This window comes from Symplocastrum torsivum, from assembly GCF_059505465.1.
Genome location: NZ_JCACKQ010000014.1, coordinates 1 through 57,671 on the forward strand (window position 1 = coordinate 1; position 57,671 = coordinate 57,671).

A 57,671-nucleotide genomic window follows, 5' to 3' on the forward strand; every position below is an offset into this window, starting at 1 on the left:
TTATTAAGAAAGATGTGACTAATGCATAGCTTGATAAGGGGGGATTAAGGGGGGTGATTTCGACTTTTGCAAGAGGTCTATTACTTAAAGCAAGCAGCTTAACTACGTTTCGATTTGACTACTTACGTGTTCACACGTTTGCGACGACGAATCCCCATCAACCCAAGTGCGCCTACACTTGCTAACGCCCCTAACGTACCCGGTTCAGGGACAGACTCAACGCGGCTAGCTGAAGCGGAAACCGTGAAGTCGTTATAGTCCGAGTCGCCTGTGTAGGAGTCATTTATAGCAATCAATACCGTTGAATCAGCAGCAGAGTCATTCGTAAAACGAAACGGCAGTTGGTTATTGTATTGTGTGCCTGAGAAGACTGTAGTGGCAGCATTGGCAGCTAAACCCAAGAAGTAGTTTACCCCCGCCTCAAACGTGTAGCTGACTTCACAAGAAACAACCGATACCCCACAAGTTCCCTGCCAGTCATTCTCGCTACCGTTGTCGCTAGCTTGAACTTCAGAAATTAGTGTTTGAAGAGAATTCTTTGAGGCATCGTAAACGCCAAAATTAGAGAGATATTCCCCCTGAGATTGCAGGAATGTGAACGTGACTTTAGTATTGTCGCTAAAGGAAAAACCTTCTGTAGAGTTAAGGTCAGAAGACCCTGCTAAGGATGCTGCTTGGGCTGGAACACATAGACCAACAAGTGTCGCAGCCGCTGCCGCTACACTCAGGCTATGAATCAATTTTGATTGCATTTGAGTTCGGTTCTTACGGCAAAAGTGATGCATTGTTTCACCCATCCAGGTTGCAGCGGCGCTAAAAATAATTGAACTGAGAAGACAGCTTTGAATTCAGCGCTTGTGAAGCCAAGAATTGTAGCTAAATTAACATTGTCGTGTCTATCTATTTTAGGAATCTTGTTCAACTCTTCATCTATCTCAGAGCTGAAGTGTGGTTCTGTGTTGTAGCAGTTTTAGATCGTTGCTGGAGTAGATGCACCCAATTGGAGGGCGTAGAGATTAGCGTAGACACCGCTTTGAGCAATTAACTGCGCGTGAGTTCCTTGCTCTACAATTTGACCTTGCTGGATCACTAAAACCTGATCAGCTTGAGTAACGGTGCTGAGACGGTGAGCAATGACAAAGCTAGTCCGACCTTCCAGCAAACCTGCGATCGCATTTTGTACCAGTGCTTCCGTGCGTGTATCAATACTACTTGTCGCCTCATCCAGAATTAAAATCTGGGGATTTACAAGGACAGCACGAGCAATACTAATCAACTGCCGCTGACCTTGACTCAGGTTAGCCCCTCGCTCACCTAGAAGGGTGGAGTAGCCTTGGGGTAAAGACGTAATGAACTCATGAACATTAGCAACTTGAGCAGCCGCTTCAATTTCTGCGTGTGTTGCCTGAGGACAACCAAACGCAATATTTTCCGCAACCGTGCCACTAAATAAAATATTGTCTTGCAGAACAATACCAATCTGCCGCCGCAGGCTTGCCTGTGTCACACTCCGAACATCAATACCATCGACTTTGACAGCACCACCAGACACATCATAGAAGCGCAAAATCAAGTTGATAATCGTACTCTTCCCAGCGCCAGTTGGTCCCACCAACGCAATCATCTGTCCCGGTAGCGCGTGGAGATTCACACCTTTGAGAACTAATTGCTCTGGGTTATAGCCAAAAGTGACCCCCTCAAAACAAACCTCGCCCCGGAGTGGGGGCATCTCCCCAGCATCAGGTGCATCGTTGAGTTGTGAAGGCTCATCTAATAGTAAGAAAATGCGTTCCACTCCAGCCATTGCCGACTGCGCTTGCGTGTAAAACTGGCTGAGAAATTGAATGGGTCGGAAAAACTGCTGCACATAGAGTAAAAAAGCAGTCACCGTCCCTACTGTAGCGGCTCCTGTAACAGCGAGATAGCCACCATACGCCAACACAGCAGCGGTTGCCAAGGTATTGAGGAAGTCGATTGAGGGTAAAAAGGCAGCAGTGATTGCCACGGCATGGACATTGGCATCACGGTTGGCAGCATTTAGACTCGCGAACTCTTCTATATTGAGTTGCACCCGATTGAACGCCTGCGCTTCACGGACACTACCAATGTCTTCTTCTAGCTTGGTAGAAAGTTCACCAATCGTCTGACGAGTCACCCGAAATCTTGCTCTTGCCCAACGTGCAAACAAGCCTGTGGTGAAAATCATTAACGGCACAACCAAGTTACTCAATAAACCCAGCCGTAGGTTCATCAGGAGCATCGCGATGATAATTCCAACCAAGCTGAACAGACTGCCCAACGCTTGAGAAATCGTTTGTCCAAAAACCTGATTCACCACACTCACATCGTTGAGTAGGCGACTCATCAAGTCTCCTGCTTCGCTGCGGTCAAAGAAGCTGATGGGAAGGCTTTGGATTTTCGTAAAAATATCTTGACGCAGTTGGGCAAGCAGACGCTGCATCAGCCAACCGACTCGGTAAATCTGACTCCGGAACGCTTGGAGACCAATGAGGTACACAATCACCAGTAAACTCAACATCAGCAGCAACCCCCGCAGGTTGCCTTGAGCAATGAGATTGTCAATCGACCAACCGATTAAGAAAGGCCCAATCGCTTGAGTCGATGCACCAAGTACCACTGAACCAAATGCGAGTGGCAGCTCTTTACGATAGGGTTTCAGGTACTGCAACAACCGTCGTAGTGTCGGGAGTTGCTTACTCACCTTCTTTTCGGGTGTAACAACGGAGCCAGTACCAGTCATATTCGTCTGAGGTAAGGTAACAGATTAACGTACACAGCAGCTATCAAGTCATAGTTTAGTCGGGTGTGTCTGTCAAAGTCTAAAAATCGGCTAATGAACAGGTCTCTCCTTTGAAGGTGCATGAAGCCGCATAATTGTTTCAAGCATATTTTAGGCCAGTTTTTTGCGACTATTGACCTGTATTGGCTGTTACCTTTGGTAAGAATGGAAAACGATATTGTTCTTTTTCTTGTTAGTGTTGCTGTACTTGCCCTCTATCTCATCTTCTCTGCACTGACTGAGATGGGTACGAAACTCCCTTGGAAGAAATAGCAGCAAAAGAGAAATGATAATCTATTGAATTACCAATAACATCTCTGTCAATTACTTTTAATTCTATAGAAATATTGATAAATTTCCTGAAATCCTAAAACTGCATAAAGCTTCAGAGCGGCTTCATTGCTTGCAACTACCTGTAGATAGGCTTTTGTTGCACCTTTGTTTTTAGCCTAACTTAAAATATTTAATATCAATTCTTTTCCGTATCCTTTTCTTCGCTTATCTTTAGCTGTAATAATTTCAAAAAGTCCAACATATTGATTTTCTAAGACTCCTAAGCCGCAAGCTACAACTTGATTGTCTTTGATTAATATAGAAAAGCATTTTTCGGAAGCGATATTATGCAAGATGCTTTTGAGTGATTCCTGTTCTTCTAGAGGAATTTCTCGTAAGTAAGCAAAGTTTGCCAACCACTCTTGGGAAAACTCTGTCCAAAATCTGATCGCACTTGTGGTTTGAGGTTGAAAGACTTCTAAATCTAAGAAGTTCTGTCCATCACTAATAGGGTTGGTTTCACAACTATGGCAGTTAGCGTTCAGCTATCAGCCATCAGCGTAATTGGCTTTAACTCAAGCATCAAGAGGATTAATGCCAAGCATTGCTAATAATCTAGAGCTAAAATGTGTTGATTGTGGGATGAAATCGTCAATCCAAGCTGTTCGTTGCTGAGCTAACTGGTTAGCTTGCCAGACTCTACCACTTGTCACGTCTAAGCAGGTTAACCAACCTTTCCCATAAACCCTAGTATCAATGCAGATGGCGTGACCAAGATTAATCGGTAAACCACTTTTTTGGCTTGTATGTCCACACACCATCGTTTTGCCGGAAACGTGGGGATCTGGATGACGAAACTTTTTCCAGAAGAGCATAGAAGCGGGTTGCTCTGCCAGAGCCAGATTAGCATGAGCGTTAGCATGGACGAAAAAGTGTGTATTTGTCTCGTACCAGTCTAGGCAGACATTCTCAAGAAAGTCCCAGTGATTGTCAGGTATATCCGACAATTTACCGACTTTGCCAGATTTGGAATAAGACGCTAGGGTAGCCTCACCACCACGTTCTAACCAGTGTGACTTTTTCAGACGGTGGTTGCGTACTTGTAACATCATCACTTCATGATTGCCACGTAGAGCAATTAACTGCCCATTTTCGTGTAGTGTGATCAACCGTTTGATAACACCTTTTGAATCTGGGCCTTTGTCTACATAGTCACCGAGTGTGACGATTTTATCGTTTGGTTGGGGTTTCACAGCGGCAATGAGCGTATCAAATGCGATCGCACAGCCATGTATGTCCCCAATGGCAAGAATACGCATGGTGAAATGGAATCAGGTAAGTCCTAATACCTATAGTAGAAAAGATATAGGTTATTACTTACTCATTTAAGCTCTATCAGTCGGGATATTTTCGGCAAGAATAATAAGATTCTCACTCCTGTGGTGTTAAGGAGGAGTTCTATCTGCCCTCGCTGTAGGGCTTCCCAGCTCATTTTCCTTAACATGCGTCAGTAGCGTGCTATATAGCGTTTCCTTGACTGATGAGGTACAACCAATCCTTGCTCAGTAATAGTTTCAGCTCTAAAAATGTACCTCACTTGACGGAGAACCGCTATACATTACTACAGCAGAATCAATCAAACCCTATTAAACATACAGATTCGCTACATAGTCCCCATAACCGTTATAGGGAAGCGTTGGGCGTTTTTCCCATTTCAAGCCTGGTCCTTTGCTAATAAATTTTTCACTCGCTTGTGACCAGCGAGGATGAGGCTTATTGGGATTAACATTCGCCTCAAAATCATACTCGTGGGAATCTATCGTGTTCCAAAAGGTTGGTGGCTGAGTGTCGAGAAACTCAATTTTTGCGATCGCTTTTGCTCCCTTGAAACCATACTTCCACGGCAATACAGCTCGAATTGGCGCACCGTGCTGCTTTGGTAGCATATGCCCGTAGTTACCAATCGCAAAAAACGCGAGGTCATTTGCCATTTCCTCAAGGCGTAGACCTTCTGTATAAGGCCAAGGCAACTTTTTGCCCAATGACCATAAGGGACCCACTGTAATTTCCTTATCGTAGTAGGACGTAAAACTCACAAATTTAGCGTTATCAGTTGGCTCAACGGCTGCAATCAGCGACTTCATGGGAAACCCAATCCAGGGAATAACCATTGACCAAGCTTCAACACAACGAAACCGATAAAGACGTTCTTCTATAGGAAAGGTTTTCTGCAAATCGTCTAAATCGTAGGTGCGAGGGTTTTTTACTAAACCCGTCACCTCAACTTTCCAGTCTTCAGTGGGTAACGCTTGAGCCGCTTGCCAGATCGACTTACCACTGCCAAATTCGTAGTAGTTGTTATATTGTCCTGCCAGGATGATATCGGTCGTCGGTCGGTCAACCGTAGAGAAAGTGGAATTAGGTTCAGCCGCTAGACTAGCAGTATCCAGGCTATCGGCTAATTTGCTATTGACTTGCTCACCCTGCTTACAGCCGACAATAGGCATAATCGTTGCTCCTACACCAGCGCCAACCAGGGTTTTGAGAAAGCGACGGCGATTGAAGTATACGGATTCTGGAGTTGCTTCTTGTTCTGGGATCTCCCAGGATTTGGGTACACGAATAATTGTCATTGGATACTAAACTTGCAAACGGCTGCCCTTAGCTAACCGTATCAATTATTTGAACAGCAGAGTGATGCCCTTAGCTTCAGTGAACTCAAATCTTGCAGCAAATCGTCCCAGTTCCTCATCTCCCCATCACGAATAAGGTCAGATTGCTATCGTAAAGTATAAGACACCCTCCATTGTCTCTATAGCCATCTATATAGCGCGTGACTATGTTGCCAGTTATTTACTCAGATGAGTTTCTCAAGCACGACACTGGTCGCTTTCACCCTGAACGGTCAGAACGCCTGACAGCCGTTGTTAAGGCTCTAAAAGCTGTGCCTTGGGCTGACAAAATTGAGTGGCAGTTGCCGACACCTTTGGAAACTCGTCCAGTGATGCCTCTACTGGAACAAGTTCATACTCGGCGCTACATCGAAACCGTTCGCGAAATTGCGACAGGAGGGGGTGGAATGCTGGATGCGGATACACCCATTTCTGCCAACAGTTACGACATTGCTCTACTGGCAGTGAGTGCTTGGTTAGATGGCGTTGATGAAGTTCTCTCGATTAATAACCCGGCTTTTGTGCTAGCACGTCCACCAGGACATCATGCTGAGCGTAATACGGGAATGGGATTTTGCCTATTTTCTAATGCTGCGATCGCAGCTTACTATGCTCTGGAAAAACCAGGTATCCAACGAGTTGCAATTCTGGATTGGGATGTCCATCACGGGAACGGCACACAAGAGATTGTCGAGAGTGATGCACGAATTGCTTATTGTTCACTGCATCAGTCTCCTTGCTATCCCGGTACTGGTTCATCGAGTGAGCAAGGTGCCTACAATAATGTACTGAATTTGCCCATGCCAACGGGCAGCACACTGGCGGACTATCAACCCGTATTTGAGCAGAAAGTCATGCCGTTTTTGAAAGATTTTCAGCCAGATTTACTCATTGTCAGTGCAGGGTATGATGCCAATGCCGCTGACCCTTTGGCTGGAATTGCGCTACAGCCGGAAGATTATGGACTATTTACTGACTATTGCTTGCAATTAACTCGTCGTATTGTTTTTGGTCTAGAAGGTGGCTACCATCTCGCAGCACTTGCTCTGTCAGTTGTAGCGACGATTGAAAGTTGTTTGGCTTGAGAATACAAATTAATGGCTGACTACACACTTCCGGAAATGGCTGCACAGCCGTGTGCCCTACATATGTATGTTTTATGTCACTGAACTAAGCACTGGTGTAGGTCTGTTCCCTTTGTCTTTACAAAGTCTTTATGAATCCTTAATAAATCTACACATAGCAACCATACTTACCAGTTTCCTTACAAGTCACGCTAGCAAAAGGTTGCTATTTCGTACTTTTACGGCGTTCTCAGGTCAAGCTACTGATGCTCCACATCAGTAGTAGTTTGTGTCAAAAAGCTGTTTAGCATCAGCCTAAGGAGATATTCTTTTCTATCTTTGGGTATACTTGGCAAAACTATGCGTCTCTACAGGAGGGCATAGGCAAGCACCCCTTAGACAGGAAATGCAATAGCCAAGCATGAATCTCTTAGACTTAGATCAAGAAATTGGCAAGATGGCAAGAGCGATAATGGCTCGAAACAGTCTTATTGTGGAAGCCCTTATCGCTCATTTGAGAACGCAATTAACGCCTGAATGTGTAGCTGGTGTGTTGATTATAAGTATTGAGCGTGTCATCTGGTTTGACACAGAAGCAATTGTTTGGGCGGTAGAAAATCTGATTCCTGCGGACATTATGCAGGAAATTCGCCGAATCACTTCATTCACAATCTATAAGCAGCTAGTGGCTAAGGGATTTGTGCCAGGTCAGGATTTGAGTGTGGATGCTGATGGTAACTTGCTCTTGAAGAAGAAAGTGAGAACTATCGCGTGAGTGATAGTTAAGCAAGTGAGGACTACGTGAGCGATCGCTTTTTACTTGTTGCCAATGATCTGAATCTGGTGCCATGCGATCGCTTCAGCTGATCTGAATCTGGTGCCATGCGATCGCTTCAGCAAAGTCATACGACCTTATAAGTTTTTTTCTGATAACATAACGCCTGAGGATTAACTGAAGTTACAAATTAATCCGTATATTTCTTAACTCTGTGTATTAACGCGATCGCTCTTTAACTAGCACCGAAAACAGTAAGTATCTTTAACTCGGTTCAGATTAGGCTATCTTCACTGATTTTTCATCAACTCTTTACGCCAAAGCTAAATAAATGCTTTAACAACTGGTTTTCGTCACTTATGATGAAATAAGGCTTATACAAAACTAAAGAGAAAACGATAGTGAGCTTCTTTAATGGAATGCTCGGCTTTTCTCCTACTAGATAGTTACAAATTTGCATTGCAACACCTCATGAGATAGTAGGTGGGCGCGTTTTCCAATCTAGATAGCTGACTAACCCTATCCTGGTTCAGCATTGCTTGGGAAGAAAACATTGTGCATCCCTCAAAGGCTTACAGATATTAGTTCTATCCCTTGTAAATAGATAAATAACAATTAACATAACTGCCTGGTTATGTGATTTTCCATGACAGAACAAGCTCTTGCCCGTAGACCAATAACTCAATCCACTGACATCCTGGCTCAATTGCAGAGTGGTCAACTGCTTAGGGTTAGTGGTTGTCGTGGCAACGCTATTATTATTTGCCATCGACACCATGCAGAATTAGCAGGCCCCGGTGCTGCTGTTGGTGGTGTTTTTGACCTCAATTGTAGTCGAGTAATTCCAGTTGGAAATATCTCGTTAGTTTATCCTGAATCTCGGAGTGAGCGGCACAAAGCCTATACGTTGCGTCAACGGTGGATGCTTTTTACTCTCCATGCGATGAAAAGTTCTGTGCCGTTGCAGCGGGCAACGAACTTCTTGTGCTTACTGTACAAGTATTTTGACCCGCAAATAGTTGAGCAACTACCTGATGAGATTCTTGCTCAGTTAGTGGGAGTGCTACCAAAAACCATCAGTATGGTACGTCAAGCCCATAACTTTCAACCAGACAGTGTGCCACAAGCCTTACAACGCTCAAGGCTTTAACCAACAAAGGGATACTGAGTAAGGGGGGAGTCAAGAATTACTCTTTCCCCCTTCTCTTGCGCGTATCAGGTTTTTAGATCAACTTTACCGCCCTCAGTCCAAAATATAGGGCCGCAGCTACGCCTGTGGCACCACCAAGGATTAGGAAGTAAGCGATTACTCCAGACATTTATGTTTCTCCACAAAAACTCATCTGAGTCTATTGAAACATCTGGTGGGATAGAATACTGCCCACGGTTGTTGGAAAAGGGTTTTAGTAATGAAGTCTGTAATTCGTGTGGATGTACCAGAGCAGTCTTACGATATTGCCTTCGTGACAGGCGGATTGGATGATTTGGGGGTTTGGATGAGCCGCCTGAAGCTGGGTAAGAAAGTTTTAGTGGTGTCTAATCCAGTCATTTTCAAAAAATATGGGGAAAAAGCGATCGCGGCGTTAAATTTAGTGGGATATGAAGTGGAAAGCTGTATCCTGCCAGCAGGTGAGCGCTATAAAACGCTCAAGACTCTACAAAAAATCTATGATATCGCCCTGCAACAGCGCTTAGAACGCTCCTCTACAATGGTTGCCTTGGGGGGTGGAGTGGTTGGTGATATGGCTGGTTTTGCTGCCGCTACCTGGTTGCGGGGGATTAACGTTGTACAGGTGCCGACCTCGCTCTTGGCAATGGTTGATTCCTCCGTTGGTGGTAAGACTGGTGTTAATCATCCCCAAGGGAAGAACTTGATTGGTGCGTTTTATCAACCACGATTTGTTTTAATTGACCCCTCCGTTTTAAAAACATTGCCACCACGAGAATTTCGTGCGGGGATGGCAGAGGTAATTAAGTACGGCATTATTTGGGATGCTGAGCTATTTGCCAAGCTGGAAGAGGCAAAGCGTCTCGACCAACTACGGTATGTGAATGAGGAGTTGCTGGAGACTATTCTCTCTTGCTCCTGCCAAGCGAAAGCTGATGTTGTTAGTAAGGATGAAAAAGAAACAGGGTTAAGAGCAATTCTGAACTACGGTCACACAATTGGTCATGCGGTGGAAAGCTTGACAGGTTATAAGCTAGTGAATCACGGGGAAGCTGTTGCAATTGGGATGGTTGCGGCGGGTCAAATTGCGGTGCAACTCCAGATGTGGAAGCCAGAGGACGCCCAATGTCAAGACGCTTTGATTCAGAAAGCGGGATTACCCACTCAGTTACCCAGTAAGCTGGACATTGAAGCAATTCTCGATAGCCTCCAAACGGATAAGAAAGTCGAGGCGGGTAAGGTGCGATTTGTTCTTCCTACCCAAATTGGTGCGGTAACAATAACTGACCAAGTACCCGCAGATGTGATTCGGCAAGTACTTCAGCAAATGCAGCCGTCATAAATTTGCAGAAGATTGAGCTAGGGTAAACAGTTGGTCAGCCATTGACTCTATTCGCTGACGGTAAGCTAGCTGAGAACGCCAGGATTCTGGTATTCCGCTTTCCCCATAGAAGGCTCCTGCCAACTGTCCATAAACAGCGCCTGTTGTATCTGCATCATCGCCTAAGTTAACGGCAAGCAAACATCCTTCTCGAAACGAATGACTGTTATAAAAAGCCCATAACGCCGCTTCTAGAGATTTAACCACGTAGCCTGACCCCTGTATCTCTGGGGGTTGGCGGTGTTTGAATGACCCTAAGGCGATTTCGTCAATTTCCTCAACTAACGGGTTTTTTTCCCAGTAGCCAGGAACAGGACTATATCGTTTTGAAAGCAATTCTTCTCGGCTTACTCCATTGACAGCGCCAACGATGAGCGCCCCCAAATAGCGGCAACCCTCAACAGCGACTGTTGCTTGGTGAGTTGTTCGCGAACTCTCTGCTGACTTTGCGATCGCTTCTAGAGGTCTTTTGGCATAAAACAACGGTACTGGAGCTAATCGCATAATCGAGCCATTGCCAGCACTTCGGGGGTCAGTGGAACCACAATACGGTTCCTGTGTCTTCTCAAACTGTCTCAGTCCATCTATCGTGGTGTTGCCAATGTCGAAACATCGACCTGTGCTGCTCAGGTAGCCTTCCCGATACCATTGCAGATATTTCTGTAATTGATGAACGGGATTAAAACCCTGTTGCTCGATTAAACTCTCAGCTAAGCACAGAGCCATTGAAGTATCATCTGTCCATTGCCCTGACTGTAGCTGGAACGGACCACCGCCAACCATATCCTCAATGGGTGTAAATGAACCGGGTGGCTTGAACTCTAGTGTGGTTCCCACCGCATCTCCCACTGCCAAGCCTAAAAGGCTGCCACGGTAACGCTCAATTGGCTCCATTTTGAAATGACTCTTATCGCTGATAGCTTAATTTTGGCAGAAGGTTTGAAGCGATCGCGTTAGCAGCACCACAAGATGCATCGCTCCTTTCTTCAGTAAGATTATTGCGATCGCAGATTTAGCTTTTTCGGTAGATTCTCGAAGGGAACACCAACTGCATCACAAAATATTTCCCACTGTTCACGGGTCATTGCAGGTTCAACACCTCCATTTTCCCAACGTCTTAGTGTAGATGTGGAAACGGCTAACCTTACTGACAACTGTTCCTGAGTTAAATCTGCTTGTTCACGCAGTCTTCTTAAGGGAGAATCATTCTCCATGTGGCTATTGACTTGATTTTTTAGTTGACATGGTATGGTATATTAGAATAAACGATTAGATTAGTCGAGTAATTTAGTCTTTTAACAAATACAACAAGGTAGTCACCCTAAAGTCTCCCTGTTCCTCAGTGTCTCATCAGAATTTTTCTAAACTTAAACAACTTTATGACCTACAAAGAACGTATCAGTCCTTGGGTAATTGCACGTCTTCTTCCCAACATGCAACGGACTGTCGTTAGTCGGTTCCGCAGTCGCTCAGATGCTGATGGTCACTTGCAGTTTTTGCGCCAACAGATGCCTAATGCCTCCTTTGAAGTAGTCTTTGATTGTCAGCCGGAAGTTGACGGTGAGCCGTTGTTCAGTAAATAGAAGGACGCTTGATACCAAATCCGATTCTCTAGCCCCTTTTTGGGTTCTAGTCGTAGAGACGTTCCGGCGGAACGCCTCTACAAAGCTTTATTGGTTGCTGAAAAAGGGGGTAGCTAATCCGGATTCGGTAGCCTCTAAGGAGCTAGGAAATCAATTACTCTTCATCGGTATAAAAACGATAGAAGACATATCCATCACGAAAAGGATGTTCATCATAGACATGATGGATGATTCCCTGCTCAATTAGGAGTTGCCCCAGTTGGATTGCTTCTTCCCGTGTACAACTTTGTTTCTGCATTAACCAGTCAACTGCCTCTGAGCCAATGAAGCAGACGGGATAGAGATTTAAGCGTTCGCTACGGTCTTTAATCTCCACTCCCCCCGGTTCCCGCATCGCTACTACCAATGCCTCAATGTCCACGGCTGCCAGTTTTTCCCTAGTTTGAGCATCCGAAGACGGCTCAGATAGTTGTCCTACCGATGTAACAACAGATGGATTTTGTGGGTGATGGTTGAGTTTGCCGCCATTGGGAGAGAAAAGCTGTTGTTGTGGAGTTGTCGGTGCATTTTGCCGCAACCAGGCTGCGAGGAACTCGTCTAGTTGAGGCGATCGCACATTTATGTCACGCTGGGGAAACGGTACTTCAATTCCATAACGGCGCAAACTTGCCTCAATGCGGTAGTAGAGGTCACTCTTGACACGAGCTTGTGTCTTAGGTTCACCAGTCCAGACTAAGAGGTCAAAGTTGATAGCGCTATCACCAAATCCTTGGAACCAAACCTGAGGTTGAGGTCTGACTAATACCTCTGGGTGACTCCTTGCTGCTTCTAGTAATGCGGCTTGTACCTGCTCAACATTGGAACCGTAAGCCACTCCCACCGGAAGCCGTAGGCGGGAAACTGGGTCGCCGTGGCTCCAGTTGATGACCTCAGTCTCCAAAAAGCGGGAGTTGGGAACAATAATTGTCACCTGGTCAAGAGTACGAATCTGAGTGCTACGTGCCCCAATCCGCTCCACAGTTCCCATCAACTGACCAACATTCACAAAATCCCCTAGCTGAATCGGTCGCTCCAGGGTGATAATTAAGCCACTGATCAGGTTGTTGGTAATATTTTGTACACCGAAGCCAATCCCCACACCGAGAACACTGGCAAGAATCGCGAGGGAACGGACATCTAGCCCCCAAATTTGTAGCAGCACAATTAGCCCCAGGAACGTGAGGATGTACTGTGTTAGAACAGCAACCACTTCCTGCACCCGCAGTTCCGCCCCAGTTCGGCTCAGGATGTAGAACCGGAATAGTCGGGTAATTCCACTGACGGCGAACCACAAGCCAACGGTAAAAGCCAGTAGAAGCAAAAGTTGGAGTGCAGAATAGTTGCTCTCACCTAAACTGACAATTGGGGACGTGAGGAAGTTGAATAGCTTATAGCGCCAGATCCGAGTTTTGGGAAAGATATCGGTAATGTAGAAGCCAACCGCTATCCACATACCTGCTTGCAAGCCTAAAAGCGCTAGTTGTAGAAATAATTTTGCTGACGGTTCCCAGGGATGGAGAGGAGAAGCGGGGTTACCGAGCCAGCGCGTCAGGCGGCGAGCTAGCAATCGCCATAAAAATCCTAATATGAAGTGAAACGCGATCGCTCCTAGTAGCCCACCCAAACTGTAAAGCAGTGCTAGACGGTAATAGGCGAGGGTTCGCTCCAATCGTCCCTGCTGCAAAGCATCTTCAATCACGTTTCGCCAGATGTTCGCTTGACGAGCGAGGCTAGTACCAGGAATGACATCGCCCTCAGTGACGGTAACTAAATCTCGACCTTCCTGCGGCGGCACTCCGTTACTACTTGTCGATGAGCGAATGATGCTCCTCTGATTCTCCTGAACAACTTCAATCTTCAGGGGTTCACGAGAGCGCACCTCTTGTTCAAGATTGTTGTTAATAATCCCCGCCCGCTCAGCAGCAGAGAAGTTACCAGCATTTCTTACCTGAAACAACACCCGACCATCCAGCACCACAGGGGCTTCTGCTGCACTGCTAGAGGTTTGCGCCAAGCTGGGAAAGCTTAAAGTCAAAAGCAGCGTCAGCGTCCCAAGCAGTATCAACATCCAGCATCGCTTTGTTACTAATGCTAAGCGCTCAATCGTTTTCCAACTTCTACGCCAGAACCATCGAGCCGCTAAATTGAGAACACCACTAGAGGCTGTGAAAGACGTTTGCTTGGAGGAAGGCATTGGTTAAGACATAGAAAAGGGATTAAGAGATCGCATATCCAGGAAAACAGGCAAGGATAGCCGAGGAAGAAAGAGATTAATACTTAGTGAACTGGAATCTAAAGGTTTCAAGGCTTAGAACTTTGACAATGTTAGGATGCTCTAAATTACGCCGAGTTTGATAGCGATCGCAAACCCATACACTCAAGACGGTAAACGACTTGTTGGTGTTGTCGTTGTTGGTACACGAGGACGAGAATTTTCTAGCAGTGTACTAACCAATACCCAAGCACCAACCGCCATAAACAGTAGTACAAGCCCACCGATTAACCAAACAACCAAAACATTCTTATGGAGAGAGTGAGAAAGCTGGGGGATATTCGTCTGCTCACGGTTTTGCTCCGTAGCGTCAATGTCATTTTCCCGTACTAAGGTTGCCGTAATTTTGTAGGGACCAATACGCAGCGTATCCTTGCTAGAAAGGGGCTGTATGCCTGGACGAATCGGTCGCCCGTTCAGAAATGTTCCATTGGTACTCTGGTCAGTGACATATAGCTGAGAATTTGCCACTGTAATCAGAGCATGAAATCGGGAAATTTGACTATCTGCTAACTCTAGACGAGAGACAGTCTTTTCTCCCAACTGCTCCGGCATTTGCTGGAGGTCTCGACCAAGCGCGATGGGGGGAGCCAAAAGCGGTCGCTGTAACTCACCTGTTACTGGGTCTTCCCACGTCAATTGAACGTACATAAGCTCAGCAGATATAGAATGTCTTCCAGCGTTATTTACCAGTAGAAACTCAGGGCAGTCAGGAACATCCGGTTTCGCTAGAATTTTCTGAAAATTTGGCTAAAAACGGGAACCTTAACGGTTAGTCTAACGTCGATTCACCAGCGAGGCTGGGTACTCCCTTAAGGTAGTTGTTGACCAGCTACAGGTGTTCCGCCATCGTCAGGGGATCATAAAGTAATATAGTCGAAAACACTTGAGAAAGCAGGTGGATATAATAGCAACTGCTCTCTCTCTCAGGGGCAAAGCATGGGATTGAACCTCTTACGTCTGTTTCAAACAACCGACCCAGACAAGCCCCTAGGCGGACGTTACAAGATTGTCAGCGAACTAGGGGCTGGTGGTTTTGGTCAAACGTTTCTGGCAGAAGACTTACACTTGCCAGGTCATCCCCCTTGCGTGGTTAAACAGCTCAAGCCTCAAGTCAGTGATGCGGCAGGACTGCAAACAGCAAGACGTCTATTTGACATCGAAGCTCAAGTTCTTTATCAACTGGGTAACCACGACCAAATCCCTCGGTTACTCGCTCACTTTGAGGATAATCAAGAGTTTTATCTTGCTCAGGAGTTAATCGAAGGGGAGCCACTGACTCAGGAGTTTGTGGGAGGAAGGCTTTGGCAGGAGGAGCGGGTAATTGCCTTGTTGCAAGACCTGCTACAGGTTTTAGCTTTTGTCCATCAACAGCATGTCATTCACCGCGATATCAAACCTTCTAACCTGATTCGCCGCAAACACGATCGCAGAATTGTCCTAATTGACTTTGGTGCAGTAAAGCAAGCCAGCACGCAAGTTGTCAGTCCTCAGTCAGGGCAGACGAAGACAATCTCCATTGGTACTCAAGGCTACACACCGAAGGAACAGTTGGGTGGAAATCCCCGCTTTAGTAGTGACGTTTACGCGGTTGGGATTATTGGCATCCAGGCGTTGACAGGAATTCATCCTAGGCGTTTGCAGGAAAACCCACAGACTGGTGAAATCGAGTGGCGTAACCATGCCGAACAAGTCAGTCCAGAACTGGCAGCATTTATTGACCAGATGGTGCGCTATGACTTCCGTGTTCGCTACCCGACAGCAGCCGAAGCACTGGAAGCTCTGCGGAACTTATCAGCAACACCAACAAACGCTGAGCCTCCTACTCAAGAGTGGCCTGAAGCCACATCAGGATTACCCCTACCACTACAACCGACTGGCGAAGCGACGGGGACTAGTGGAGATTCAACCCCAACAAATATTTGGGTTTATAAAGAAGCATCCGTTCAGCCTCAACCGACTAGCGAAGCGACGGGGACTAGTGGAGATTCAACCCCAACAAATATTTGGGTGCCGACAGAACCATCCGTTCAGCCTCAACCAACTGGTCAAGGGATAGGCTCAACGAATTCCCGACAGCAATCTCAGCATCTGAACTCCTCGGGAAGTTCTACTCCAACAGTTACTACACCGAGTGTCGCCCATAGACGTTCTATTAAGCTTTTGCCAATTCTTGGTGTTTTAGTTGCTGTAGGTGCAATCGCTCTACTGGCAAAAACGCTCTTATCTCCTGAATTTACTAATCAAATTGCTGACGCGATCGCAAGCAGGCTTGGGGAGTTGAGAACTAATCCTGAGAATCGCTCTGCACAGAAGCCCCTCCTACGTTCCCCTGGCGACTCTGCAACTGAAAGCCCAACGAGTAGTGACGACAATTCGACATCGCCTTCTCCTGACAATTCAGCGGCTGAAAGCCCAACACCCAATTCTACCGACAAGCCGACTTCATCTTCTCCTAGCCGTTCAACTACGGCAAAACCGACCCCATCACCAACACAGCCTACTACTAAGCCTACGCCCTCCCTCGTGCAGCCTACTGCCAAGCCTACAGCCTCTCCAGCACAGGCACCTGCTACTCCCGTCCCTCCTCGTTCAGAGCCACAGCAGGAGGATGCACAAACCTATTGGAACAGTTGCTACAACCTGAACATACAGCAGCAGTATGCAAAAGCGATCGCCGCTTGTGACCAAGCCCTTGCTCTCAATCCAAATTATCCAGAAGCCCTTTGGAGTAAAGGGTTTGCCCTCGATCAACAGAAGCAACACCAGGAAGCACTCGCACTCTACCAACAAGCCACAACACTCAAGCCAGATTTTGCTGAAGCCTGGAGTAATCAGGGAGGCGCACTTCTGCTACTGAACCGTCCCGAAGAAGCGATCGCAGCTTATGAGCAGGCTACTGCACTTAAGCCAAATTTAGCAGCCGCTTGGCGCGATCGCGGTGCAGCCCTCTTGGAACTTGGACGTGTTGATGAGGCAATTTCTTCCCTCCAAAAGGCACTCCAAATTGAGCCGAATGATGAGTACGCCGTTAACCTGTTTATGAAGGCAAAAATAAGACGAGGGCGACTTTGAGGTTAGGCAGTCAGCTATCAGCTTTAACTGAGAAGGTTCTTATCACAATTTATCTGATGCTAATAATAAAAATACCTTCAGAGTGCCGCTAAATGTAGATTGTGCAGCTTAGATGCACAGCAGCTCTCATCTGAAGGTATTTTTCGTTTCTTGCTCTTCAGGAGCTAAGGATAGACCTCGTCTGCTCCAGAAAAATTCTTATTTCAAGAATGTATCTCTAGTGCAGTGCAGAGGAAATAACTATCCAGTTGGACATTGGCTTACTCTACAAGAAATCTTGCTTCTGCATAAGAGCCTTCTTGCACTAGTTGTCAGACTTACAAAATTTTAGATTTCGGCACCTGGCTTAGGCTCAGCACCTGTTGGCGCTACGCTGTCTCGTAGGAAGGTGATTTGCTGCTCAAAGTCGGCTCCCTCTATAGCGCCTAGCAACTCCTTAGCCTCACCCTGCAATTCATAATTAGGAGGCATTGGTACAATCGTTGCGCTTTCCATCCCTTGAGCGAGTCGGTACCAAAATAGGAGCTTGGTGTTAGCGCTGAAAGAACCATACTCACGGGAATAGAGCGTATCTGCATTGGTCAGCAAATCACGTTGCACTTGCAGTTGTTCTTCGTGAGACAGTTCCTTGACTTGATTAAACAAACCCTCTGCAACCTCTTCCGCAGCCCTTCCGGGAGCAGCAGGTGTAATTGAATCGCCCATCTTGGTATAGACAAACCAAAGAAAGGCGAGTTGGTCATCGACATTTAAGCGACGGAAGGCTTCTAAAGCTTGAGTCGTGTCATCTGTGATATTGGCAATTGCCATAGATGTATCCTCCGATTGATTAAAAGTTATAGATGTTCAGTGGCTCAGAAAATTTTTTTTAACTTGCTCATGCATTAAACAAGCATGATTCATCCAGTTATTTCACTGTTTTTTCTATGATCCCGAACCACTGTCCATAGTGAACGAAATATTAATCTCGTACCCCTACAAGAAGGCATAGACATTACGAAATGTGAATGGAGTTAAACCCTTACTGAAGATAGAGGCAGATAAAAGCAATTACGGAAGAGTTAAGGAAGGAGCATTTGTTGGTTTTAAGAGGTTTCGAGAGTGGATAGACGCTTGGAAGGAAAGGTTGCAATTGTTACGGGTGCTGGTACTGGCATCGGTGAAGCGATCGCTCATAAGTTTGCCAAAGAAGGGGCAAAAGTCGTTGTTAACGGGTTGCCGGATGACCCAATTCAGGACGTGGTAGAGGCACTCAACGAATATGGTTGCGAAGCGATCGCTTATGGCGGAGATATCTCAGAAGAGTCTCACGCCCAAGCTTGCGTTCAAACTGCGATCGACCAATACGGGCGTTTAGATGTTCTAGTAAATAACGCAGGTGTTTTCCTAGTAACGGCTGAAACGCAGGATTACCCCATAGATGCTTTTGACCAAACCATCAGGATGAACATCCGTTCCGCCTTCCTGATGACCAAATACGCCCTGCCCCATCTCCAAAAAACACAGGGTAATATCGTCGCGGCTGGTTCAGAAGCAGGTTTCAACGGCGTAGCGCAAAACTCCCCCTACAGTGGGACGAAGGGGTGGATACATTCATTTATAAAGGGTGTAGCTGTTGAGCAAGCAAAGTATGGTGTCCGGGCAAACTGTTTCTGCCCAGGTGCTATTGATACTGCCTGGACTCATAAGGAAACGGGGCCAATGGATGCCGAGATGGAGGAAATGCTAGTCATGGCGACTCCTATGGCACGACGCGGCACACCAGAGGAAATGGCAAATGTCTGTGCTTTCTTAGCCTCTGACGAAGCCAGCTACGTTACCGGGGCGCTATGGCTAGCAGATGGAGGTGTCACAGTTGCTAAAGGTGCTGTTGGTCAACAAACACCAAAATCACTACGCCAACCACCGCAGGGTGAACTGCGATTAGATCACTCGAAAGAGGGGCTAAAGAACAAAGAAACCCAAACAGTTAGCTAGTGAATAGAGCTAGGGGCTGAAGACTAGACCAGGCTGGCAGAAGGCAGAAGGCAGAAGGGAAGAAAGCTTTTACAGTAACCTTTTTGAACTGGTGGGTTATTTCTGTCGCGCTGTCCTAGGAAAAAGACTGCTCATAAGGGCAAATCCGTGATGGAATTTTAGCCAAGGGTTGGTGAAATTCCACAGGATAAGCAGCGAGAAATCTACCTTTTGGTTTTAATCCCTTAAATAAATGCTCATCTCTTAACAGCTAAATGAGGCACCTAGAACTACTTGAGGAAAAAAGGAAATGACATCAGGACAAGATATCGTTCCCAGTGAGCCGAACAAACCGAGTGAAACGAGCAACGTCAGTGATACTGAACGCTGGGGAACACTCATCAGTGGTGGCGCACTTGTGCTTTTAGGGCTTAGACAAGGCTCTTTGAGAGGGGCACTAACTGCCTTGGCAGGTGGAGGACTACTTTATCGTGGCGCAACTGCAAAAACTGGCATTCAGGACACACTCGGTATGAACGACAGCATCAGGGTAGAAAAGTCTGTGACGATTAGCAATAAGTCACCTGAGGAGCTTTATCGCTTCTGGCGCAACTTTGAGAATCTGCCACATTTTATGAAGCATCTCAAGCAGGTGAGCGTCATTAATGAAACGCGATCGCATTGGATTGCAACAGCACCTATGGGTGGAAGCGTTGAATGGGATGCAGAAATCATCAACGAGCAAGAGAACCGCTTGATTGCTTGGGCTTCAGTCGAAGGGGCAGATATAGACAACTCTGGTTTTGTCCGCTTTCAACCCGCTCCAGGAGGACGTGGGAGTGAAGTCAAAGTTGTAATTGAATATAATCCCCCAGGTGGGGCAGTTACCGCTACACTCGCAAAACTCTTTGGAGAAGAACCCAAACAACAGATTGGTGATGACTTGCGTCGCTTCAAGATGCTGATGGAAGCTGGAGAGATTGCCACAACAGAAGGTCAACCCTCTGGACGCAAATAGCTGTAGTGGCATCTAGGAGAACGATTCAATGAAAGCTGTCTGCTGTCGTTACCTATCGCTTACCGCTAGAAGAAGCGAGGCAGGGGTACGAGATGTTTAAACACAAAAAAGACAACTGTACCAAAGTTGTGCTGAAACCTTAGAAACAGAATTGGAGTTTTTAACAATGAATCAAGTAATTTCCTGGTTACAAAACGTTTTAGTTCGTGTAGTTTTAACGCTTTCCTTAGTAGGAGTAGCCTTTTTAGCTAGTGCAGCTCTTGGCTACGGCAATTCATTCCAAGCACAAGCTGACCCCTTGACTCCGGAAGCGACTCAGTATCAAGTAGCCAGTGATAGTAGTCCCTTCCAGGCTGAGCAGGATAGGGGAAAAGAGAATTTTCAAAATAGTGCTAATGAACTCTTCAAGCAGAATAAGCAACCCCAAGCGCCTTCAGAAACCACTAAAGAAATTGGAGAAACTCTGACTAAGCCTGCCAAGAATGCGAAGGGAACACTTGAAGGGGTTGCTGAAAATATCAAAGAAAAGCTGAATCTTGACCAACCGATTTACCCAGGAACGAAAGAGTTTTTGAATGATGTTCAAGACACAGTTGAGGATGCAGTTCCAGGAAGATAACGAACTGTAGAAGATGCGGTTTCTTGATATATAGCAATCCTACTTGAGTTACAAACTTTTGCTGTTCAGATTCCCGGCTTCTTGAATAAGTCGGGAATCTTGGCGTTTAGGATTAGCTATAGTTAATTCGTTAACTTCTGTTTGCAAGCTATTCCCTAAAAGTAAAAGGCGATTGATCGAAAAATGCGATCGCATACTTCTAGAAAATATTTTTGGTATCTAAAATTACTTTTTTGAGTAAAAAGTAATTTTATTCGTAAAAATTATTACTACAGAAAGACTAGTATTGCATTTAAATTATCTATGCCGATAGATTGCAAATATAGGTTATTGAAAAATAATTAAATTAATTTAAATCAGTTTATTGCTTTCGTTCTGAGTTCCAAACCAGAGCTTAGAACAAAACCACTAACGTTTCAAATACTTTTATTCTCAGCAGCGCTATGATGACTTTTTTTAATCCAAATACTCCTCTTCTGTGTCGTAAAGAAAGTGCTTATGCTCTTCCAGATGTTCCAGGAGTTTGGCGTTTCCACTTGCAAATTGGAAATATCACCCTTTTATCAACATTTTACACAAGACTCGATCAAGCTTGCATTGTTTGGGGTGTAATCTCAGCCATAATTTTCATTGCAGCTCAGTTTCTTCCTATTAGTTGGACTACTCAAGCTATTTGGTGGTCAAGCTTGAGCCTAATCGGTACGGTAGGTATGGTGATTTTGACACCATCTTGGATAAGAGAAGAAGGATTAGGCTGGGTTCTCGATAGCTGGATATTTTTAATGCTGTTGGGTCTTGTCATTACAGACTTAGGTATTTTCTTGGGTTGGTCAGAGGTGTTAATGAACCTCTGTCCTCTGTGGTTAGGGTTAATTGCCTTGGGCTACTTTTGTACTGGAGTGGGAATGCGATCGCGTACTCTAACACTCACAGGATTAGTCCACCTGCTCAGTATCTGGATTTTACCCTACTGCGGTGCTTGGCAGTTTCTTGCAACTGGAATCATCACAGGAGGAAGTGTTCTACTGCTAGCTGAGTTCCAGTGGGATTCATTTGGAACCTGCGGTAATAAAATTGAAGAAAATCTTTAGATTTAAAAGCAAAATCAATTTAATTTAGAAATAACAATCATGCTCTTCTCCTTTGAGCATGATTGTTAAGCTTTGGTGTTAAATCTTATACTCAAAATCCTAAAGTAGCCACATTAAACTGCCAAATATTCAACGCTACTAAAAGCTTACTGCCTTGCATAAACCTTAGGAATACTTAAAAAGATACTAACTAAAATATTTTTTGCCTTCCTAGCGGCTGATGCTCATTAAAAATTACTTTAGTTACCTAGTAAGAGTAACAGGCACTAAAAAATTCAGTGTCAAACTGCGCTCAATTTGGAAGATGTAATTTATCAATTTGACGGTTGAGCGCTAAGTCGAATTCAGGAAATTTAAATGTTTTATCACAAAAAGCAATTACAGTACTTCACTCCTCCTGAGCAGCCTGATCCAATTTATGCCAAGAGTATGCAGGAACTCATCGGTGGTGTCTTTGGTGAGATGACTGTGATGATGCAGTACCTGTTTCAGGGCTGGAATTGCCGAGGACCGGCTAAGTACCGAGATATGCTACTCGATATTGGTACTGAGGAAATTGGGCATATCGAGATACTCGCTACGATGATTGCCCAGTTGTTGGATAAGGCTCCTGTAACCGCGCAAGAGGAAGGCGCTAAAGATGCAGTGGTTGGTGCAGTTATGGGAGGCACCAATCCACGCGATATCATCATGGGAGCAATGAACCCACAGCACGCTATTGTGGCGGGTTTAGGTGCAACAACCAGTGACAGTGTCGGCTTCCCGTGGAATGGTCGCTTCATCGTTGCTAGTGGCAATCTCTTAGCAGACTTCCGGTCTAATCTTCATGCCGAAACCCAAGGTCGATTGCAGGCTGTGCGGTTGTATGAGATGTCAAATGACCCAGGGGTAAAAGATACGCTCAGTTTCTTAATTGCCCGTGACACCATGCATCAAAACCAATGGTTAGCCGCACTTGAAGATTTAGAGGCTGAAGGGTTAGAGTCAACCCCTGTTCCGAGTTCCTTCCCACTGGAATTGGAGAAGCGTGAGGTCGCTTATCAATTCTTGAATATGTCTGAGGGCGAGGAAAGTGCCCAAGGTCGCTGGGCTAAAGGTCCTTCTATGGACGGCAAAGGCGAGTTTGAGTATGTAGCGAACCCTCAACCCCAAGGACCAGCGGTAGAACCACCACCGCCCCATCCACACTTACATGGCACAGGCAAAACTCCTCAGAGCAGTGGTCAAGCCTAATCTGAAGACTCCGCACTGTCACTCTTTCCATCATCTAAAATCACTTTTGACGGATTGGGGTTCAGAACCCCAATCCGTCAGCAGTATCCTACAAGATGAGGGAAACATGATAGCCGTTGCAAGTATAGGACTTACGCACAAGGGCCAGATCTGGTAGGGGCGCACCTTAGAGCGCTCCTACAAATGGTGTTTCAAGGGTGGATTTGCGTAAGTCCTGAAGTAGCAGGAAATCGCCTAGTTAGGCAAGCCTACGTCAATGAATGCATCAACACTTCTACAACGCACCCGCTGCTGTCTTATCCAGAACACCGCCAGATAGATGTGTAGTAATGTTCATGGCTTGCAAAATCGGCGCTTTTTCTAAACCATACGGGTAGTCAATCACCGTAACAGCGCCATTGCCTTGTTTAATACACCAAAATGATTCGGCTTGCAAACCTAGAACATGGCAGAGAATTACCTTATTGATAGCATCGTGAGCTACCACTAAACCTGTCTTGAGTTTAGTGGAAGATAAGGCAGCAGATGTAATGATCGCATTCCAACTTGCGATCGCTCGCTCCCACACCTGCTGAAGATTTTCTCCTTGAGGCATCTGTACTGTTTCAGGAGCAACTTGCCACTGACGCAGCAAATCTGCGTACTCCTGTTTGATTTCCGACTCTAATTTCCCTTCCCAAAGCCCGTGATTGATTTCCTTAAGTGTCTCTTGCAGTTCTAATTCAACACTTGGGTGAGACTGGAGAATAATTTCAGCCGTTTCCTTGGGACGTAGCATTGGGCTACTGATCGCAAAATCAATTGGGACATCCTTGAGAAACTCTGCCGCCTGTTGCGCTTGTCTTCGACCATTATCATTCAGTGGAACATCAATTCCTCCCTGAAAGCGGGAGACACGATTCCACTCAGTTTCGCCGTGACGCACGAGCAATAGACGCAATCCTTGATGTCCTTCTCTGGGAGTCGGTAAGGCATCTCCCAAGTGAGATGTCTGATTAAGCGACTCTAATTGTACGAGTTCGCCCCATCTGCCAGCGAAGTTCAACACATTGATGCCACAGTTTGATTGTTGGATCGAGTGATAAAGGGCGGGAGGAATCTTCAGGGCACTACTAATCAAGCAGCGATTGATGCCGTTATGCGCCACGATTAAAATTGTGCCTCCCTGGTGGCGAGGGAGAATGTCCTGCCAGAACTGCTGTGCTTGTTCGTAGAGTGCCAGCACTGGAAAGTGTTCTCTTGAAACCTCTTTGGGATAACCCATAGAGAACTCGTGAGGACGCTCTTTCCAACATTGGTATTCGTCTGGGAATTTTTCCTTAACCTCTGACTTAGTCAGTTTTTCCCAAAGGGGCAAATCGATTTCCATTAGGTTATCTATTGCCAGTAATTCTGGAGTACCTTGCAAATACGGCAAGATAACCTCTGCTGTCTGCTTTGCTCGTTGTAGAGGACTACAGTAAACAGCATCAAAGCGCAGGCTAGCAAGAGTAGCACCAACTTTGTGGGCATCCGCAGAACCTTTTTCGGTCAAGACTGACTCATCACAGCGCCCTTGAATCATCTTCAGGGTGTTGTAGCTGCTTTGACCGTGACGCACGATAATAACGCGAGTAGCCAATCTTGAATCCTCCATGACCAAGTGCGTGGACAGTTCCCAGTTTCACACAAAGATCGAAGCGCGTCCTTTGTGTCTCTCCAATTGCCAGGGTCATTGTAACGTGCAACCGGACACCTACTTCAACCCTAACTAATTTGGTTGGCTAGGTAAGGTGTAGTTGCGGTCATAGAAAGCAGATAGCCTTGCACAGCACGCAAATATTGAGAATAGCCTTTGGTACAGCAATTTCAGCTCAACTAAAAACACGTTTAAGTGCAGGAAAACGAGACAACACGAGATAATCCAGTAACAACACTGTCACCAATGAAAGACCAACGAGAGGGAAAACGATACCCAAAACAGCAATTATTGCGATCGGAACTTTCCACTGCTGAACGTAGGGTGGTAACGCTGGGGCACCAATCCGTCCAGACTGTTTCGGACGACGTTGCCACCACATCACTATTCCACTCACACACAGAACGATAACTACTAAGCAGGCAAACAGCATCAGCAGTTGATTTCCCACTCCAAAGTATTTACCCATGTGTATCGCAATACCCATCTCTACTACCTTGGGTACTAAACCATAATCCTGCCACTGCACGTCAGCCAGCACTTTTCCACTGTACTGATCGATATGCATAGTCATTTCTTGGCTTGGATTGTCCGGAAACACCGAAACGGTATATACGCCAGTCTCACCTTGTGGGAAGCTGACGCTGAATCCGGGAAACGCACCTTTTGCTTGTGCCAGTGCAACTACAGAGTCCAAGTTAACAGGTGTACCTAGAGGAATTCCCTTAGGGAAAGCTGTAGAACTAGCACGACTTTGCCCTGAATGATGTTCATGTCCAGAAGTACCTGATAGCGGCATCGGCAACTGCTCCACAGCCCACGGCACAACATGATCTCCATGCTGATTCAGTGAACCCGTTAATACCTTAGACTGAGGCACCTCATCCCATAGTTGTGCAGGGAAATGGCTGGAAACTTGAGCAAACGTTTCTCCCCAAAATCCAGACCAAGGTAGCCCCGTAAGAATAAGAAAGGCAACCAGCAAAGTACCATACAATCCAGAGACAGCGTGCAGATCTCGCCAAAATACTCGCTTATTTTTGCTCCATAAACGGGGTATCAGAGTTCCAAAAATCTTAAACCGATTGCGCGGTAGCCAAAGATACAGTCCGGTAATCAACAGCACTAGCCCCCAACACGCGGCAAGTTCCACCAGATAGTCACCGAATTTGCCAATCATTAGTTCACCGTGAATCTTGCGGGCAATGCTCTGGAGGTTCTTGTTTTCATCGCGATCGCCTAATACTTCATCTGTGTAAGGGTTCACAAAGACTGTTAAAGTACGTTCATCAGATGTCATTAATGTCACTTCAGCACTGCGATTCGGCGCAACGTTGGGAGCGAATTTAGAGACTTTTGCATCAGGAAAGGCAGATTGGGCAGCTTCCAGTTGTTGGGTATATGGCTGCATCACACCTGTAGGTTGCACAAACATCTGATGATGATACATTAGGGCATCTAACTGAGGCTTGAAGAGATAAATGATGCCTGTCGTTGCGAGGATTAACATAAAGGGAATGACAAATAATCCTGCATAGAAGTGCCAGCGCCAGATAGTGCGATAGAAGCGATTGGTGGGGGACTCTAAAACTGAGGGAACTTCAACTAAAGAGTTAGATGTAGATGCCATAGATGAGGGTATTATCTCCTGTTGCTCTGTACTTGACTCAAACAGTGGGAGGTATTGAGCAACAGATCGAAGCTATCTATAGCAGTTCTCAGTGGCGTGAAGTACATCAAAAAACCTAACCCCCAACCCCTTCCCGGAATCGGGAAGGGGAGTAAGAATCAAAGCCTCACTCAAGAGTAGGAGAGAGGTTTTCCAGAGAGGTCAGAGTGTATCTCATCTAATCGAGAAGGGCTATATACCAGGTAAGCTAAAGCTCTGCACTGTTTTGCCATCACCGGTTGAGCCATGGGTGCAGAAATCAATATCAGTCAAAGGAAAACGGATGTCAAAAGACAAGCTGTCAAACTCCTCGAACCATTTCTGGAATCAGTGTCGCTTAGTTGAAACTATTGTTCCAAAGCCTTAATCGTGACACTGCGCTAAGATGCCTTAAAATTTGAAACCGTAGTCTCTTATTGTGCTGTGTATTCAGATGCATTCGAGATGAAGTTAATCTGAAGCTGAAACTCTTGCTACAGACGTAATTAGCGCAAGTTGTGTAACAAAAAATGACTATTAAGCGGTTGATTTTGGTTGTACTGACGATTTTTGCGATCGCCAAAGTCAGCCTGTCCTTGGTAGAAAGCTGGGGTCAACCTCAGATTCAAAGTCGGCTGGAACTTTACCAAACTAATCTGCTACTCCATGCGAGCGAGTGGCAGCCAAATGCTGAGGCAGCAACACCCTCAGAATCGAACCCAGATTTGACAAGTGCCCGTAACACTTTAATCGGTACGAACCCGCTTAAAACGGCACAAAACCAGTATCAAGAAGCGCGTGAATCTGCTCAGGAAGCGCAGTCGAAAATCGTTGCTAAACTCCAAAAACTCTCAACCAACGAACTAGCGGTAGCCGAGGAGGCTGCCAAACCACAGCTACAAGTTGCTCCAGTTGCTGATACTCCTCGCTCCTCCCAACAGCGGCAGCAATGGGAAATGTCATTATCTCAAGTAGGACAGCTAATTGATGAGCTAGATTTACGCCTTGGGATTCTTCAAGCCCAACAAGGAAAAACAGAGGCTGCCCTCCAAAGTTGGAGTAAATTTACTGAGCAACAGACAAAAGAGTCTTTAATCCAAACAGCGGAGGTAGTAACAGGTTTATGGAGTGATCCACCGCGACTGCTACCAGATGCCGAGTCACAAATTCAAAAAAACTTAGATAGCTGGTTCCGCTATCGTGCTTTAACTAAGCTGTATCAATTGCAGCAACGTCAGGATGCTCTAGCCTCGCTGCAAACCAAAGAACAAAAGATAGCTGAACAGGCAATTTTGAAATTGGGAGTAATTGGCGGAATACCAGGCTTTGGGGGTCTATTTGGTCTGATTCTTTTGCTATTTTTGTTAGGTCAGCGACTGTTTCGGGGTGAGCGATCGCTTTTGGCAACCAATGCTGATGTCGCTTGGGAGACACCTTGGGATTGGGAAATTATATGGCAAGTACTGATTTTTGGCTTTTTCTTCATCGGTCAATTGGCACTTCCCCTCCTGTTCGGGGTTTTGGGCGTGAATCCTGTCGGTTTCACGGTACGAATGAAGGCGTTTTATGTATTGGTGAGCTACCTCTTGATGGCAATGGGTGGCTTGCTAGTTATGTACCTTTCCATCAAACCTTTTTTACCAGTACCAGAGGATTGGTTTCGCTTTAAGTTCCGCAGTAACTGGGTTCTCTGGGGATTGGGAGGGTATCTGGTAGCATTGCCTTTGGTCATTTTGGTGTCACTAATCAACCAACGGCTGTGGAATGGACAGGGAGGAAGCAACCCGATTCTGCCTCTAGCGCTGGAAGGGCGAGATAATGTTGCCCTCTTAATATTTTTCTTGACAGCCTGCGTAGCTGCACCCGTGTTTGAGGAGATTATCTTCCGGGGCTTTTTGTTACCATCGCTGACTCGTTATGTACCTGTTTGGGGTGCAATTCTGGCAAGTAGTTTGCTGTTTGCGATCGCTCACCTGAGTCTTTCGGAAGTCCTCCCCTTGGCGACATTGGGCATGGTGTTGGGAATCGTATATTCGCGATCGCGTAATCTCCTTGCTTCCATGCTCCTCCACGGGCTTTGGAATGCTGGCACACTCTTAAGCCTCTTCGTCTTAGGTAGTGGCTCTAATTGAACCGCTTTACAACTTGATCATTTTGTGAAGCCCCTTTTCCTAGGCATCCCGTCCGATTTCAAAATCTGCCAAACCCTTGAATATTTAAAAAACTTAATACTATGGAGTTGACAGTGCAAAATTTCGCCTAAGCTCAGAATTATAGGTACTTCTTGCGCTTAGGCGTTGAGGCATCACAAGCTTTAGCAGAGTTATTGGCTATTCTCATGCAAGTTTCTTCAGATATTGCCCAAACCAAAGACTCACCGAAAGAGACGATCGCCTTAGATGTCACAGGGATGAAATGTGCGGGCTGCGTCAGTGTTGTAGAACGGCAACTGACTGGTCATCCCGGCGTAATCTCTGCCCGCGTTAATCTAGTGACGGAGGTTGCTGTTGTAGAGTGTGATGCGGCGACAGTTGATCCAGCCGCACTAGCGCTGGAATTGACTTCTAAAGGTTTTCCCTCTCAACCCCGTTCTGCCAAAGGGAGCGACGCATTAGCTCTACAAAATACTCTGACACCCGCTCAAAGGCGTGAACAAGAAAGCCGTGAACAAGTCCGACGCTTGATCATTGCGGGTGTCCTGATTCTTCTATCAACCTTAGGGCATATCGGTCATTGGCTCGGTGCGCCGATGCTGCCTGTCATCAGCAATATCTGGTTCCACTGGGGACTGGCAACCTTAGCGTTGCTCTTGCCGGGACGTCCGATTTTGGTGGATGGTTGGCGTGGGTTGTGGCATCAAGCCCCGAATATGAATACGTTAGTTGCCTTAGGCACACTAACGGCTTACACAACTAGCTGTATTGCCTTACTTTTTCCGCAACTGGGATGGGAATGCTTCTTTGATGAACCCGTGATGTTGTTGGGTTTCATTCTCTTGGGTCGTACTTTAGAACAACGGGCAAGGCGTCAAGCCTCAACAGCCTTTGAGTCCTTGTTGGCACTACAGCCGCAGGTTGCCCGTTTGATTGGGAAATCGGCAACAACAGAACAGCCAGGAATTGAAATTCCTGTTGAGCAAGTGCGTGTTGGCGAGTGGTTGCGAGTTTTGCCGGGGGAAAAGGTACCCGTAGATGGGGAAGTGATGGCGGGGCAGTCGGCAGTAGATGAGTCGATGCTGACGGGGGAATCAATACCTGTTTTGAAGCAATCCGGAGACACGGTGACGGCTGGTACGTTGAATCAGTCGGGTGTGATTGCACTCAAAGCAACTCGAACGGGTTCGGAGACAACACTAGCTCAGATAGTTGCTCTAGTTGAGGATGCCCAAACCCGTAAGGCACCAATCCAGCAGTTAGCCGATACGGTAGCGGGATACTTTACTTATGGCGTTTTGGGGATTGCCTCCTTCACTTTCCTGTTCTGGTATCTTGTCGGGACAAAAATCTGGCCAGATATTTTGTCACCGATGACTGACGCGATGGGTCATATGATGCCCATGTCGCCGTCTCCGTTAGTTTTGAGCTTGAAACTGGCGATCGCAGTTTTGGTAATCGCCTGTCCCTGTGCCCTTGGTTTGGCAACACCAACAGCAATTCTCGTCGGTACTAGTATTGGTGCAGAACGTGGATTGTTAATCAAAGGCGGGGATGTTTTAGAACGAGTTCATCAACTCGATACGGTCGTTTTTGACAAAACAGGTACACTCACCAGTGGACAACCCACTGTTACCGATTGCCTAGCACTTCGGGCATTGGTTCAAGGGGTATCGGAGGGTACTACCACTAAAAAACTCCTACAACTTGCCGCTTCTGCCGAGAGTGGCACTTCCCATCCTCTCGCCTTGGCAATTTGTACCGAAGCACAGCAGCAGCAGCTACCGATTTTGGCTGCTCAAGATTTTTACACCGAACCTGGGTTAGGAATATCAGCATGGGTGGAAAATCAACGGGTGTTACTGGGTAATGCTGAGTGGTTGAGTCGGCAAGGTGTGGCGCTTGGTGAGAATGCTCAAACTGAGGTTCAGGCGTTGGCAGAAGCTGGAAAAACGGTGGTTTATGTAGCGTCGGATGGGGTTCTGCTAGGAGTGCTTGCTGTGGCAGATGTCATTCGATCAGATGCTAAAGAGACTGTTGAACGGCTCAAAGCATTGGGATTAAAGGTCATGATGCTGACAGGTGACCAACCTAACCCAGCTAGGGCAATCGCTCAACAACTCTCGATTGCGCCAGAGGATGTGATTGCTGGGGTTCGTCCTGATGGCAAGGCAAATGCGATCGCTCAGTTGCAAGCTGAGGGACACCATGTTGCAATGGTAGGGGATGGCATTAATGATGCTCCGGCATTGGCACAAGCTGATGTCGGTATTTCTCTGCACGCGGGTACTGATATTGCTAGGGAGACGGCAGGAATTATTCTCATGCGCGGTAGCGCAGCGCGTCCGGAGGACGTTCGCTTACTGGATGTCGTTGAGTCGATTGCCCTTTCCTCGGCTACCTTCAACAAAATCCGACAGAATCTTTTTTGGGCGTTTGCTTACAATACACTAGGAATTCCTGCTGCCTGTGGTGTGCTTTTACCCAGCTTTGGTTTTATCCTCAGTCCTGCTGCGGCTGGGGCGCTAATGGCTTTCAGTTCTGTTAGTGTCGTAACAAATTCGCTTTTACTACGTCGTACCTTCAAAGCTTAAGTAAAATTTTGGTGACTGGTGAAACGACCAACGATGTTCCCTTCCCTAATTCTAGTGAGGAGTATTAAGTTGCTAATTGTCTCAAAACCCAATTCTGTACTACTGACAGCCCAACTCAATATGTCACAATAGATGGTGGAAAATTCTTAAAGCTAGGCACCAGTCAGGGTAACCAGACATTTTTGTCCCTCTTCAGATTCCAAGAACTTCTAACGAATGGAGCATATCGCTCGGCTCTACAAATGTTTATGATGATAGACTGAGGGGTCACCCGGTTGAGGGTCGGCAATCAGGGTAATTTTCCTAAAAGTTAAGGGAAGCTGGTTGAGAAGCGTGCCAATGTGAGTAAGCAAGAGCGTTTTTCCTAACAAATTGCACTCTTTATCACTATTTTTCGATGCCTCCACAATCACATCAAAATCATTTGTTAATCATAGAAGACGATAAGGGACGCAAAGAATTTCCCTTAGAGGAATCTGTGTATTCCATCGGCAGAGATCCAACATCTGACATCCGCTTATTTTCGCAGTTTGTATCTCGCCGACACGCTACGTTAGTACGACGGCAGCGTGAAGACGGTAGTCCTTATTATCGGATTGTCGATGGTAACCTCAAAGGTCAGCCCAGTGCAAATGGGCTGATTATTAATGGTCGTAAGCTTCAAGCCCACGATCTCCAAGATGAAGACGAAGTAATTTTCGGTCCCCAAGTCAGCGCTAAATACTACCTGCTTAAGACCGATCCTCATCCAACTGGGCCACCAGATGAGTTTGATATTACCCTGATCAGCCCTGGCATGATTGGGGACCCAGAAGAATGGAATAGCTAAAAGGGTGGAGAAATTTTTTTAGAGATTTCTCAATTCGCCGGAAATTATCCGGCGACACTTTCGACAAGTTGCCAATGGCGATTTGCCGCTACTGCCTCCTGAACCAGCTCAAACATTTGACGGCAGTGGTTGTCAACCTGGAGAGGCAACTCTTCGTTTTTGATGACGAAATTCATCCGCACTTCTTGGGAAGTAGCTGTTGATTTGTCAATCAACACTTCCACCGTCACCAGTTTGGCAAAAGCGATGCGACCAGGAATCTCCCTTGCCATCAGGTAATCCCCAGTGTCATAGATAATGTCGAAATTGCAGGATTGTAAAACCTCAATCAGCGACTGCTGAAGGTGATCTAGGGAAACTGCAACTGTAAAAGAACAAGTATAGCGAGCCATATATAACCCTGGGCGTCAGATAGCTAGACCCTCCTATCATATCGAACCTCTGTTGAGGGTCATTACAGGAGGTAAGAGGACAAACCGTTGCTCAACTGCTATCAGCTACTAGCATATTAGCGACTCATCCGGATAAAGATTACCAAAAAAGTGTATCGTGCAATGCTAATTGCCTTAAATAGAAGCTAGAGGACAGAGGGTTGAGGTAAAAAATTTTCATAATGTAATGTATCGTTGTGCCGCTTGAGGATAAAATCTCATACCTTCAGAAAGCATGAGGAATTGGGGAATGCAGGGATTACTGATTGTGTTTGAGGGGGTTGAAGGCAGTGGTAAAACAACTCAGTTACAGCGATCGCTTCATTGGCTTCAAGACAAGGGAGTATCCGAGTGCCTAGGAACGTTTGCCCAAGAGATGTCTGTAGTAGCGACAAGAGAACCAGGCGGAACATCACTCGGATTAGGACTACGGAAACTATTACTGGAGGAAGGGAGTCGCTACGAGAACACTACCCCTATACCAATCCAAGACCGAGCCGAACTCTTACTGTATGCTGCTGACCGCGCTCAACATGTTGAAGAATTTCTTAAGCCTCACTTGGCTTCAGGTATGATTATTTTGTGCGATCGCTATACTGACTCCACGATTGCTTATCAAGGGTATGGGCGAGGGTTGGATTTAACATTAATCCAGCAGCTTAACGAGATTGCTACGGGTGGATTGGAGAGTGACCTGACGTTGTGGCTAGATGTTGATGCCGAAACAGGGTTAAAACGGGCACGACAACGGGGACGCGCTGACCGAATTGAGCAAGCTGACTTTGCCTTTCACCAGCGAGTGCAGCAGGGATTTCAGCAACTAGCGACCTCGTATCCCAAAAGAATTGTCAGGATTGATGGTAGTAAGAGCGAGGAAGACGTGCATTTGGCAATTCAGGAGATTTTGCGTCAACGACTTAGTCAATGGTACAGCAAGCTTTCGCGCCCCTAGTAGGGCAAGAGCGCGCGATCGCGCTATTGGAAGGAGCAGTTGCCAGAAATCGCATTGCGCCTGCGTATCTTTTTACAGGTTCCCCTGGCGTTGGACGGAGTCTAGCCGCCAAAGCATTTATCGAACTATTGTTTGGTACAGATGTCTCTCTCGATAAGCAAGTTTCTATCCAAAAACGCCTACGGCGGGGGAATCATCCAGATGTACTGTGGGTAGAACCAACCTACCTCCACAACGGTATTCGCTTGTCAGCGACAGAAGCGGCAGAAAAAAACCTCAAGCGCAAAGCCCCTCCTCAAATTCGCTTAGAACAAATTCGGGAGATTACCCAGTTCCTCAGTCGTTCCACTCTAGAAGCGTCTCGAAAAGTAGTTGTGTTGGAGCAAGCTGAAACAATGGCAGAGTCAGCGGCAAATGGCTTGCTCAAGACGCTGGAAGAACCGGGACAGGCGACGTTGATTTTAATTGCCCCTGGCGTTGAGTCGTTGTTACCAACGTTGGTGTCTCGCTGCCAACGGATTCCCTTTTCCCGATTGTCGCAGGACAATCTAGAAGTGGTGCTGCGGCGAACAGGTCATGAAGCAATTCTTAACGAGCCATCAATACTTGCGATCGCACAAGGAAGTCCAGGAGAAGCGATCGCTTCCTTTGAGCAACTTCAAGCGATTCCAGAGGAATTGCTCAAGGAACTAACCAAGCTACCCAAGACAACCCGAAAAGCCCTAGAACTCGCGCAGAAAGTTGATAAAACCTTGGATACTGAAGCTCAGTTGTGGCTATTGGACTACCTACAGCACAGCTATTGGCACTCCTTCTTGTCGCCCAGCATTATCCAACAGCTAGAGCAAGCCCGAACCTATCTCCTCGGTTATGCTCAACCACGATTAGTTTGGGAGGTAACATTGCTGGCATTGAGTCAAGTTGTATAGCAGAAGGCAGAAGGTAGAAGGCAGAAGCAGCCTCTACCTGTAGGGTGCGTCATGACGCACCCTACTACTTGTTCAAAAATCCCAGAAGTGGCGAATGAGTTCAGCGACTGACCACGCTTGGGCGATCGCACCTTGGGCAGCATAAGGGGTAGCACCATCAAAAATTTCAGAAATCGAACCAATACAGGCTTGCTGCTGCACATGATCAAGTAAAGGTTGCCGACTACAGGGCACGGGTTCTGTCTCGTCGTAGAACCGCAGCCATGCCCGGATAAAGGGACCCATCAGCCAACTCCACACTGTACCCTGATGGTAAGCCCGATCGCGATACAAGCGATCGCCAGCATAGTAACTAACATAGTCAGGGTCGGAAGGGTCAAGACTTCGCAAACCGTAGGGGGTTAAAAGGCGATCGCGTGCCACCTGCAAAATCCGACGCGCCTGCCCTTTAGGAAACCCACAGTGATACAGCGAGAGTGCTAAGACCGCATTCGGACGGATTCGAGCATCCCGTCGATCATCTGGCTCAATCGTATCGAAACAGTAATTTTTCTCTGGATTCCAAAACTTCTGCAACGATGCCTTTACCTGTTGTGCCTGCCGCTCATAACGTTGAGCTTGCTGTAACAGACGCTCTTTATCAATAGTAGAATCAGCAGCAAGTTTCTGAGTCCATTGAGTTGTCCAGCACAAAGCCGAGTACCAAAGTGCATTGATTTCTACTGGTTTTCCTTGTCGTGGTGTCACTGGTTCACCATCAATTACCACGTCCATCCAGGTAAGGGCAACATTTGGAGCCTCCCAAGTCAGTAGCCCATCAGCGGCATCAACCCGGATATTGTAGAGAGTGCCTGCTGTAAAAGCTTTGTAGATTTTTCGCACTACAGGATATTGCTCTTTCAAGAATTCCCAATCCTGTGTTCTCTCCAAGTAAAGCCCTAGTGTTTCAATCCACCAGAGCGAAGCATCAATACTGTTATAAATAGGTTGGGCACCAGCATCAGGGAAGGTGTTTGGAATTAAACCATTACGGCAGTAACTACCAAAGGTTCGGAGTAAACCCTTAGCCTCTTCAAAACGCCCAGTGGTTAAAGCGAGTCCAGGCAAAGCAATGAGCGTGTCGCGTCCCCAGTCGTTAAACCAAGGGTAACCAGCAATCATTGTTGGCCCTGCAATCGAAGCACGATAGGCAATGAATTGATCACTCGCTCGTAGTAGCTGACTCCAGATCAACTCTTGCTCAGGCTTGACTGCAATTGGCACCTGAGCAAACAGTTGGTCAAGGCGTTCTTGTTCTAAGAATACAGCTTCCTCAAAAGACTTTGTACTGAGAGCTTGTGTGTCTCTATCGGGTAGCGTTGAGTCAACCCATCCCACCCTTGCTTCTAGCGTTACGGCTTCTCCTGGTTTTAGAATGACACTTAGGTAGCCAGGACTGTAAAGGTCTTCGCGATCGCTTAATCCTCGTTTGTTTTCTTCTGGATAGTAATAATTCCAGTACCAAGTCCCTTCTGGTTTGTAATGACCAGCACTCCAGCGCAACTGCCAGGGCATCCCAATGTGATCGGCACGAATTCCCTGAAGGTAAATTTGAGAGGGTCTTACTAATTGGGAGAATTGGATCTCATCATCCGCTGATTGCTGATGATGAAAATCGCGATCGCCAATTATCGGTCGTAGTCTTAGCGTTGCAGTCTCGTTGCCTTCATAGCGATACTGAATCAAGACGCGGTTAGAGAATTGGGGCAGTTGTTTGTGACTTGAGTCTTCACCACTCCCAACCAATCCGTAAGGCATTACCAACCGCCGCGTTAGTTGCCAGCCTTCCTGACCCCAAACCCAGGTTGGAACTGGCTCGACCCCAAAGGATTGTAAGAGTTGGTAGCCTAAGGGTTCAATTTTGCCACCTTGCCAAAAATTCGTTGAGAGCGACCAGAGTGACCCGGCTACCTCCAAGCTGGCATCAAGATGAGAGAGCAATAAAGTACGGCTTCCCGGCGGCTCCAAGGCTGCTATCAACCAGCCATGATAAGTGCGGGTGCGAGCATCACAAACTGTACCATTGGCAAAACTGCCCAAGCCATTGGTCAGTAGCCATTCCCGTGTATCTAAATCCTTCACTCAACAATGGCTCTTGAAATTCCTTAAGCAATATATCACTGACTTGAGAAGCTATCAGCTATTTCGTCTAAATTGTGAGCGTAGCTCATGGTGTCTCTTGCAAAAGTCGATTTTCGCCCCCAGCCCCCAGTTTTGGGAGAATACATTCAAAATCCCCCTTTTTAAGGGGGATTTAGGGGGATCTAAATCTAACGGGGCAGTTTGAAAACACGCCCTAGTCCCTAATCCCCAATCCCCACTTTCAAATTAGACTCCATGAACTACGCTTACAACTAAAGAATGAAAGCCTAATTACCCCATTTCCCATTCCCCACTTTCAAGATAAGTCTACTAATCCTGTTTTCTTACAATTGAATCATTAAAAAGCAACGAGTTTGGCGAATTCTGCTTCACTTTTTGGGCAGTTGTCCAACTACCGCTCTCATTAATGCGACCTTTAAGCTTGTTAGGACATTCTTGCCGAATTTCAGATACTGTTTCAAACCACCTCGGTCGATTGATAAAGGTTGCACCATCGGGATTCCAAGCGGCTTCAAACACCATCTCGCTGTTAGGACTTTTCTTTTGAATACCAAGCTCGTCATAGATGTTAATGGGAGTGCCATCTCGTGTGTGGCTTTTGCCGTTACCGCAGTAATCGGCGCGTGTCATGCGCGTGCAAGCTTGGTGATAGTCTCGGAGGGACTTTCCTTTAACAGTCTTCCAAGGTTTGTAACCCATGCGAATGCACTTAGCGAGAACTCCACTGGTACAGCCAAATGTGATCATATCACTCGATTCTGTGTGCTTTCCTGTCTCATCCCACGAACCCGTCAGCGGAATTGCCTTGGCAACATTCTCGGCATCAGGAGTACACAAATTCTTCCATTGAGAATCTGCTGAATCTAGATAAAAGACTGTGTAAAGATAGGTTTCTTTTTCGGAGTCTTTTGGGTCTAGTTCGACATCTTTGATTTGAAAGTTCAGCTTTCTCCCCTGCTCGTCAACTGCGTTAAACTGTGCGCCTTTTAAGTCTTTGCCTTTAACAATTTCAGTTTTCTGGGCAGTCGCGCTGCTTCTGGTACCTGAATTAGTTGTATAGTTACTGTTTGAATTTTTGGTGAACACTTCACAGCTTAAAAGCAACACCGGAAAAAAGCCAACAAAACTGTATAGAAATGTCTTTTTCATAGTTTCAACTTCTGCCAACGATTCAGATCCCCGACTTCTTTAAGAAGTCGGGGATCTGGCTTTGGGTTATTTCTAGCAACTATTCAGCAGCAACTCCCGTTACGCCTACAAGCTGTCCACCTTCGACTTTAAGGCTTTGCAATTCCATGCCTTGCAGTTTTGTTGCTTGCATACTCGTGCCCGGAAGCACGACAGCCTTCAATCTCAAGCCGTTCCCTTGGCTGCCGTTCAGACTCCAGCCGTTCCACTTGAGGCCGTTGAGCCAGACGCCACTACCTCCTAGTGGACCCAGGATGATGACATCTTTTATGGCTTCTTTTGGGTTTTTTGCGGCGTTAGCCTCCATAGAGAAAGCGAAAGGAAACAATGCTGCAATGATCGCGATCGCTAATAAACTTTTCTTCATGGTGAAAATCCTCAACTGTGTATTCAAGACGTTGCCTATTTGCTGCAATGTTTGAGCTACTAATTCTCGCAACCGATAGTTTGCAACTTACTAGAGGTTGTTTCCGCTCTAATCCCATCTACAAATTCATCAAAACACGCAGATGACTGAGATAGAGACTGAGAATGTACTGACTTGTGACCGACTTTCGACTGACTGACTCTGCTAAAATCTGCATAACTTTCGGAGAATAGGCTATGTCACGATCGCTCAAAATTCGTAGTGACTGCATTAAGCAAGCCAAATTAGCCATCCAGCGCAATGGCTTTCGCAGCCAAAGAGCCTTCTCTGAAGAATTAGGATTCGCTTTATCTACTGTTGGCAGGTTCCTCAATGGAAAAACCGTCGATTATGCGACGTTTGTGGAAATTTGTGAACAATTGGGGCTGAATTGGCGAGAGATTTCTGACTTGGGCAATGGGTTTTCATCCCAGCCTGTAGACACAAAATCCTCCCTAGCAAATGCCAACAGACATCAAGATTGGGGCGAGGCACCAGATGCCTCGTTTTTTTTTGGTCGTAGTGATGAACTGACTACTCTAGAACAATGGATTGTGCAGGGCAATTGCCGTTTGGTGGTGCTGCTAGGGATGGGTGGAATTGGCAAAACGGCTTTGGCTGCCAAGCTTGCCCAAATGCTGCAATCAGAATTTGAGTATGTCATTTGGCGAAGTCTTCGCAATGCCCCCCCTGTAGAAGAGATATTGGCAGAACTGATCCAATTTCTCTCTAACCAACAAGAAACTAATCTGCCAACTAACCTGGACGGCAGAATCTTGCGATTGCTAAATTACTTACGTTCCTCGCGCTGTCTGCTGGTTTTGGATAATGCTGAGTCAATTTTGCAAGCAGGCGATCGCAGGAGCCGCTATCAAGAAGGATATCAGGGGTATGGTCAGCTACTCAAATGTGTTGGAGAAACACACCACAACAGTTGCTTGGTACTGACAACGCGGGAAAAACCACAAGGACTAGCTGAATTAGAAGGGGAAACCCTACCCGTTCGCTGCTTACAACTCAAGGGTTTGCCAGAAGCAGAAGGACGAAAATTTTTCTCGGCTAAAGGAGATTTTACGGGGTCAGAAAATGAGTGGAATTCGGTGATTTCACACTATGTAGGGAATCCTTTAGCTTTAAAAATAGTCGCTTCTGCGATTAGAGATTCTTTAGATAGCCATCTTTCTAACTTCCTAAAAATTTTAAATCAAGGCACGTTTATTTTTGATGATATTCGTGATTTGTTAGAGCGACAGTTTCAGCGTCTGAGTCAACTTGAACAAGAGATTATGTACTGGTTAGCGATTAATCGGGAGCCAGTTTTATTGGAGGAATTGCAAGAGGATTTTGTCTCCCCCATATCAGCCAGTGAAGTTTTACAGGCACTAGCCTCTTTGCAACGTCGGTCATTGATTGAAAAAAACAATGCTCGATTTACCCAACAACCTGTAGTTATGGAGTACACGATTAATCAACTAATCGAGCGGATTTTTGAAGAAATTCAAGGAGTAAAGGTTGAAAGTCCTAAGCAACCTGCTAACCTTCAACTCTTGAGGAGTCATGCTCTGATTAAGGCTCAAGCCAAAGACTATATTAGAGATACTCAAATCCGCCTCATCCTTCAACCATTGATTGATAGATTAACCGCAAGTCTTAGAGAACCCAAAACTCTTGAACGTTGCCTCGCTCAAATTCTCGATATGCTGCGAGGAAAGTCTCCACAACAGACAGGATATGTAGGCGGAAATATTATCAACCTGCTGCGCCAATTACAGGTAGACCTAAGCGGCTATGACTTTTCTCATCTAACAATTTGGCAAGCCAACCTCCAGGGGATGAACTTGCATAATGTCAATTTTGCCAATTCTGACCTGCGACAATCGGTTTTTTCTGACATATTGAGTCCTGTTACGTCACTAGCACTGACACCAGATGGCAAATGTGCGGCGACGGCCGATATAGATAATAATATTCACCTGTGGGACGTGCAAAAAGGCAAACAAATTTTGACCTTTCAGGGACACACCCACTGGGTAAAATCAGTTGCTTGGAGTCCAGATAGTCAAACCCTAGCGAGTAGTAGTTATGACCACACGGTGAAGCTTTGGGATGTTCGTACTGGCATCTGTCTAAGAACTTACACCGGACATAGTAATATAGTCTACTCAGTCGCCTTCAGTCCGGATGGTCAAATTTTAGCGAGTGCTAGTGCTGATAACACAGTAAAGTTGTGGAATGTCACGACTGATAGTTGCGTTAGAACGTTCACCGGACATACGAATGAAATCTATTCAGTCGCCTTTAGTCGGGATGGTCAAATTTTAGCGAGTGCTAGTGCTGACAGCACGGTAAAGTTTTGGGATGTAGGCAAGGGCAAGTGCTTTAAGACGTTGTACGGACATACGAATTCGGTCTATGCAGTCGCCTTCAGTCCGGATGGTCAAACCCTAGCGAGTGGCAGTGCTGACTGCACAGTCAGGCTTTGGGATATCCGTGATGGTCAGTTCGTTGAAATTTGCACGGGACATAGCAGTGTAGTCACATCAGTCGCTTTTAGTCCGGATGGTCAAACCGTAGTGAGTGGTAGTTATGACAAAACGGTGAAGTTGTGGGATGTTAGCACGGGTTGCTGTGTCAGAACCTTCATCGGACATAGTGATCGCGTAGAGTCCGTTACCTATGCGCTACGCGCAGGCTACGCCAACAGTCCAGATGGTCAAATAGTAGTGAGTGGTAGTTTTGACCTTACAATTCGGTTTTGGGATTGTCAAACAGGCAAATGTTTCAAAACTTACACCGGATATAACAGTTGTGTATTAGCAGTTCCTTTTAGTCCCTGCGGTAAGCTCTTAGCTAGTGGCAACGTTGACACTACACTGAGGCTGTGGGATGTCAATACTGGCAGTTGCGTGAGAACGTTCACGGGACATACTAAATCAGTCATAGGAGTCGCATTTAGTCCCGATGGTAAAACAATCGCTAGTGGGGGTGCTGACAAAACGCTGAAGTTATGGAATGTCAATACGGGCAAGTGCATAAAAACGTTCACGGGACATACTGATTGGGTATATGGAGTTGCCTTTAGTCCAGATGGCAAAACTTTAGCCACTAGCGGTCTTGACCAGAGCATCAGGTTCTGGGATTGTCAAACGGGTCAATGTTTCCGAACTTGTACCGAACCTAGCAATTCCATATTTTTCTTCTCCACATTTTTCGTCACTTTCAGTCCCAGCAGTAAAACCCTAGCCAGTAGCAGTTTTGACTGTGTAAAACTATGGGATGTCAGCACTGGCAGTTGCTTAAAAACCTTCACTGGACATACAAATGAAGTAGCTTGGGTTGCCTTTAGTCCGGATGGTCAAATCGTAGCTAGTGCTAGTGCCGATCAAACGTTGAAGTTGTGGGATGTCAATACGGGTAACTGCATCAAAACATTGACTGGGCATACCAATTGGGTATGGTCAGTTGCCTTTAGCCCAGACGGAAAAACCTTGGTTAGTGGTAGTTGCGATCGAACGGTGAGGCTATGGGATGTCAGCACTGGAAGATGTATCAGAACTCTCACCGGACATACCCGTGAAATCTACTCAGTCAGTTTTAGTCCGGATGGTCAAACTGTAGCAAGTGGCTGTGCTGATGAAACGGCAAGGCTGTGGGATGTCAATACGGGTGAGTGCCTAAAAATACTGAAACCACCCGGACTCTACGAAGGCATGAATATCACTGGGGTTACAGGTTTGATTGAAGCACAGAAAGCGACGCTGATAGCTCTCGGCGCGATAGAAATGGAGAATGAGCGGAATGTGGGCAACAAAGTATTAATTTTTTAAAGCCCAAGCCACAACTTACAGCATCCTGGGTACTTCCCCCCTTACCCCATCGTTACAACACGGCGAATTTCGTCGGTTTTAAAGCCAATTGCCATCGGACGACGCACTCCAGATAGCACCTGCACGTCGTACAATTCCTCTACCACTCCTTCAATCCGCAACGAGTGGACGATATCCCCGCTTCTCAGGTCAATTACCAGTAGTCCGCAGCGGGGTTCGGTATCTTTGGCACGCAAGTTTTCATCTAAAGACAAGCCGGAAAACGTCTTGTTATGCCGGGGTTTGGATAGCCCGACAATCGCGAAGTCACCGCTGAAGGCACAGCCGCGCATATAACCAGGACAGAAAGCTACTGGCTCAAAAATTCCTCGTTCGATGTCTGCATATCCAAATTCCCCAGTGCCGGAGTTGAGCAGCCACAGCTTATCCCTGTACCAACGGGGGGAGTGGGGCATGGAAAGTCCGGTCAGAATTACCTCGTTGCTGCTGATATCAATAACGCAACCCCCATCCCGCCTTCTATCCCGCCAACCGTCCGCCACATCACTCTGGCTGACTGCTGTCACGTAACGGGGTTGTCCGTCTCGCTGTGCCAAGCCGTTCAGGTGACAACGGTCTTCTGCCGCTAGCTTGGAGATGAAGGGGGGTTGCCACAGGGGGATGAAGCTGTACTTTTCACTGATTGTGGCGAGACAGCTAAATAGAGTATTGACAAAGATGATCCCCCCTAACCCTTCCTTAGTAAGAGGGGGAACAAAATTCTGTGTTTCTTGCTCCCCCCATGGCAAGGCCGGAGCTTTAGTGAGGAGCTGGGGGGGTACTTCTACCACCACATCATGCACGTCCAAATCCCCCGTGATGTAACCGACCTGAGGCACGTAGACAGCATCATAGCCATTGTGAACTTGTCCCGCTGAGAGAGCATTTTCAAACCGCCATAGTTGATACAGAGAACTCATGTAGAGAGTTGAACCCTTTCCATACAAACCCATACAGCGCTCAAAGGTACGCTCAAATACCGACAACTGTCCATTCGGTTGCAACCCAATAAAAAAAACTTTCCCCGCTTGATAGGTGGTGAAAACAAGACTCAGGTTTTGCTCGGCTAACCAGGAGGTGAACTGGCGAGAGGCAGTGATTTCTAGGGAGGGGGCGCTGGTTGAAGGGGTAGCAGAATTGGGGAAATTTCCAGCGTGCGCCCCTATGTCCGGTACGTCTTTGATTGTTAGGGGAAGTTCGTTAGCCGCAAAGCCATTAGGGTTTGATTGCATTGCATCAGTCATGAATAGTCTTTTGTTCGTGAGAAAATGTGCGAAAAAGTCCTGAGAAGTACAAGAAAGAAAAGTTAGGGAAACCGAGCCGGATTCCCCTAACTGAGTGCGTTGTCGAAGAGTGAAACACTCTCAAATCAGTTGGAGCGCACTAAACAATGACGAAGCTATTAGAGCCGATACTGCTAGCTTGTACCCCATTCAAACGCGCCAAGCCTTCGCCACTGCTGGCAAATTCGATTAGAGTATCGTTCCCTTGTTGAGCGATCGCCAGGTCATTAAACGTCAAGCCACCAGATAGACCAAGCGTTGTCTGACCAAGCTGGAAGTTGTTAATCGTATCGAAGCTCTCGCCGCTTGCCAGGACAATTATGTCCTGTCCACCTCCCAGCCAGATGGTATCGTTACCAGTACCACCATCAATCAGGTCATTGCCAAAACCGGAGTAGATAATGTCATTGCCAGCGTCACCGAAGATTTTATTGTTGCCCTCGCTAGCGTAGATGGTATCGTCCCCATTGCCAGCATAGATGTAATCGACTTGCGAACCGCCGTAAATCAAGTCATTGCCATCCTGACCAAACAGAGTGTTGACGCCCTCACTGCCGAAGATCTGGTCATTGCCGCCACCAGCGTAAATCGTATCGTCGCTGACGGTGCCGAAAAGTGAATTGTTGGCTGCGTCTCCGATGAGCGGGGTTCTGCCGAAAACAACATAACTAGAGCCAGCATTGGTGTTGCCGTTGGGGTCTGCATAAGAAGCCCCAATAATCAAGTCATCGAGTCCATCGCCGTTGATGTCTCCGGCAGCGCTGACTGAAATACCTGAGTAGTCAGAGGCATTAACACCGTTGAGAGCAAAGCCGTTAGTACCGTCGAGTTCACTGAGATTAATGCTGGCGGAGAATCCTTCTGTAGAGCCGAATACTATATAGCTTTGACCCGCAGCGTTGTTAGTGAAAGGTGCGCCGATAATCAGGTCATCAATACCATCGCCGTTGAAGTCCCCGGCACCACTGACACTGAAGCCGGAGAAGTCACCAGGATTAATACCGTTGATGGCGAAGCCGTTAGTGCCATTGAGTTCAGAGAGGTTAAAGTTAGGGGGAAGCGGTTGAGCTGAACCGAATACTACATAGCTTGCGCCTGCAAAGCCGTTAGCCCCATATGCCCCGATAATTAGGTCATCAAAGCCGTCACCATTAACGTCTCCAGCTGCGCTGACTTTGCCTGCAAGGTCATAAGCATTAGCACCGTTGATGGCGAAGCCATTAGTGCCGTCCAGTGCACTCAGGTTGAGGGTGGGTGCGAATCCTTCTTCGGAACCGAAGATAAGATAACTAGAGCCAGAGTAGTTACCGTTAGGGTCAGCATAAGAAGCACCGATAATTAGGTCATCAATGCCATCACCGTTGAAGTCCCCAGCACCGCTGACACTGACGCCTGTTTGGTTCCCCTCGGCAATACCGTTGATGGTGAAGCCGTTGGTGCCGTCGAGTTCACTGAGGTCGAAGTTGGCAGAAAATCCGCCTTGCTTTCCGAACACCACATAAGCACTGCCTGCTTTATCGAGGTTGTTGGGGTCAGCATACACGGCACCGATCACCACGTCATCAATACCATCCCCATTGATGTCCCCAATCCCACTGACACTGTTGCCTGTTTCGTTCCCTTCAGCAATACCGTTGATGGTAAAGCCGTTAGCGCCATTGAGGTCACTGAGGTTGAGCGTCGGAGCGAATCCTGATGTGGAGCCGAACACCAAATAGCTGGAGCCTGCATCAATCAGTCCGTTGGGGTCAGCAGAACGAGTTCCGATAATCAGGTCATCAATACCATCGTCGTTGATGTCTCCAGCACCGCTGACACTCCAGCCTGTGGCGTCATTTTCCGCAATGCCCTTCATGGCAAAGCCGTTAGTGCCGTCTAGTGCACTAAGCTCGAAGTTAGCCGAAAATCCTCCTAGCTTTCCGAACACGACATAGCTATAGCCAGGAGAGGTGGTGGCGTCAGGATTACTCCCATTAAATCCAGGTGCGCCGATAATTAGGTCATCAATGCCATCGCCGTTGATGTCTCCGGCATCACTGACGAAGTAGCCTGATGTGTCATAAGGGGCAACGCCGTTGATGGTAAAGCCGTTAGATCCTGTGAGGTCTGAAAGATTGAAAAATGGAATTGGCATTGTAAAAATTATTACGTTGAAGTATTAGCGGGCAGCCCTAATCCAGGGAAGGCCGGAAAAAAGCTTCCCCATGTATCACTAGGCGATTGAGTGAGTAAATTAAATTTCCTATACCTCAGGATAGAGGGTTGGGCGATCGCTGTGTTAGTACTCTTAAAAATCCACAGCGGTCATCACATCTCTACACATCCATCAAAACTTGCCGTTGACCGAGATCGAGACTGAGAATGTACTGACTTGTGACCGACTTTTGAGTAACTTATTGGGGTGAGTGCCTAAAAGTGCTGAAAGCATCCGAACTCTACAGAGGCACGAATATCACTGGAGTTACTGGTTTAACCGAAGCACAGAAAGTTACGCTAAAAGCTCTCGGCTTGTTAGAAAATGACAAGTGAGTTACGAGCGATTGCTTCCTCTACCTTTGTGGTCAATTTCTCTAACCTCGATAAAAATGAGCGACCTGTAAGTAGGTAGGCAAGAAAAAACGTAAGTACAACTATTAGGGTTTTAGCTTGGGGCGATAGCTGTAGCTATAGGAGAGCAGCATTACAAGTTATTACCTAACATCCCTATAGCCTATCGCTTCATTCCTCGTCATGGAACGCTACTAGGTCAAGCTGACGGCTGATAGCTAATAGCTGACTGCTCTAAAAGCCCTACTCAAAATCGTTATGACTATGATATAGTTGTAACAGTTCGTAAACTATCAAGTTTTGTCAACATGAGTAAGGTTGTAATAACCTTACTGGTGACGTGTAGCCAACGTATACGTCAGAAAATTTAAGGAGAATAATTTCATGACTAGCCCGACAGAAGGATGTCTGCGCGTAGGACAGCAGGCTCCAGAATTCACTGCCACTGCTGTAGTCGATCAAGAGTTCAAGACAATTAAATTGTCTGACTATCGGGGCAAATATGTCGTCCTGTTTTTCTATCCGCTTGACTTCACATTTGTCTGCCCTACTGAGATTACAGCGTTTAGCGATCGCTTTGAAGAATTCAAAGAAGTCGGCACCGAAGTTCTAGGTGTCTCTGTTGACAGTGAATTCTCTCACCTCGCCTGGATTCAGACAGACCGTAAGTCTGGTGGTATTGGCGATCTGAGCTATCCTTTGGTTTCTGATATCAAAAAAGAAATCAGTACCGCTTACAACGTGCTTGACCCTGAAGCGGGTGTTGCTTTGCGTGGTTTATTCATCATCGACAAAGATGGTATTATCCAGCACGCAACCATCAACAACCTCTCCTTTGGTCGTAGCGTTGATGAAACCCTGCGTACCCTGAAAGCGCTTCAATACGTTCAGGCGCATCCCGACGAAGTTTGCCCAGCCGGTTGGCAGCCTGGAGACAAGACAATGGTTCCTGACCCTGTAAAATCCAAAGTCTTCTTCGCCTCTGTCTAACTAACGTAAAAGCTGATGCTTCACTTCAGGGCTAGACGAATATAGCAGTTAGCCCTCAGCTATCAGCCATCAGCTTTTTTGTTTTCCTGACCAGTAGCGCTTGTGAAAGCAGCCTTTAGCTGTACCTCATTGAACCGAGAACTGCTATAAATTCAACCCAAACAACTGCCCTGATACACTTGCTCACCTCAAGTGTGTTGGGGCTAAATTTTATATATTGTTAATTATTATGAAGAAGGAGGCTGCACTTGATGTTAACGTCCAGTGATTTTAGCGGTTTACTCAACGAGCGATTCTTCCGCAATTTTTTCCCCATACCAGCAACTAATACATTAAATCTGGGAACAACGACTCCTGACTTTGATCTGCCTGATATTACCAACAACCTTCAAGTCAGGCTATCGGACTACCGGAACAAGCAACCTGTTCTCCTCGCCTTTACTCGCATCTTCACGGAAAAGCAGTATTGTCCTCTGTGCTTCCCTCATATCAAAGCCATGAACGAGAACTATGAACGCTTTCTCGAAAAAGGCGTTGAGGTGTTAATGATTACGAGTACAGACTCTCAAGCTAGCCAACACGTTGTCAAAGACTTGGGTTTAAAAATGCCACTGCTAAGTGACCCCAGTTGCCGCAGCTTTCAATCGTATGAAGTGGGTCAAGCCATAGGTGCTCCCTTACCTGCTCAATTTCTTCTAGACAGTAGTGGAACACTCCGGTTTAAACATCTATTTTCTTTCCTAGCTTCTAATGCAACAGTAGAGACATTGCTCAACGCGATTGAGAAGCTATAATTCGCGAGGCACTTTTAATTAGCGTGAGAAGTGTTAGAACGGGTCTGCCGACTACTCCCTGCCCTTGCCTGAAATTTTGATAGGAGCCAATGATATGGAAGAGACAATTAGGATTGGTGCAATTGATAAAAGTGATTGGACTACCACTCTCCAGGGTTTTCAACCCGATGCGATCGCGCAGCTACTGGCAGTCTATGGCGCGGATGGGCTAGTCGTCGGCACAATCTGCGAATCAGTAGAAGGCAAATACTACATCAACGGTCAGCCGGAAACTGACTACGCCTCTCTACAAGCCGCAGCAGGGGCACTCGTTAAGCGAAGGTAAAAGTTGTTAGTTGTTAGTTGTTTGACCGAATCTAGACACATTTTGAAACCTTGTACTTAACGCTTTCTATGCCTCTTAATTCACTAACAACCAAAAACTAACAACTAATGATTAAAGTTGAATCTGCGATAGGTGACTACGGGGATTGAATGTACGATTGTCACGGATTTTTTCGTAGTACTCCCGCTCAACTTTACTAAGTTCTTTTGGTGTCACAATCATAATCCGTACTAACTGGTCACTACGCTCACCCTTGGGTCGTGGCCAGCCTTTTCCACGTAGCCGTAAGGATTGACCTGAACGAATACCAGCAGGAACGTTTACACTTACAGTCCCATCTGGTGTTGGTACCTGGATTGATGTCCCCAACACGGCTTCATCAGGTGTCACGGGTACTTCGCACAGGAGATTGTCTCCATCAAACTGAAAGAAAGGGTGAGGTTTTAGTTCCACATTCAAGTACAAATCTCCCCGTGGCTGATTTGGAGCGATTAGCTGACCCTTACCTCTTAAACGAATGCGGCTTCCTGCTTTTGCGCCAGGGGGAATCCGGACATCAATAACTTCATTACCCAGCTTGATGCGTTTTTGGACACCATGGAACGCTTCAGACCAACTCAGAGTAATCGTAGCTTCCCGGTCAGCACCAACACCCGCTGTACGACCATCAAAATTTGAGTAGTCGCTAAAGCCTCCAAAGTCGTTAAACCCGCCATTAAATCCTCCGGCACCTGTCCCAGTGCGGTAGGTGTAAGTTCGACCCGTACTGCCAGCCGCACCCGTGCCAAAGCGACCTAGCAATTCATTAATGAACTCGTCAAAACTACCGTACTGGCTAAAATCAAAGCCACCAACATCGACACCGACACCACCAGGTCCACCAGCGCCAGAGGGCCATCCCTGTCCAGCTTGCTTCCAGTACTGCCCGAATTGATCGTATTTCTGGCGTTTCTCTGGGTCAGACAACACTTCGTAGGCTTCGCTGACTTCTTTAAAGTGAGCTTCGGCTTGTTTATCACCAGGGTTCATGTCCGGGTGGTATTTCCGGGCAAGTCGCCGAAATGTCTTTTTGATTTCATCAGCACTAGCTGTTTTATTTAATCCCAGGATGGCGTAGTAGTCTTTGAAGTCAGTTGCAGCCATAACGGGTGTCTCCTCTACTCTTAAAGATTTAGTCTAAGTTTTATCCTTCGCTACCCTAACGACGCGGCTACTCTTTTCCTACCAAGCTTTAATACTAAGGGTGTAATTGCCAACGTCGTCAACGAGGCTGAGGCAAGTTGTAAGCTGAGAAATTGTGAAATTTAGTTAATATTTGCCTCAAAGCTAGCGTAACAAAGCCGTCAAGTTAGTTGAGTTCGGTTCTTCCTCTGTGACGCGATCGCAATTTCCGTACTTGCTGGTGAGTGGCGAATCAGGCGATCCAATCCATCTTTCAAGCTTGGTGGGGCATCCAGCAGCGAGGAGTGCATTTGCCAAATTACCTCATTAGGAACAATCCGCGATCGCTTTTGGTTTCGTTCTAAACACATTAGAACTGGCGTATCTAACCAGATGCCAGTGATTTTGGTAAAACCTGTTGACCGTGCTAGTGCGATCGCCTCAACACGGTGACACTGGACTGCATTAGTGGCATCATAAATCGCCATAACCGACTGTTCTACAGCTTGCCGCATTTGCTGCTCTACTTGAGGCAATACCAATAACCACGGGCCTTGGACACTTTCCGAACCAAACAACTCTGCACGGATGGCATCTGTAGAAATGACCTGACTTCCAGGATATGCAGCAGTTAGCATGGACACCAAAGAAGATTTGCCGCTACCAGGAAGCCCAATCAGCAGAATCAGTCTGTTCATTGGTCATAAGAAAAAGCTATCAGCATTCAGCTATCAGCGATTCAATGCAATCCCCTTATTTAAGGAAAAGAAGATTTGCACAGAGTAGTGCAAAGCACTCTTTCAAGAGGCTCTAAATATCAAGTCAAGCTGATAGCTGATAGCTGAGTGCTAACCGCTCTAAACAATGACTAAATCACTGTTCCATCCGGAATTACTGCATTTTTAAACACGACGATGATACCGTTGCGGATATAAAAGCCTTGTTTCTCACGCTCTGCATCCTCTACTCTGTCCTTATTAATGATTTGAACATCGCAACCAATGCGGGCGTTTTTGTCGATGATGGCACGGCGAATCGTTGAGTTCGTACCAATACCCAAGGGAATTGTGTCAGTTTCGCAATCGGACTGCCGTTCTGCATAGGGTTCATAGAAGTCAGCACCCATGATCAGACTGTCCTCAATCACACAACCGGCTTCAACGCGAGAACGAATTCCCAATACTGAGTGATTAATTCGGCACTCTTTGAGAATGCAGCCTTCCCCAATCATTGATTCTGTCACTTGGCAATTTAAGAGTTTAGTGGGAGGCAAATAACGAGCACGAGTATAAATCGGGGCTTTTTCGTCGTAGAAGCTGAAAGGTGGGCGAGGCTGTCGCGTTAGTGCCAAATTAGCCTCATAGAAGGCTTCAATTGTCCCAATATCTTCCCAGTAGTCATTAAATAGGTAAGCCTGAACGTTATAGTCCTTTGATGACGCTGGAATAATTTCTTTACCAAAATCAGTTTGCTCTGGAGATTTATTTAGCAAATCTGTCAATACCTCTTTTTTGAAGACATAAATCCCCATAGAGGCAATATAGGGAGTTTCCTTTGCCTGTTTTGCGTCTAGACCGAGTGTTGTTGTATCGACCTGCATTTTTTTCAATGCATCGCCTTTCGGCTTTTCGCTAAAATCAATCACTCGACCGCGATCATCAATTTTCATCAAGCCAAAATCCGAGGCACGTTTTTCATCGATAGGCACAACCGAAAGTGTAATATCTGCGCCAGTGTCTCGATGACGTTGTACAAAATCGCGGTAATCCATCCGATAAAGATGGTCTCCTGAGAGAATCAGGTATTCATCAACCTCCCACTCCTGCAATAACCAGAGGTACTGACGAACAGCATCAGCGGTTCCCTGAAACCAGCTAGGATTATCCGAGGTTTGCTGGGCAGCTAGCACTTCAACAAACCCTTCAGTGAAGCCGGAAAAGCTGTAGGTACGACCAATGTGTCGATTGAGAGATGCTGAATTAAATTGGGTCATTACATAGATTTTAAAAATCTCTGAGTTAATGCAGTTACTGACCGGAATATCAATCAAGCGATACTTTCCTGCCAATGGTACGGCTGGTTTAGCCCGCAGTTTGGTTAGTGGGTACAAGCGGGTGCCAGCGCCACCTCCGAGAATGATACCTAAAACTTTTTTCACAGAAGACCTCTTAACTGCGGTGGGTTGTCAAATTTAGTGTCTAATTGTGTGGCGCCCAATTGCAAGGGGTTAAAAGTTATGAGTTGATTCAGAACCGCTTAACTTCTAACGATTTAGTTACTGAAGTGCCATCTCCATGAGGATTTTTTGGGCGCATTGCTCTTTTGTTTGGTCAACGGGATGTCGTTGGATGTATTGACCATCGAGTTGCAAATCCCAAGCTTGACGGTCATCTGCTAGCATGACAGCCAAGATTTCTTGGAGGTCTTTTACAATCTCTGGGTCTTCGACTGGCACGATGGCTTCTACCCGTCGATCCAAGTTCCGGGTCATCCAGTCTGCACTACCGATATAAACATCCTCTTTACCCTGGTTGTGGAAGTAATAAATTCGCGAATGTTCTAAATAACGACCCACAATGCTAATTACACGAATATTGTCACTAATACCTTCAATCCCTGGACGCAGACAACACATGCCGCGCACAATCAGATCAATTTGAACCCCAGCTTGAGATGCCTCATAAAGTTTGGTAATCATTTGTGGGTCAACAAGGGCATTCATTTTGGCAACAATGCGACCGCTAAAACCATTGCGACAATGTTCAATTTCGCGCTGGATGAGGGCATAAAAGCGATCGCGTAAATTCACCGGTGCAATCATCAACTTACGATAAGACCGTTGCCTGGAGTAACCTGTCAAAAAGTTGAATAAGTCCGTCAAATCTGCCCCTAGATCTTCACGACAACTCAATAACCCTAAATCGGTATAGATTCTTGCTGTCTTAGGGTTATAGTTGCCCGTGCCAACGTGGACATAGCGACGAATACAGTCTTCTTCTCGACGCACCACCAGCACGACTTTCGTATGCGTCTTTAAACCGACTAATCCATATACCACATGAACGCCAGATTGCTCTAGCTTCCGCGCCCAGATGATATTATTCTTTTCATCAAAGCGGGCTTTGAGTTCCACTAATGCCGCTACCTGTTTGCCATTTTCTGCGGCTGAAATCAACGCATCGACAATTGGGGAATCACCGGAGGTACGGTACAGTGTCATCTTAATTGCCAGAACATCTGGGTCGTGCGCCGCCTCAGTAATGAAGCGCAGCACAGTGCCAGAAAACGAGTCATAGGGATGATGGAGGAGTAAATCCGACTGCCGAATCACGCTAAAAAAATCTTCCACCTCCTCTTCCCCAGAGGGAGATAGCAAACGGTGAGGCACCTGTGGTGTCCATGAAGGGTCTTTTAGTTCTGGAAGTGGCAGTTCCATAAACGACATCAAATCTCCCAGTCCCAGCAGCCCTTCCACTTCGTAGATATCTCCATGTTTTAACCCCATCTCCCGCATTAGCATTCCTCGCACCGTATCAGGTGTTGTGGCTTGAATCTCCACCCGTACAGCTGAACCACCAAGACGTCGCTTACGCAGTTCTTGCTCAATTGCAAAGAGGAGGTCATCCGCTTCGTCTTCCTCCACCTCCAAATCGGCATTTCGAGTAATCCGGAATGGATGATATTCCTGTATATTCATCCCCGGAAATAAAAACTCCAAATTGTGGGCAATCACCTGTTCTAGGGGAACACCTGTCCAGGTAACGGGTTGTCCTTTTCTCCGATGCCGCAATTCTTCAGGGAGAGGGACAAACCGAGGTAAGGTTTTCGGAACTTTCACTCGTGCAAACAATTCTTCCCCCGTTTCAGGGTCTTTCACCACCACGGCTAAACTCAAGCTGAGGTTGGAAATATGAGGGAATGGATGGCTAGGGTCAACGGCTAAGGGGGTTAGAACCGGAAAAATTTGCTCCTCAAAGTAGTTTTGAAGGTAAGTTCGCTGTTCTTGGTTCAAGTCCATGTAGTCGAGAAGGTAGATACCCTCTCGCGCAAGTTGCGGTCGCAGTACCTTCTCAAAATGCTGATGTTGCTCCATTACCATCGGCAGCAACCGTTTGTTGATAGCTTCCAACTGTTCACTTGGTGTCCGACCATCCGGTGATAACTTTCTTACCTGCGCCGCTACCTGCTGCTTCAGTGCCGCAACGCGAACCATGAAGAATTCATCTAAATTAGAGCTGAAAATTCCCATGAACTTGAGACGTTCCAGCAGTGGCGTTCGAGGGTCAGTGGCTTCACGTAAGACTCGGTTATTAAATTCCAGCCAGCTGAGTTCCCGGTTGAAGTAATATTGCGGGTCTCTCAGGTTAATTTCAGTGACAGTCGTTTTCGATTTCGTCATGATGTTGAGGTTGCACTGTCCCGCCACTAGTTCAGTGGCAACATCGGCAAGTTGTTGAGGAGCTTATGCCATGACACACTAGAACGTCTGGTGTTTCAAAACCAGTAATGGACTAGGGTTTAGCTAATTTGTCACTTTATCCTACCGTGAGCGAACCGCTCAATAACCTATCATTCGATAGGGATAATCAACTTGTTGGGTTGATAGCTGATAGTTGATAGCTTATAAGATTGAGGAATGCGATCGCCTCGTCTTATCCTGCTTCTCCTCGTCACTCATGCGGCAATCAGATAGCAAGTCTTGGGAGATTGATGTTTCAGGCTAATTACTCAAGCAGTTCCTGTCGGTACACCTACCAGCTACAAGCCAGGTGTGATAGCGGGGCGTTACTCCGTTCGCATCCGTCTGGTACACAACACCAGAACATCAAACGCCCACAAGGTTATAACCTACCGGATTGGTATTCGTTTGGAAATATCTCCCCCTCGATCAACAACAATGGCAACGTTGCCTTTAAGGTTCTAGGTGCTTGGAATCAAGCAATTTGGTACGGAACTGAGCGCACAGGGCGTTTGGTGTATGTTGCACCGAAAGGCACGATGTTGAGCAAAGTGTCTTTAAATAATCATGAGTGTTTAGTTTGGGAACAATTGCGATCGCGTCAGAACGGAATCTGGATGTATGAGGCAGTAAATAGTGAAACGACTCACTTAACCGCTGGTCCATTCGGAAGTTGTGCCTGCACATCCCCAACACTAAATGATTCTGGCGCAGTCGGATTCCGAGCTAAATTTGCGGATTCCTATGGGTTCGCTGCCTATAGTGCTACGCCATCCACGACGATATCAGTTCTTGCCTTGATGAGTAACCTGGATTCATCAAGCATCTATTCCTTCTTATTTCTTCCTGCTTTTAACAACAAAGGACAAATCGCGGCAAAGGTACGGTTGGGACAACCTGGGGATATTGGCAATGAACGTCCTGACCAAATCCGGATTTTTGACTTAGATGGCGACTCCACACTCGTTGTGTCTAATCAGAGTCATGATACTGACTCAGCGTATCAAAGCTTCGACAACAGCATCGGCTTTAATGACAACGGACAAATTGCCTTTACCGCAACCTTAAGTTCTGGTCAACGCGGCATTTTCCGGATGGATGGCAAAAAAACACAGCTAATTGCGATCGAAGGGGATGGGCAAATCTCACAGATTGAACGCTTCCCACCGAGACTGAATAACAATGGTCTGACCGTTTTCCGTGCTTTTGATACTGAGGGTTTACGCGCAATCTGGGCGGGTGATGGCACAAGACTGCGGAAAGTTGTTACTCAGGGCGAAATTGTTCCTACAGACTTAGGTATCCTACGGCTAGCGCGACCTGATAATGGGCCTGTGTTTAGTGGCTTACCTGATGTTAATGATCTGGGTGATATTGTCTTTGCTGCCTCATTATCTGACCTAGAGGATGTCAGAATCGGTTTCGGTGCAGGGCTATTTGTTGCACGACAAACATCTATCCCTGTAGTTCCAAGGGATTTAGATAATTTGCGGTACGTGCCGAAGCAAAACTAATACAACAGTTGGGTTATGGGTAAGTTTTGAGTGTTAGAAGCCGAATGACTTTAGACTTGAGCTTGGAACTTGCTCTGTCCAGCAGTCATTTCACTATTTCAGCTAGCTGACTTGCGATCGCGTAGGGAGGTTCCAGGTGTGATTGAAGCCGTCAGCTATCAGCTTTCAGCAGTCAGCATTGAGGCTTGCCACATTTTAGTTCATCGCAGGTTCTTGATACAGCGGCAAACTAATCTTTAATCTGAGTTAATGGGGATTGAATTAATTAACTCATTACTACTGATGCTGGTTCCAGGGTAGCTATCAACCTGACACCAAATTCCTCTTCAAAGACACCTTTCTTGTAATCCAAACTCCAGAGTTCCAAGGCACAGTCATCACCTGGATGAGATGGCTGTAGTCCCAAGTGCAATTCTTGAGTATCTGGATGGAACTCGCAGCGCACTCGCTCAATTGCACCAATCTGTCGTCGGTCGAGAGCAACGGCTAAGCGTAAGATTGCACTAAGCTGACTAACTAACTGTCGATGCTTTTTACTCGGTAGGTTGCTGTAGTTTGAGTGCTTTTTCTTAGGAGTACTCTGGCGATGGTAACGCGCTAGATTGGCGATTACTTCAATTTCAGATTCTGCAAAGCCGAGAAGTTCACCATTGCGAATTAGATAATAGGAATGCTTGTGGTGTGCTGAATGACTCACATACACACCGCAGTTGTGTAAGATTGCAGCAGCCCAAAGGAGTTCGCGGGTGTCTGTATCCCAGTTGTGGAGGTGTCCTGTGGTTTGGTCGAATAAGCTGAGGGCAAAGGTGGCAACTCGTTGAGAGTATTCTAGGTTAACTTGATATTTCTGAGCAATTTTGAGGACACTACGTTCGCGTACTGAGCCTTGATAGCGCAGTCGATCTTCAATTAAACCGTGGGAGAGCATCCAGTCAACGATTACCCCTTCCCGGAGTGCGCGTTCCCCAATCATTAACGACTCAATGCCCAAGAGTGTCATTGCTTCCAATAAAATTAGTGCCCCAGCAACAATGATTTCCGATCGCCGATCTGACATTCCTGGAATTGCCGCACGTTCAGCATAATTCATCGCTGCTAAGCGCTTGACGAGTTCCTTGATATCTTTGCGACTGAGTTGGTAGCCATTGAGAGGATTTGGCACCATGCCCAGTTTTTCCCTCGCATGAATGGTTGCTAGCGACTCAATCGTGCCAGATGTCCCGACTAAGCGAGGTTGTTCACCTGGTTGCAGGTGAACTCGCACCTCCTCAACGGGTCGCTCTAGCATTCCTCGAATATAAGCTTGCAGGTATTGAAACTCGGTGCTACTGATTGGGTCAGTGGTGATGAATTCCGCTGTGAGGCGAACTGCTCCCACCTTAGTGCTGCTGAGGGTACGAGGTTCGTGACTATCCCCCAAAATTAATTCCGTAGAACCACCGCCGATGTCAATAATGATGTGAGGGTGGTTGTTGAATTCCATCCCAGAGAGGACACCCAGGTAAATCCGCCGCGCTTCTTCTTGACCAGAAATTAGGTTGACAAATAACCCTAGTTCTGAATCTATCCGCTTGATAAAGTCTCGCCCATTTGGGGCTTCTCGCGCCGCGCTGGTTGCCACAGCGACAATTTGTTCAGCATTGAAGCTTTTTGCGAGTTTCTGACAGCGTTGCAAAGCCTTGATTGCCCTTTCCATCGCTTCCGGAGTCAAATCGCCTGTACGTGGGTCGCGATCGCCTAAACGTACTGTATCTTTCTCCTTAGCAATAATCGTAAACGTTGGCAGCACTGGGTCAACCCGCACAACCACCATGTGAATAGAATTTGTCCCAATATCAATAGCGGCAAGAATGCGGTCTTGCTTTGCAGTAGCAGTAGAAATATTCACAGTACTCTCTTTGGCAACGGAATTAAGCATGACTAATGTATCCCCAGTGACAGCCCTAGCCTAGATTCTACGGATAACGATATCTTTAAAGGGGATTTAGTAAATAGGCACTCTCGCCTATTGTCCAGTCCTAAATTATGAAAAGCAGCTCCGGAAAAACTGAGGAGCTTGCTACACCCTATTAAACAAACCTGTCATTCAATCTATTATTCCTTTCATGTTGACCCAGCAACAACCAAATCCTGCACCTACATGGCTAACTGTTATTAAACTTTTGCGATGGGACAAGCCAGCAGGTCGTCTGATTTTGATGATTCCCGCCTTATGGGCAGTCTTTTTAGCCGCTAACGGTACGCCACCTACGCCACTAGTGGGCGTGATTATCCTGGGGACTTTGGCAACCAGTGCGGCAGGTTGTGTAATTAATGACTTGTGGGATAAAGATATTGACCCGCAAGTAGAACGAACACGCGATCGCCCTCTTGCCTCCCGTGCCCTCTCCGTTAAAATCGGCGTTATTGTTGCCTTCATTGCAATGGGTTGTGCGGGTGTGCTTGCCCTGTATCTCAACCCGTTCACCTTCTGGCTTTGCGTTGCTGCTGTGCCAGTCATCGTTTTCTACCCATCAGCAAAGCGGGTGTTTCCTGTACCTCAGTTAGTGCTGTCTATTGCTTGGGGGTTTGGTGTCCTGATCAGTTGGAGTGCTGTCACGGGCAATTTGGAACCTGCTACTTGGTGGCTTTGGGGGGCAACAGTGCTTTGGACATTAGGGTTTGATACAGTCTACGCGATGTCAGACCGTGAGGATGATCGGAAAATTGGTGTTCGTTCCAGTGCGCTGTTCTTTGGGGATCATGCGGCTGAGGCTGTGGGTA

General features: G+C 46.5%; 48 protein-coding genes (1 of these 48 running past the window's edge). 24 read left to right on the forward strand and 24 right to left on the reverse strand.

Annotation, left to right across the window (positions count from 1 at the left end):
• Nucleotides 1-122: 122 nt before the first annotated feature.
• The 5 genes from AC5JL3_RS04695 to msrP form a co-directional block, all read right to left on the reverse strand.
• Nucleotides 123-752: a PEP-CTERM sorting domain-containing protein gene (locus AC5JL3_RS04695; RefSeq protein WP_496073371.1), complete on the reverse strand. Its 630-nt coding sequence runs from the start codon at nucleotides 750-752 to the stop codon at nucleotides 123-125.
• 218 nt (nucleotides 753-970) lie between these two features.
• The gene (locus tag AC5JL3_RS04700) at nucleotides 971-2,761 is read right to left on the reverse strand and encodes an ABC transporter ATP-binding protein (protein WP_496073372.1); all 1,791 of its coding nucleotides are present in this window, start codon (nucleotides 2,759-2,761) and stop codon (nucleotides 971-973) included.
• Nucleotides 2,762-3,249: 488 nt separating this feature from the next.
• On the reverse strand, nucleotides 3,250-3,489 hold the full coding sequence (locus AC5JL3_RS04705) for a GNAT family N-acetyltransferase (protein ID WP_496073373.1): 240 nt from the start codon (nucleotides 3,487-3,489) through the stop codon (nucleotides 3,250-3,252).
• Between the two features lie 159 nt (nucleotides 3,490-3,648).
• A complete protein-coding gene (locus tag AC5JL3_RS04710) occupies nucleotides 3,649-4,392 on the reverse strand; it encodes a metallophosphoesterase family protein (protein ID WP_496073374.1) in 744 nt (247 codons plus the stop codon).
• A gap of 327 nt (nucleotides 4,393-4,719) precedes the next feature.
• Complete coding sequence (gene msrP, locus AC5JL3_RS04715; protein ID WP_496073375.1) at nucleotides 4,720-5,706, reverse strand: protein-methionine-sulfoxide reductase catalytic subunit MsrP; 987 nt, start codon at nucleotides 5,704-5,706, stop codon at nucleotides 4,720-4,722.
• 206 nt (nucleotides 5,707-5,912) lie between these two features.
• Between msrP and AC5JL3_RS04720 the strand changes: the two genes are divergently transcribed.
• The 3 genes from AC5JL3_RS04720 to AC5JL3_RS04730 all read left to right on the forward strand — a co-directional run bounded on the left by AC5JL3_RS04720 (nucleotide 5,913) and on the right by AC5JL3_RS04730 (nucleotide 8,734).
• Complete coding sequence (locus tag AC5JL3_RS04720) at nucleotides 5,913-6,830, forward strand: histone deacetylase family protein (protein ID WP_496073376.1); 918 nt, start codon at nucleotides 5,913-5,915, stop codon at nucleotides 6,828-6,830.
• A 400-nt stretch (nucleotides 6,831-7,230) separates the two neighbouring features.
• Nucleotides 7,231-7,584: a hypothetical protein gene (locus AC5JL3_RS04725; protein WP_496073377.1), complete on the forward strand. Its 354-nt coding sequence runs from the start codon at nucleotides 7,231-7,233 to the stop codon at nucleotides 7,582-7,584.
• Nucleotides 7,585-8,230: 646 nt separating this feature from the next.
• Nucleotides 8,231-8,734, forward strand: coding sequence for a hypothetical protein (locus AC5JL3_RS04730; RefSeq protein WP_496073378.1), 504 nt, complete (start codon nucleotides 8,231-8,233; stop codon nucleotides 8,732-8,734).
• Nucleotides 8,735-8,807: 73 nt separating this feature from the next.
• On the opposite strand, the gene petL is transcribed toward AC5JL3_RS04730, so the two are convergent.
• The gene (gene petL / locus AC5JL3_RS04735; protein ID WP_496073379.1) at nucleotides 8,808-8,903 is read right to left on the reverse strand and encodes a cytochrome b6-f complex subunit PetL; all 96 of its coding nucleotides are present in this window, start codon (nucleotides 8,901-8,903) and stop codon (nucleotides 8,808-8,810) included.
• A 90-nt stretch (nucleotides 8,904-8,993) separates the two neighbouring features.
• Here petL and aroB point away from each other — a divergent pair, with 90 nt between their 5' ends.
• Entirely contained in the window at nucleotides 8,994-10,094 is a 1,101-nt protein-coding gene (aroB, locus tag AC5JL3_RS04740) for a 3-dehydroquinate synthase (protein ID WP_496073380.1), read from the forward strand.
• Here aroB and AC5JL3_RS04745 read toward each other — a convergent pair.
• Together AC5JL3_RS04745 and AC5JL3_RS04750 are read right to left on the reverse strand one after the other, a co-directional pair.
• Nucleotides 10,089-11,027, reverse strand: coding sequence for an ADP-ribosylglycohydrolase family protein (locus AC5JL3_RS04745; protein ID WP_496073381.1), 939 nt, complete (start codon nucleotides 11,025-11,027; stop codon nucleotides 10,089-10,091). The two genes, aroB and AC5JL3_RS04745, sit on opposite strands and share 6 nt — an antisense overlap.
• A gap of 101 nt (nucleotides 11,028-11,128) precedes the next feature.
• A complete protein-coding gene (locus tag AC5JL3_RS04750; protein ID WP_496073382.1) occupies nucleotides 11,129-11,347 on the reverse strand; it encodes a helix-turn-helix domain-containing protein in 219 nt (72 codons plus the stop codon).
• A gap of 165 nt (nucleotides 11,348-11,512) precedes the next feature.
• Between AC5JL3_RS04750 and AC5JL3_RS04755 the strand changes: the two genes are divergently transcribed.
• The gene (locus AC5JL3_RS04755) at nucleotides 11,513-11,716 is read left to right on the forward strand and encodes a hypothetical protein (protein ID WP_192219505.1); all 204 of its coding nucleotides are present in this window, start codon (nucleotides 11,513-11,515) and stop codon (nucleotides 11,714-11,716) included.
• A 154-nt stretch (nucleotides 11,717-11,870) separates the two neighbouring features.
• Here AC5JL3_RS04755 and AC5JL3_RS04760 read toward each other — a convergent pair whose 3' ends face one another.
• Nucleotides 11,871-13,949, reverse strand: coding sequence for a mechanosensitive ion channel domain-containing protein (locus tag AC5JL3_RS04760; RefSeq protein WP_496073383.1), 2,079 nt, complete (start codon nucleotides 13,947-13,949; stop codon nucleotides 11,871-11,873).
• Nucleotides 13,950-14,132: 183 nt separating this feature from the next.
• Nucleotides 14,133-14,678: an FHA domain-containing protein gene (locus AC5JL3_RS04765; protein WP_496073384.1), complete on the reverse strand. Its 546-nt coding sequence runs from the start codon at nucleotides 14,676-14,678 to the stop codon at nucleotides 14,133-14,135.
• 288 nt (nucleotides 14,679-14,966) lie between these two features.
• Between AC5JL3_RS04765 and AC5JL3_RS04770 the strand changes: the two genes are divergently transcribed.
• On the forward strand, nucleotides 14,967-17,102 hold the full coding sequence (locus AC5JL3_RS04770) for a protein kinase domain-containing protein (RefSeq protein WP_496073385.1): 2,136 nt from the start codon (nucleotides 14,967-14,969) through the stop codon (nucleotides 17,100-17,102).
• A gap of 327 nt (nucleotides 17,103-17,429) precedes the next feature.
• Here AC5JL3_RS04770 and AC5JL3_RS04775 read toward each other — a convergent pair whose 3' ends face one another.
• Nucleotides 17,430-17,912: an orange carotenoid protein N-terminal domain-containing protein gene (locus AC5JL3_RS04775; RefSeq protein ID WP_192219499.1), complete on the reverse strand. Its 483-nt coding sequence runs from the start codon at nucleotides 17,910-17,912 to the stop codon at nucleotides 17,430-17,432.
• A gap of 291 nt (nucleotides 17,913-18,203) precedes the next feature.
• Between AC5JL3_RS04775 and AC5JL3_RS04780 the strand changes: the two genes are divergently transcribed.
• The 5 genes from AC5JL3_RS04780 (at nucleotide 18,204) to AC5JL3_RS04800 (ending at nucleotide 23,019) form a co-directional block, all read left to right on the forward strand.
• Nucleotides 18,204-19,079, forward strand: coding sequence for an SDR family NAD(P)-dependent oxidoreductase (locus AC5JL3_RS04780; RefSeq protein WP_496073386.1), 876 nt, complete (start codon nucleotides 18,204-18,206; stop codon nucleotides 19,077-19,079).
• Between the two features lie 289 nt (nucleotides 19,080-19,368).
• Entirely contained in the window at nucleotides 19,369-20,076 is a 708-nt protein-coding gene (locus AC5JL3_RS04785) for an SRPBCC family protein (RefSeq protein ID WP_496073387.1), read from the forward strand.
• Between the two features lie 166 nt (nucleotides 20,077-20,242).
• Nucleotides 20,243-20,695 (forward strand): hypothetical protein, encoded by a 453-nt coding sequence (locus AC5JL3_RS04790; protein WP_496073388.1) that lies wholly within the window; start codon nucleotides 20,243-20,245, stop codon nucleotides 20,693-20,695.
• Between the two features lie 443 nt (nucleotides 20,696-21,138).
• Complete coding sequence (locus tag AC5JL3_RS04795; RefSeq protein ID WP_496073389.1) at nucleotides 21,139-21,786, forward strand: hypothetical protein; 648 nt, start codon at nucleotides 21,139-21,141, stop codon at nucleotides 21,784-21,786.
• Nucleotides 21,787-22,143: 357 nt separating this feature from the next.
• The gene (locus AC5JL3_RS04800; RefSeq protein ID WP_496073390.1) at nucleotides 22,144-23,019 is read left to right on the forward strand and encodes a manganese catalase family protein; all 876 of its coding nucleotides are present in this window, start codon (nucleotides 22,144-22,146) and stop codon (nucleotides 23,017-23,019) included.
• Nucleotides 23,020-23,293: 274 nt separating this feature from the next.
• Here the strand turns inward: AC5JL3_RS04800 and AC5JL3_RS04805 are convergent, their stop codons facing one another.
• Both AC5JL3_RS04805 and AC5JL3_RS04810 read right to left on the reverse strand, forming a co-directional pair.
• Nucleotides 23,294-24,640, reverse strand: coding sequence for a histidine phosphatase family protein (locus AC5JL3_RS04805; RefSeq protein WP_496073391.1), 1,347 nt, complete (start codon nucleotides 24,638-24,640; stop codon nucleotides 23,294-23,296).
• 232 nt (nucleotides 24,641-24,872) lie between these two features.
• Complete coding sequence (locus AC5JL3_RS04810) at nucleotides 24,873-26,327, reverse strand: PepSY-associated TM helix domain-containing protein (RefSeq protein WP_496073392.1); 1,455 nt, start codon at nucleotides 26,325-26,327, stop codon at nucleotides 24,873-24,875.
• A gap of 548 nt (nucleotides 26,328-26,875) precedes the next feature.
• Between AC5JL3_RS04810 and AC5JL3_RS04815 the strand changes: the two genes are divergently transcribed.
• The 3 genes from AC5JL3_RS04815 to AC5JL3_RS04825 all read left to right on the forward strand — a co-directional run bounded on the left by AC5JL3_RS04815 (nucleotide 26,876) and on the right by AC5JL3_RS04825 (nucleotide 31,921).
• A complete protein-coding gene (locus AC5JL3_RS04815; protein WP_496073393.1) occupies nucleotides 26,876-28,477 on the forward strand; it encodes a CPBP family intramembrane glutamic endopeptidase in 1,602 nt (533 codons plus the stop codon).
• 206 nt (nucleotides 28,478-28,683) lie between these two features.
• Nucleotides 28,684-31,092 (forward strand): heavy metal translocating P-type ATPase, encoded by a 2,409-nt coding sequence (locus tag AC5JL3_RS04820; protein WP_496073394.1) that lies wholly within the window; start codon nucleotides 28,684-28,686, stop codon nucleotides 31,090-31,092.
• Nucleotides 31,093-31,489: 397 nt separating this feature from the next.
• Nucleotides 31,490-31,921 carry an FHA domain-containing protein gene (locus AC5JL3_RS04825; protein WP_496073395.1) on the forward strand — a complete coding sequence of 144 codons (432 nt, stop codon included), beginning with the start codon at nucleotides 31,490-31,492 and terminating at the stop codon, nucleotides 31,919-31,921.
• Between the two features lie 44 nt (nucleotides 31,922-31,965).
• Here the strand turns inward: AC5JL3_RS04825 and AC5JL3_RS04830 are convergent, their stop codons facing one another.
• Entirely contained in the window at nucleotides 31,966-32,313 is a 348-nt protein-coding gene (locus AC5JL3_RS04830; protein WP_496073396.1) for a hypothetical protein, read from the reverse strand.
• Between the two features lie 289 nt (nucleotides 32,314-32,602).
• Between AC5JL3_RS04830 and tmk the strand changes: the two genes are divergently transcribed.
• Nucleotides 32,603-33,304: a dTMP kinase gene (tmk, locus tag AC5JL3_RS04835; RefSeq protein WP_496073397.1), complete on the forward strand. Its 702-nt coding sequence runs from the start codon at nucleotides 32,603-32,605 to the stop codon at nucleotides 33,302-33,304.
• Nucleotides 33,277-34,233 carry a DNA polymerase III subunit delta' gene (locus tag AC5JL3_RS04840; RefSeq protein WP_496073398.1) on the forward strand — a complete coding sequence of 319 codons (957 nt, stop codon included), beginning with the start codon at nucleotides 33,277-33,279 and terminating at the stop codon, nucleotides 34,231-34,233. Before tmk ends, AC5JL3_RS04840 begins: the two co-directional genes overlap by 28 nt.
• Nucleotides 34,234-34,305: 72 nt before the next feature.
• On the opposite strand, the gene AC5JL3_RS04845 is transcribed toward AC5JL3_RS04840, so the two are convergent.
• The 3 genes from AC5JL3_RS04845 to AC5JL3_RS04855 form a co-directional block, all read right to left on the reverse strand.
• Nucleotides 34,306-36,354 carry an amylo-alpha-1,6-glucosidase gene (locus AC5JL3_RS04845; protein WP_496073399.1) on the reverse strand — a complete coding sequence of 683 codons (2,049 nt, stop codon included), beginning with the start codon at nucleotides 36,352-36,354 and terminating at the stop codon, nucleotides 34,306-34,308.
• 330 nt (nucleotides 36,355-36,684) lie between these two features.
• Complete coding sequence (locus AC5JL3_RS04850) at nucleotides 36,685-37,524, reverse strand: ADYC domain-containing protein (RefSeq protein ID WP_496073400.1); 840 nt, start codon at nucleotides 37,522-37,524, stop codon at nucleotides 36,685-36,687.
• Nucleotides 37,525-37,603: 79 nt separating this feature from the next.
• Nucleotides 37,604-37,930 (reverse strand): hypothetical protein, encoded by a 327-nt coding sequence (locus AC5JL3_RS04855; RefSeq protein ID WP_496073401.1) that lies wholly within the window; start codon nucleotides 37,928-37,930, stop codon nucleotides 37,604-37,606.
• Nucleotides 37,931-38,166: 236 nt separating this feature from the next.
• On the opposite strand from AC5JL3_RS04855, the gene AC5JL3_RS04860 reads away from it, so the two are divergent.
• Nucleotides 38,167-41,796: an NB-ARC domain-containing protein gene (locus AC5JL3_RS04860; protein WP_496073402.1), complete on the forward strand. Its 3,630-nt coding sequence runs from the start codon at nucleotides 38,167-38,169 to the stop codon at nucleotides 41,794-41,796.
• 41 nt (nucleotides 41,797-41,837) lie between these two features.
• Here the strand turns inward: AC5JL3_RS04860 and AC5JL3_RS04865 are convergent, their stop codons facing one another.
• Together AC5JL3_RS04865 and AC5JL3_RS04870 are read right to left on the reverse strand one after the other, a co-directional pair.
• Nucleotides 41,838-43,079: a TIGR03032 family protein gene (locus AC5JL3_RS04865; protein ID WP_496073403.1), complete on the reverse strand. Its 1,242-nt coding sequence runs from the start codon at nucleotides 43,077-43,079 to the stop codon at nucleotides 41,838-41,840.
• A 139-nt stretch (nucleotides 43,080-43,218) separates the two neighbouring features.
• Nucleotides 43,219-45,252 carry a hypothetical protein gene (locus tag AC5JL3_RS04870; RefSeq protein ID WP_496073404.1) on the reverse strand — a complete coding sequence of 678 codons (2,034 nt, stop codon included), beginning with the start codon at nucleotides 45,250-45,252 and terminating at the stop codon, nucleotides 43,219-43,221.
• Between the two features lie 90 nt (nucleotides 45,253-45,342).
• Between AC5JL3_RS04870 and AC5JL3_RS04875 the strand changes: the two genes are divergently transcribed.
• From AC5JL3_RS04875 to AC5JL3_RS04890, 4 genes are all read left to right on the forward strand, one after another.
• Nucleotides 45,343-45,477, forward strand: coding sequence for a hypothetical protein (locus tag AC5JL3_RS04875; RefSeq protein ID WP_496073405.1), 135 nt, complete (start codon nucleotides 45,343-45,345; stop codon nucleotides 45,475-45,477).
• 572 nt (nucleotides 45,478-46,049) lie between these two features.
• Nucleotides 46,050-46,655 (forward strand): peroxiredoxin, encoded by a 606-nt coding sequence (locus AC5JL3_RS04880; RefSeq protein ID WP_496073406.1) that lies wholly within the window; start codon nucleotides 46,050-46,052, stop codon nucleotides 46,653-46,655.
• Nucleotides 46,656-46,906: 251 nt separating this feature from the next.
• Nucleotides 46,907-47,449, forward strand: a complete 543-nt coding sequence (locus AC5JL3_RS04885) for a peroxiredoxin family protein (protein ID WP_496073407.1) — start codon at nucleotides 46,907-46,909, stop codon at nucleotides 47,447-47,449.
• A gap of 94 nt (nucleotides 47,450-47,543) precedes the next feature.
• Nucleotides 47,544-47,774: a hypothetical protein gene (locus AC5JL3_RS04890; protein ID WP_192219479.1), complete on the forward strand. Its 231-nt coding sequence runs from the start codon at nucleotides 47,544-47,546 to the stop codon at nucleotides 47,772-47,774.
• Between the two features lie 111 nt (nucleotides 47,775-47,885).
• On the opposite strand, the gene AC5JL3_RS04895 is transcribed toward AC5JL3_RS04890, so the two are convergent.
• The 4 genes from AC5JL3_RS04895 to ppk1 form a co-directional block, all read right to left on the reverse strand.
• Complete coding sequence (locus tag AC5JL3_RS04895; RefSeq protein WP_496073408.1) at nucleotides 47,886-48,917, reverse strand: DnaJ C-terminal domain-containing protein; 1,032 nt, start codon at nucleotides 48,915-48,917, stop codon at nucleotides 47,886-47,888.
• 200 nt (nucleotides 48,918-49,117) lie between these two features.
• Nucleotides 49,118-49,633, reverse strand: coding sequence for an AAA family ATPase (locus AC5JL3_RS04900; RefSeq protein WP_496073409.1), 516 nt, complete (start codon nucleotides 49,631-49,633; stop codon nucleotides 49,118-49,120).
• Nucleotides 49,634-49,803: 170 nt separating this feature from the next.
• Nucleotides 49,804-51,093, reverse strand: a complete 1,290-nt coding sequence (locus AC5JL3_RS04905; protein ID WP_496073410.1) for a glucose-1-phosphate adenylyltransferase — start codon at nucleotides 51,091-51,093, stop codon at nucleotides 49,804-49,806.
• A gap of 117 nt (nucleotides 51,094-51,210) precedes the next feature.
• Entirely contained in the window at nucleotides 51,211-53,334 is a 2,124-nt protein-coding gene (ppk1, locus tag AC5JL3_RS04910; protein WP_496073411.1) for a polyphosphate kinase 1, read from the reverse strand.
• A 311-nt stretch (nucleotides 53,335-53,645) separates the two neighbouring features.
• Between ppk1 and AC5JL3_RS04915 the strand changes: the two genes are divergently transcribed.
• Both AC5JL3_RS04915 and AC5JL3_RS04920 read left to right on the forward strand, forming a co-directional pair.
• Complete coding sequence (locus AC5JL3_RS04915) at nucleotides 53,646-54,908, forward strand: DUF7453 family protein (RefSeq protein WP_496073412.1); 1,263 nt, start codon at nucleotides 53,646-53,648, stop codon at nucleotides 54,906-54,908.
• 69 nt (nucleotides 54,909-54,977) lie between these two features.
• On the forward strand, nucleotides 54,978-55,148 hold the full coding sequence (locus AC5JL3_RS04920; RefSeq protein WP_496073413.1) for a hypothetical protein: 171 nt from the start codon (nucleotides 54,978-54,980) through the stop codon (nucleotides 55,146-55,148).
• Nucleotides 55,149-55,173: 25 nt separating this feature from the next.
• Here AC5JL3_RS04920 and AC5JL3_RS04925 read toward each other — a convergent pair whose 3' ends face one another.
• Nucleotides 55,174-56,826, reverse strand: coding sequence for a Ppx/GppA phosphatase family protein (locus AC5JL3_RS04925; RefSeq protein WP_496073414.1), 1,653 nt, complete (start codon nucleotides 56,824-56,826; stop codon nucleotides 55,174-55,176).
• Between the two features lie 187 nt (nucleotides 56,827-57,013).
• Here AC5JL3_RS04925 and AC5JL3_RS04930 point away from each other — a divergent pair, with 187 nt between their 5' ends.
• Nucleotides 57,014-57,671, forward strand: partial view of a 4-hydroxybenzoate solanesyltransferase gene (locus AC5JL3_RS04930; protein WP_496073415.1) — the 5' portion only. The gene runs 227 nt beyond the window's last position; 658 of the gene's 885 nt are visible here — the first part of the coding sequence; its start codon is at nucleotides 57,014-57,016; its stop codon lies off the right edge, out of view.

Bases quoted from the DNA above. Each gene is read 5' to 3' on its own strand.
- AC5JL3_RS04695 (WP_496073371.1), bottom strand. From the start codon at position 752: ATGCAATCAAAATTGATTCATAGCCTGAGTGTAGCGGCAGCGGCTGCG.
- AC5JL3_RS04700 (WP_496073372.1), bottom strand. From the start codon at position 2,761: ATGACTGGTACTGGCTCCGTTGTTACACCCGAAAAGAAGGTGAGTAAG.
- AC5JL3_RS04710 (WP_496073374.1), bottom strand. From the start codon at position 4,392: ATGCGTATTCTTGCCATTGGGGACATACATGGCTGTGCGATCGCATTT.
- msrP (WP_496073375.1), bottom strand. From the start codon at position 5,706: ATGACAATTATTCGTGTACCCAAATCCTGGGAGATCCCAGAACAAGAA.
- AC5JL3_RS04720 (WP_496073376.1), top strand. From the start codon at position 5,913: ATGTTGCCAGTTATTTACTCAGATGAGTTTCTCAAGCACGACACTGGT.
- AC5JL3_RS04725 (WP_496073377.1), top strand. From the start codon at position 7,231: ATGAATCTCTTAGACTTAGATCAAGAAATTGGCAAGATGGCAAGAGCG.
- AC5JL3_RS04730 (WP_496073378.1), top strand. From the start codon at position 8,231: ATGACAGAACAAGCTCTTGCCCGTAGACCAATAACTCAATCCACTGAC.
- petL (WP_496073379.1), bottom strand. From the start codon at position 8,903: ATGTCTGGAGTAATCGCTTACTTCCTAATCCTTGGTGGTGCCACAGGC.
- aroB (WP_496073380.1), top strand. From the start codon at position 8,994: ATGAAGTCTGTAATTCGTGTGGATGTACCAGAGCAGTCTTACGATATT.
- AC5JL3_RS04745 (WP_496073381.1), bottom strand. From the start codon at position 11,027: ATGGAGCCAATTGAGCGTTACCGTGGCAGCCTTTTAGGCTTGGCAGTG.
- AC5JL3_RS04750 (WP_496073382.1), bottom strand. From the start codon at position 11,347: ATGGAGAATGATTCTCCCTTAAGAAGACTGCGTGAACAAGCAGATTTA.
- AC5JL3_RS04755 (WP_192219505.1), top strand. From the start codon at position 11,513: ATGACCTACAAAGAACGTATCAGTCCTTGGGTAATTGCACGTCTTCTT.
- AC5JL3_RS04760 (WP_496073383.1), bottom strand. From the start codon at position 13,949: ATGCCTTCCTCCAAGCAAACGTCTTTCACAGCCTCTAGTGGTGTTCTC.
- AC5JL3_RS04765 (WP_496073384.1), bottom strand. From the start codon at position 14,678: ATGTACGTTCAATTGACGTGGGAAGACCCAGTAACAGGTGAGTTACAG.
- AC5JL3_RS04770 (WP_496073385.1), top strand. From the start codon at position 14,967: ATGGGATTGAACCTCTTACGTCTGTTTCAAACAACCGACCCAGACAAG.
- AC5JL3_RS04775 (WP_192219499.1), bottom strand. From the start codon at position 17,912: ATGGCAATTGCCAATATCACAGATGACACGACTCAAGCTTTAGAAGCC.
- AC5JL3_RS04785 (WP_496073387.1), top strand. From the start codon at position 19,369: ATGACATCAGGACAAGATATCGTTCCCAGTGAGCCGAACAAACCGAGT.
- AC5JL3_RS04790 (WP_496073388.1), top strand. From the start codon at position 20,243: ATGAATCAAGTAATTTCCTGGTTACAAAACGTTTTAGTTCGTGTAGTT.
- AC5JL3_RS04795 (WP_496073389.1), top strand. From the start codon at position 21,139: ATGATGACTTTTTTTAATCCAAATACTCCTCTTCTGTGTCGTAAAGAA.
- AC5JL3_RS04800 (WP_496073390.1), top strand. From the start codon at position 22,144: ATGTTTTATCACAAAAAGCAATTACAGTACTTCACTCCTCCTGAGCAG.
- AC5JL3_RS04810 (WP_496073392.1), bottom strand. From the start codon at position 26,327: ATGGCATCTACATCTAACTCTTTAGTTGAAGTTCCCTCAGTTTTAGAG.
- AC5JL3_RS04815 (WP_496073393.1), top strand. From the start codon at position 26,876: ATGACTATTAAGCGGTTGATTTTGGTTGTACTGACGATTTTTGCGATC.
- AC5JL3_RS04820 (WP_496073394.1), top strand. From the start codon at position 28,684: ATGCAAGTTTCTTCAGATATTGCCCAAACCAAAGACTCACCGAAAGAG.
- AC5JL3_RS04825 (WP_496073395.1), top strand. From the start codon at position 31,490: ATGCCTCCACAATCACATCAAAATCATTTGTTAATCATAGAAGACGAT.
- AC5JL3_RS04830 (WP_496073396.1), bottom strand. From the start codon at position 32,313: ATGGCTCGCTATACTTGTTCTTTTACAGTTGCAGTTTCCCTAGATCAC.
- tmk (WP_496073397.1), top strand. From the start codon at position 32,603: ATGCAGGGATTACTGATTGTGTTTGAGGGGGTTGAAGGCAGTGGTAAA.
- AC5JL3_RS04840 (WP_496073398.1), top strand. From the start codon at position 33,277: ATGGTACAGCAAGCTTTCGCGCCCCTAGTAGGGCAAGAGCGCGCGATC.
- AC5JL3_RS04850 (WP_496073400.1), bottom strand. From the start codon at position 37,524: ATGAAAAAGACATTTCTATACAGTTTTGTTGGCTTTTTTCCGGTGTTG.
- AC5JL3_RS04855 (WP_496073401.1), bottom strand. From the start codon at position 37,930: ATGAAGAAAAGTTTATTAGCGATCGCGATCATTGCAGCATTGTTTCCT.
- AC5JL3_RS04860 (WP_496073402.1), top strand. From the start codon at position 38,167: ATGTCACGATCGCTCAAAATTCGTAGTGACTGCATTAAGCAAGCCAAA.
- AC5JL3_RS04865 (WP_496073403.1), bottom strand. From the start codon at position 43,079: ATGACTGATGCAATGCAATCAAACCCTAATGGCTTTGCGGCTAACGAA.
- AC5JL3_RS04870 (WP_496073404.1), bottom strand. From the start codon at position 45,252: ATGCCAATTCCATTTTTCAATCTTTCAGACCTCACAGGATCTAACGGC.
- AC5JL3_RS04880 (WP_496073406.1), top strand. From the start codon at position 46,050: ATGACTAGCCCGACAGAAGGATGTCTGCGCGTAGGACAGCAGGCTCCA.
- AC5JL3_RS04885 (WP_496073407.1), top strand. From the start codon at position 46,907: ATGTTAACGTCCAGTGATTTTAGCGGTTTACTCAACGAGCGATTCTTC.
- AC5JL3_RS04890 (WP_192219479.1), top strand. From the start codon at position 47,544: ATGGAAGAGACAATTAGGATTGGTGCAATTGATAAAAGTGATTGGACT.
- AC5JL3_RS04895 (WP_496073408.1), bottom strand. From the start codon at position 48,917: ATGGCTGCAACTGACTTCAAAGACTACTACGCCATCCTGGGATTAAAT.
- AC5JL3_RS04900 (WP_496073409.1), bottom strand. From the start codon at position 49,633: ATGAACAGACTGATTCTGCTGATTGGGCTTCCTGGTAGCGGCAAATCT.
- ppk1 (WP_496073411.1), bottom strand. From the start codon at position 53,334: ATGACGAAATCGAAAACGACTGTCACTGAAATTAACCTGAGAGACCCG.
- AC5JL3_RS04915 (WP_496073412.1), top strand. From the start codon at position 53,646: ATGTTTCAGGCTAATTACTCAAGCAGTTCCTGTCGGTACACCTACCAG.
- AC5JL3_RS04925 (WP_496073414.1), bottom strand. From the start codon at position 56,826: ATGCTTAATTCCGTTGCCAAAGAGAGTACTGTGAATATTTCTACTGCT.